Source organism: Kitasatospora sp. NPDC058046 (genome assembly GCF_042885595.1).
In the GTDB taxonomy this organism is placed as follows: domain Bacteria; phylum Actinomycetota; class Actinomycetes; order Streptomycetales; family Streptomycetaceae; genus Kitasatospora.
In genome coordinates this window covers 1-42021 of record NZ_JBHVRS010000045.1, presented here as the reverse complement: position 1 = coordinate 42021, position 42021 = coordinate 1, and the positions used below count along the sequence as shown (strand labels likewise).

Here is a 42021-nt window from a genome sequence, read left to right as displayed (position 1 = left end):
CGGCCGCACCGCGCCCCGGCGGTGGGCGCCCGGGCGGCGCGGCCGGCCGTCCTCGGCCAGCCGCTGGGCCACCCGCAGGCAGCGCAGGTCCAGGAAGGCGTCGAACAGCTCGCCGCGGCGCACCGGCCCGTCGCGCAGCCCCTGGGCCCACAGCTCCCCGGCCAGCCGGACGGCCAGCGGGTGCCCGCCGTCCCCGGCGGCGGCCGGGTGGCCCGGCGGCAGCCCGTACCGGCGGCGCACCCGCTCGGCCGCCTCGGGGGGCAGCGGGCCGAGCCGCTGCCCGGCCAGGCTCGGCCCGTCCGGGCCGCGGCCGTCCATCCGTACGGTGGGGGCGCTGCCCAGATCGCCGTCCGGGTGCGGTTCGGCGGTACGGCGGGGGCCGGGCGTGCCGCTCCCCCAGGTCTCGGCCGCGAGCCGCTCCCAGAGCTCCTCGCCGCAGGCGGTGACCAGCCGGGCGCCGCAGCCGGTCAGCCACTGGCCGGCGCCGCGCAGCCAGCGCGCGTCCACCGCCAGCGGGGCCTCCTCGGGGCCGTCCAGGACCACCAGCAGGGGCCGTCCCGCCGCCGCGCACAGCGCCGCCACCGGCTCCGGCGCGGGCGCCGGGGTGCCGAGTCCGGCCGCGGCTGCGGCCAGCGCCCGCTCCAGCGGCTCGGCGAGCGAGCGGTCCCCGGCCCGCAGGTCGGCGCCGCGCAGCCAGAGGGTGGGCAGCGGGTGGGCGCCGCCGTGCCGGCGGGCGGCCAGCGCGGCCAGTTCGGTGGTGCGTCCGCTGCCGGGGGCGCCGACCAGCGCGGTGACGGTCGAGGACGGCTCGTCCCCGGCGAGGCCGTCCGGCCGGTCCACCCGGTCGGCGGCCAGGTCGGCCACCCGGGCCGGTCCGGCACCGGCGGCCGTCACCTGGGCGGCGGTCAGCCGCAGCACCCCGGCCAGGTTCAGCGCCGGGCCGTAGCCGGGCACCGCCGCCGCGTTGCTCGCCAGCAGCCCGGCCAGCACCCCGGCGGCCGCCGTCCCGTCCGCGGGGCCCGCTCCCACCGCCACGGCCGGCAGCGCCCCGCCGTGCCGGGGGTCGCGCAGGGCGGGCGCGGCCAGCGCGACCACCGCCCCGCTGCGGGCGTCCAGCACCGGCGAGCCGGCCGGCACCGCGACCCCGCCGACCACCGGCACGTCCAGCAGCAGCACCCCGCCCAGCCGGTGCCCGCCGTACGCCGCGCCGGTGACCCCGAGCAGCCCGCAGCGCAGTGCGACCACCCGGCCGTCCTCCCCCGCCAGCGCGGGCAGCAGCACCTCGTGCCCGGCCGCGACGGCGGCCAGCGGCAGCGGCGGCACCGGCAGCCCGCCGACCGCCTCGGTGCGCAGCAGGGCGAGCCCGTGCCCGGGCAGCGGCAGCACGGCGTCCGGGCCGAGCACCCTGGTCTGCCCGCCGGGGGTGTGCAGGACGACCCGGTCCAGTCCGGCCACGCTCTCGTGTGCCGTCAGCACGCCCCCCTGCGGGTCGGCGACGAACCCTAAGCCGTGCAGCCGCCCGTTGAGGTCGCGGATCCGCAGCAGGTACCGCCCCGGATCGCCCTCCAGAAACCCCGGCATCCCATTGCCCCCTCGACCGTCGCTCGCCCGCCGCCCGGAGCCTGCCCGCGCGGGAGGCGGTCCGACCGCGCCCGCGCCGCTCACCACGGGCGTTCACTCCGCGCGCTCCCTCGTGCGGGTGAAAGGGGGTCCGGGAACGGGAAAGCCCCCGTCGGGACGATTCCCGACGGGGGCTCCGAACAGCGGGGGCGTCAGCCGACGAAGACCGCGACCGGCTTCGCCTGCCCGCCCTTCTCCTCGACCAGCGCGAGGAAGCGCCCGTCCGGCCCGAACACCGCGATCGGCCCGTCCACGCCCATCCCGGGCGCCTTCAGCCGGGCGCCGTGCGACAGCTTCTCCGCCGAGGCCTCGTCCAGGTCCCAGCGCGGGAAGGCGGCCGCCGCGGCCTCGCCGATCGGCAGCACCTCGAGACCCTTGGCGGACTCGCCGGTGACGTCGGCCTCCAGCTGCTCCAGGGTGCGCGCCGACTCCACCCCGTACGGCCCGACCCTGGTGCGCCGCAGCGCGGTCAGGTGCCCGCCGACGCCCAGCCCGGCGCCCAGGTCCCGGGCCAGGGCCCGGATGTAGGTGCCGGAGGAGCACTCGACGGTGACGTCCAGGTCGATCACCGGCGTGCCGTCCTCGGCGACCGCCGCGCGCTGCCCGTGCACGGTGAAGGAGTGGATCGTGGTCGGCCGGGCCGCGAGCTCGAAGTCCTCGCCCTCGCGCACCCGCGCGTACGAGCGCTTGCCGTCGATCTTGATCGCGCTGACCTTGGACGGCACCTGCATGATCTCGCCGGTGAGCGCCGCGATCCCGGCGTCGATCGCCTCCCGGGTGACGGCGTCGGCCGGGGCCGAGGCGGTGACCTCGCCCTCGCGGTCGTCGGTGACGGTGGTCTGGCCGAGCCGGATGGTCGCCTCGTAGGTCTTGGCGGTGAGCATCAGGTGGCCGAGCAGCCGGGTGGCCCGCTCGACGCCGATCACCAGGACGCCGGTGGCCATCGGGTCCAGGGTGCCGGCGTGCCCGACCTTCCGGGTCCCGGCCAGCCACCGCAGCTTGGCGACGACCCCGTGCGACGTGATGCCCTCAGGCTTGTCGACGATCACCAGGCCGTCCGGGCCGGTGCCTTTGCGCTTCATCGGGTTCTTTCTCTCAACAACAACAGCAGAGATGATCAACGTACCGGTCGCAGGGCGCCCCGGAACCGCTCGACCACCGCGGCCACGTCCTGCCGGACGCTGAATCCGGCCGCGAAGACGTGCCCCCCGCCGCCCAGTTCGGCACAGGCCGCGGCGACGTCCACCGCGCCCTTGGAACGCGAGGAGCCGCGCAACGTGCCGTCCGGGTCCTGCTTGAGCACCAGCGCCACCTCGGCCTCGGCCGGGCGGCGCAGGATGTCGATCAGCCCCTCGATCTCCTCGACCGTGACGCTGAACAGCGCGAGGTCCTGGTACGGCACCCAGGTCCACACCAGGCCCAGCCCGTCCGCCGCCTCCGGCTCGTAGACGGCCCGGTCGAGCGCGCCCGCGAGCACCTTGAGGTAGCCGAAGGAGGAGGTGTCCCACAGCTGCCGGGCGATCAGGTCGTGCCGGATGCCGGTGGCCAGCAGCCGGGCGGCCAGCTCGTGGGTGGCGGGCGTGGTGGCCCGGTACTTGAACGAACCGGTGTCGGTGGCGACACCGGTGTAGAGGCAGGTGGCCAGCTCCTGGTCCAGCTCCACGCCGAGCCGGCGCAGCAGCTCGTCGACCAGCACGGCGGTGGCCGGCGCGGTCGGGTCGATCAGCTGGTGGGTGCCGAAGCCCGGGTTGGAGGCGTGGTGGTCGAGCACCACCAGGACGGGCGCGGCGAAGGCCTTGGCGTGCAGCAGGCCGAGCCTGCTCTCCGCGGCCACGTCGAAGCAGAGCACCAGTTCCGGCACGTCCGGCACCTCGACGGCCGGCACGATCAGCTCCTGGCCGGGCAGGAAGGCCAGCGACTCGGGCACGACCTGCGGGTCGTCGCCGAAGGAGACCCGCACCTGCTTGCCGAGCGCGCGCAGCGCCAGCGCCGCCGCCAGCGAGGAGCCCAGCGCGTCGCCGTCCGGGCAGATGTGGCAGATCAGGTCGATCGAACGGGCCCGCCCGATCTCCGCCACCACCTGTTGCCAGAGCAGCTCGAACCCGCTCTCCTCGGCGCGCGGGCCCGGAAGCGCCACGAGGGCACCCTCCACCGTGCTGGTGGAGGACGCCCCCGTGGTCGATCCGGCTCGCGAGGCGGCCTGCGCCGGCTCACCCGCCATGACTACTCGTCCTCGTCGTCACGCTCGGCCGCCGGAACCCGGTACGGGTCCGCGTCGCCGGCGTAGCTCGCCCCCGCGGCCCGGGTGCGCACGGCGGCGTCCGAGTTGCGGGCCCGGTCGAGCAGGTCGTCGATGTTCCGGGCGTTGTCCGGCAGCGCGTCCGCGACGAAGGTCAGCGTCGGGGTGAAGCGCACCCCGATCTTGCCGACCTCGGAGCGGATCACGCCCTTGGCGCTCTCCAGCGCGGCCGCGGTGGCCTCGCGCTCGGTCTCGTCACCGAAGACGGTGTAGAAGACGGTGGCCTCGCGCAGGTCCCCGGTCACCCGGGTGTCGGTGATGGTCACGAACCCCAGTCGGGGGTCCTTGATCCGCCGCTCCAGGGTCTGGGCGACGACCACCTGGATGCGGTCGGCGAGCTTGCGCGCCCTAGCGGTGTCGGTCACGTTGCCTCCTCGTGCAATGGGCCCGGTACCCGGGAGAACTGCGCACCCGTCGGGGCCCACGCCCCAAAGTACCGGCCCGCGCCCGGCCTTGCGGGCGCTCTCGGTCCTGATCCGTGTGAGAACGGCGACTTCCGTCGGCCGGCTCCACGGTCCTCATTCGTCGTCGTCGTTGTGGTACCGCCGCCTCGCGGAGAGGAGCTGTACCTCGGGGCGGCCGGCGACCAACCGCTCACAGCTGTCCAGGACCTCGGTGACGTACCCGGCTTCGCCGGAGACCACCGCGAGGCCGATCTCGGCCCGGCGGTGCAGGTCCTGGTTCCCGGTCTCGGCAGCGCACACGCTGTACTTGCGCTGCAGTTCGGCCACGATGGGCCGCACGATCGAACGCTTCTCCTTGAGCGAGTGGACGTCGCCCAGCAGCAGGTCGAAGGTGAGTGTTCCCACGAACATGTATGACAGGTCTCGCCGACCTGGAAGGCCTCGGGGAGCAGCCCGGAAACGGGCTGGCGCCACTGTGTGACTACCCCGGACCCTACACAGCGAGACCGGGGCCGGTCGACGGAAATACCACCCGTCGACCGGCCCCGGCTGACACCGACTAGGCGCGCGGCTTCTCGCGCATCTCGTAGGTCTCGATGATGTCCTCGACCTTGATGTCGTTGAACGACCCCAGGGTGACACCGGCCTCGAAGCCCTCGCGGACCTCGGTCGCGTCGTCCTTGAAGCGGCGCAGACCCTCGATGGTGAGGCTCTCCGCCACGACCTTGCCGTCGCGGATGAGGCGGGCCTTGGCGTTGCGGCGGATGATGCCGTCGCGGACCAGGACACCGGCGATGTTGCCGAACTTGGAGGAGCGGAAGACCTCGCGGATCTCCGCGGCGCCGAGGCGCACCTCCTCGTACTCCGGCTTGAGCATGCCCTTGAGGGCGTTCTCGATCTCCTCGATCGCCTGGTAGATGACCGAGTAGTACCGGACGTCCACGCCTTCCTTGTCGGCCGCGGCGCGCGCACGGCCTTCGGCGCGCACGTTGAAGCCGATGATGATGGCGTCCGAGCCCATCGCCAGGTCCACGTCGGACTCGGTGATGGCACCCACACCGCGGTGCAGGACCCGGAGCTCGACCTCCTCGCCCACGTCCAGCTTGACGAGGGCGTCCTCGAGGGCCTCGACCGAACCGGAGACGTCACCCTTGATGATGAGGTTGAGCTGCTCGATGGAGCCGGCGGCGATGGCCTTGTCCAGGTCCTCCAGGGACACCCGGACCCGACGCTGCGCGAAGGCGGCGTTGCGGTCGCGGGCCGAGCGCTTCTCGGCGATCTGACGGGCGGTGCGGTCCTCGTCGACGACGATGAAGCTGTCGCCGGCGCGGGGCACCGAGGTCAGACCGAGCAGCAGCACCGGGCGGGACGGGCCGGCCTCGGCGAGGTTGTTGCCGTTCTCGTCCAGCATGGCGCGGACGCGGCCGTAGGCGTCGCCCACGACGATCGAGTCACCGACGCGGAGGGTACCGCGCTGGACCAGGACGGTCGCCATGGCGCCGCGGCCCTTGTCCAGGTGGGCTTCGATCGCAATACCCTGCGCGTCCTGCTCGGGGTTGGCCCGCAGGTCCAGCGAGGCGTCCGCGGTCAGGACCACGGCCTCCAGCAGCTGGTCGATGTTCAGGCCCTGGCGCGCGGAGATGTCGACGAACATGGTGTCGCCGCCGTACTCCTCGGCCACCAGACCGAACTCGGTCAGCTGACCGCGGACCTTGGTCGGGTCGGCGCCCTCGACGTCGATCTTGTTGACGGCGACCACGATCGGCACACCCGCGGCCTTGGCGTGGTTCAGCGCCTCGACCGTCTGCGGCATGACACCGTCGTTGGCCGCGACCACCAGGATCGCGATGTCGGTGGACTTGGCACCACGGGCACGCATGGCGGAGAACGCCTCGTGACCCGGGGTGTCGAGGAAGGTGATCGGGCGCTCTTCGCCGTTCACCATCGTCGCCACCTGGTAGGCACCGATGTGCTGGGTGATGCCACCGGCCTCGCCGGCCACCACGTTGGACTTGCGGATCGCGTCCAGCAGGCGGGTCTTACCGTGGTCGACGTGACCCATGACGGTGACGACCGGCGGACGCGGGGCCAGCTGGTCCTCGTCGCCCTCGTTGGCACCGAAGTCGATGTCGAACGACTCCAGCAGCTCGCGGTCCTCGTCGTCCCGGCTGACGATCTCCAGCTGGAAGCCCATCTCGCCGGCCAGCAGCTCGAGGGTCGCGTCGGAGACCGACTGGGTCGCGGTGACCATCTCACCGAGGTTGAACATGACGGAGACGAGCGCGGCCGGGTTGGCGTTGATCTTCTCCGCGAAGTCCATCAGCGAGGCGCCGCTCGACAGGCGAACGGTCTGGCCGTTGCCGCGAGGCAGCATCACACCGCCGACGGACGGGGCCTGCATGGCCTCGTACTCCTGGCGCTTCGCCCGCTTCGACTTGCGACCGCGAGCCGGGCGACCGCCCGGGCCACGACCGAAGGCACCCTGCGTGCCACCACGGGCACCCGGGCCACCGGGACGACCGCCGAAGCCGCCGGGACGGGGGCCGAAACCGCCGCCACCACCGGGGGCGCCGCCACCCGGACGCGGACCGCCGAAGCCGCCGCCACCAGCCGGACGCGAGCCCGGACCGGCCGGACGACCCTGGAAGCCCGGACGGGCGCCACCGGCGCCGCCCGGACCACCCGGACGACCGCCGGGGCCACCGGGACCACGGCCACCGGGGCCCGGACGCGGGCCGGCCGGACGCTGCGGCATCATGCCCGGGTTCGGGCGCGGCATGCCGGACGGGGACGGCGCGCCGGGGCGCGGACCGGCCGGACGCGGCATGCCGTCGGGACGCGGGGCGCCACCCGGACGGGGGGCACCGGCACCCGGAGCGCCGGCGGGACGCGGACGGTCGCCACCGGGACGCGGCGCACCGGCACCCGGGGCGCCGGCGGGACGCGGACGGTCGCCACCGGGACGCGGCGCACCGGCACCCGGGGCACCGGCGGGACGCGGACGGTCGCCGCCCGGACGCGGACGGTCGCCACCCTGGGCACCACCCGGACGCGGAGCACCGCCCTGACCACCCTGACGGCGGTCGCCGGGGCGGCCCATGCCGGTGGCGCTACCCGAGGTGAACGGGTTGTTGCCCGGACGCGGACCGGCCGGACGCGGGCCCGGACGGGCACCGCCGGAGGCCTGGCCGCCACTCGGGCGCGGGGCCTGGGCGGCGGGACGCGGGGCCTCGGCCGGAGCCGGCGAGGAGAACTCGGCCGCGGGCGCGGCCGGAGCCGCCGGAGCGGCGGGACGCGCGGCCGGGCGCGGGCCCGGAGTCGGCGCGCCCGGCTTCGGGGCACCCGCTCCGGCCGCGGGGGCCGCAGGGGCGGCGGCCGGCGCGGAAGGCGCGGCGGCAGCCGGGGTCGGACGGGGACCAGGGGTCGCGCTGGGGCGCGGACCCGGGGTCGGAGCGCCCGGCTTCGGGGCACCCGAGCCGGCCGCGGGGGAGGGCGCCGCGGGCTTCCGCGGGCCCGGCTTGGCAGCGGAACCACCACCGGTGGGGGCCACACCAAGCGCGTCAGTCAACTTGCGTACGACCGGCGCCTCGATCGTCGAGGACGCCGAACGGACGAACTCGCCGAGCTCGGTGAGCTTGGCCATGACGGCCTTGCTCTCCAAGCCAAGCTCCTTGGCGAGTTCATAAACCCGGACCTTAGCCACTTCACTCCTGTCTATGAGTCCGGGGGTCTCGTCCGCCGGACTGTCGCTACTTCATGGGCGTACCCATCGCGTACTCATCGCGTACTCATCGAGAGCTCATCGCAATCTCGACCTACTTCCACATCGCGAGGTACCTGACTGGTGGCACGGCGCGCGGCTGCCCGAGCGCTGTGCTTGTTGCGGTGGTTCTCCGCCGCGCGAGCGGCGAGTGTCGCGGGAGGCCGCCCGGCTAGGGGGCTCCGCCCACCAGCTCCCCGATGAACCCGCGGAGCCGCTCGGTGTCGAGCGCGCCCTGGAGCCGGAAGGCCCGGGGGAACGCCCGACGGCGGACCGCGAGGTCGAGGCAGGCCGGATCGGGGTGCAGGTGAGCTCCCCGGCCCGGGAGTGCGCCGCGGGGATCAGGGACGCACTCGCCCTCGACCGCCGTGACACGCAACAGCTGGTGCTTGGCCGCTCGCTTGCGGCAGCCCACGCAGGTGCGTTCCGGGCGTGCTCGGACGTGCGTCCGGCCAGACGAAGGCAAGTCTACCCCTCCGAAGCGACATGGCGCCGCCCCGCCGATCCCGGAGGACCGGCAGGGGCGCACACGACAACGATGATTACCGGGCCTGCGATTCCTCGGCGGGGACCTCGGTGTCCGGCCGGATGTCGATCCGCCACCCGGTCAGGCGCGCGGCCAGGCGGGCGTTCTGCCCCTCCTTGCCGATCGCCAGCGACAGCTGGTAGTCCGGCACGATCACCCGGGCGGAACGCTGGGCGGCGTCCACGATCTCCACGCTGGTCACCCGTGCGGGCGACAGGGCGGCGGCCACCATCTCCCGGGGGTCCTCGGACCAGTCGACGATGTCGATCTTCTCGCCGTGCAGCTCGCCCATCACGGCGCGCACCCGGGAGCCCATCGGGCCGATGCAGGCGCCCTTGGCGTTCAGGCCCTGGCGGCGCGACCAGACCGCGATCTTGGTCCGGTGGCCGGCCTCACGGGCGATCGCCGCGATCTCCACGCTGCCGTCCGCGATCTCCGGGACCTCCAGCGCGAACAGCTTCTTCACCAGGCTGGGGTGGGTGCGCGACAGCGTCACCGAGGCCCCGCGCACGCCGCGGCGCACGGCCACCACGTAGCACTTCAGGCGGGTGCCGTGCCGGTAGTCCTCGCCCGGGACCTGCTCCTGCGGCGGCAGGATGGCCTCCAGCTTGCCGATGTCGACCAGCACGTTCTTCGGGTCGTTGCCCTGCTGGACGACACCGGTGACGATGTCGCCCTCCTTGCCCGCGTACTCACCGAAGGTCTGGTCGTCCGCGGCGTCGCGCAGACGCTGCATCATCACCTGGATGCCGATGCTGGACGCGATCCGGCCGAAGCCGCTCGGGGTGTCGTCGAACTCCTTCGGCTCGACGCCCTCGTCCAGCTCCGCCGGGTCCTCCATCGCCCACACGGTGACGTGGCCGCTCTTGCGGTCCAGGTTCACCCGGGCCCGCCGGCGCGAGCCCTCGGTGCGGTGGTACGCGGTGAGGAGGGCGGACTCGATGGACTCGACCAGCAGGTCGAAGGGGATGTTCTTCTCGTTGACCAGCGTGCGCAGGGCACTCATGTCGATGTCCACGGCTACGCCTCCTCGTCTTTCGTCACGTTCGTCATGGTCGTACGGCACCGGGGGTTCACTCGGCGCCGTCCTCCCCCTCGTCGAAGTCCGCGGCCTCGTCCAGGAGCTCGTCGTCCTTGCGGTTGAACTCGACCTGGACGCGCGCCCGGGCCACCTCCGCGTACGCCAGACGGCGCTCCTTCGGACGGCCGCGTCCCTTCACCGGCTGCACCTCGACCAGTGCGCCGTCCTCGTCGGCCTCCAGCACCCGGGCGACGATCTCCCCGCCGTCCTCCAGGTGGATCTTGGCCAGCCGACCCTCGGCGCGCTGCCAGTGCCGGGGCAGGACCAGCGGACGCTCCGCACCCGGCGAGCCGACCTCCAGCAGGTACGCGTCGTCCCCCATCAGGTCCGACTCGTCCAGGGCCTCACCGACCACCCGGCTGAACTCGGCGATGGCGTCCATGTCCACGCCGCCGTCGGTGTCGACGTCGATCTGCACCTGCCGACGGCTGCCCGCCCGGGTGACCCTGACGTCCTCCAGATCCAGTCCGGCCTGCTCGGCCAGCGGCTCCAGCAACGCTCGCAGCCGGTCGGTGTGGGTGGTGCTCATCCGGGTGGACTCCTCGGCCGCGTCTGCTGTTGTCAGAAGGTCGCCCCGCGCCCCCGGTGTGCCACACCGGGTCACGGCAGCTCGGCCCAAAGCCTATCCGGTCAAGCCCCCAACCACCGATTCCGGACCTCCGCCGACCACGCCCACGCCACCCACTGCGAGCAAGCTCACACCCGGCACGGCATCCCCGAACCGCACCCGGGAACGTGGGGATTCTGTAATCATTCACGCCAACGAGGGCAGGCGGGGAGGCCGTCCTCCCGTACCCGCCCGGAGTGATCCCGATGCAGCCGCCCAGCCGACGGACCTTCCTGGCCCTCGGACTGCTCACCACCCTCACCGCCTGCACCGCCGACCCCCACGGCGCCCACCCGGCCGGCCCCACCCCACCCCGCGACCTCGACACCCCGGCCCGCCTGCGCGCGATCGCCGACACCGACCTCCTGCTCGGCGCCTACGACAGCCTGCTCACCGCCCCGGGCGCCCAGACCGCCCTGCTCCAACCGCTGCGCGACGACACCGCCCGGCACCGCGCCGCCCTCGCCCAGGGCCTGCCGAGCGCGAGCCCCTCCCCCACCGGCACCCCGTCCCGTGCCCTCCCCACCCTCCCCGAGCTGGCCCTCATGGAGCACCGGACCGCCGAGTCCCACCTCCAAGGCCTCGACGAGGTCAGCCCGCCCCTCGCCCGCCTGCTCGCCTCCGTCTCCGCCGGCAACGCCCTGCACGCCGCGGCCCTCGGCGACCAGACCCCCGTCAAAACCCCCGACGGCACCACCACCGCCAGCAGCACCACCACCGAACGCGCCGCCGACGCCAACGCCGCCGTCCCCGCCCTCCAAGCCGCCCTCAGCGCCGAACACGCCGCCGTCTACGGCTACGGCGTGGTCGGCGCCCACCTCCCCGACGACCCCCAGCGCACCGCCGCCCGCACCACCCACGCCGCCCACCAGGCCCAACGCGACGCCTGGCAACGCCTCCTCACCTCCGCCACCGCCGCCCCCACCCCCGCCGCCGCCGGCTACCAGCTCCCCTTCCCCGTCGCCTCCCCCACCGACGCCGCCAAACTCGCCGTCCACCTGGAAACCCGCCTGACCACCACCTACGCCGACCTGCTCCTCACCCTCCCCACCCCCTACCGCCCCTTCGCCGCCACCGCCCTCCGCGAAGCCACCCTCCGCGCCCACACCTGGGGCGCCCCCACCCCCGCCCTCCCGGGCATCCCCACCTGACACCCCCCTCTGACACCCCCCTCAGCGGGCGCGCCGGGCGAAAGCCCACGCGCCCGCAACCACCCCCCTCAGCCCCCACCTCCCGCACCAAGGCCACCTCCCCCACCCCCACCCACCCGCCCCTCCCCCCGCGAGAGGGACGCGCCGCGGGCGGGGGTGGCGCAGGGGGTGGCCGCGGAGAGGGGCGTGACGGGTGATTTTCAGACTGCCAACGGTCTGAACGCCCCACCTCCAGGGTGGGCAGTCTGAAAATCATCCAGCCCCCGGAGCGGCCACCCCCGGAGCCACCCCCGCCACCCACCCTCCCGAGAGCCCACCCCCCCACCCCAAACCCCCACAATGGACCCATGTCGGGAGCCGAACCCACCATCACCGTCCCCACCTGGCTGACGCACAGCGTCACCGCCACCCAAGGCGAAGCCGCCCACCCCTGGCTCGCCACCCTCCCCGCCAGGACCGCCGCCCACCTGGCCGCCTGGAACCTCACCCTGGAACGGGTCCTCGACCCCGGCGGCAGCCTCAGCCTCGTCGCGTACGTCCACCGCGACGACCTCTCCCCCGCCGTCCTCAAGGTCGGCTTCCCCACCCCCGAGACCGTCCACGAGCACACCGCCCTGGCCCACTGGGCCGGTCGCGGAGCCGTCCTCCTGCTCGACTCCGCCCCCGCCGAGGGCGTCCTGCTGCTCGAACGCCTCCACGGCGGGATCCCGCTGCGCTCCCTCGCCGAGCCCAAGGCCATGCTGGAGGCCACCAGCCTGCTGCACCGCCTCTGGACGGAGCTCCCCGAGGGCCACCCGTTCCCCGGGCTCTCCCAGCGGGTCGACGCCGCCGCCCGTCTCGCGGAACTCCCCCACCCCGTCGCCGCCGAGGCGCGGCCGCTGATCGCCGAGGCGCTGGACACCGCCCGGGACCTGGCCGGCTCCGCCGACGAGTCCTTCCTCCTGCACGGCGACTTCCACCACGGCAACGTCCTGGCCGCCGACCGCGCCCCCTGGCTGGCCGTCGACCCGCGCCCGCTGGCCGGCGAACGCGCCTACGACCTGGCCCGGCTGGCGCTGGACCGCGCCGACACCCTGTTCGGTTCCCCCGGCGCCCCCGCCGCCGTCCGCCGCCGCCTGGGCCGGCTCTCCGAAGCCCTCGAGGTCGACCAGGACCGCCTCCGCGGCTGGACCCTCTTCCGCGCCGTCGACCTCGCGCTCCGCGCCCTCACCGCGGACCGCCGCGAGGACGCCGAGCTCTACCTCGAGTTCGCCGACACCCTCTGACCCGCGGGACCGCCAACTCCCCCCGCCCCGAAGGCCGTTACCTCCCGGCCCCCCGCAGGGGCAACGGCGCCCCCATCACCGCGTACAGCCGGTCCGTCGCCGGGAACCGCACCGCCCGCGCCAGGTCCCGGTACCCCAGCGCCCGGTAGAGCCGCCGCGCCGGCGTCTCCGCGTCGATCGCCGAGAGGATGCTCCGCTCCAGCCCCGATCCCTCGCACAGTGTCCGGATGATCCGCGAACCGACCCCCTGCCCCTGGAACTCCGGCAGCACGTGCAGTTCGGTGACGGCGAAGACCCCGTCCAGCCAGTCCCCGTACCCGCGGGCGGCCAGGTAGGGCTCGATCACCGTGCTCCACCAGTGCTCCCGCTGGTTGGGCATCCCGTACCCGAACCCGACCAGCCGCCCCCCGCTCATCGCCCCGAGCGCGATCACCCCCGGCTGCTGGGCGTGCCGCCCCACGATGTGCAGCCGTACCGCGACCTCCTCGGGCGTCAGCCCGAACGCCACCGCCTGGACCTCCAGCGCCTGCGGCGCCCAGTCCACGAGGTCGATGGCCCCGATCGTCACCCCGGTCAGCTGATCCATGCTCCGGACGTTACTACCAGCGGCCCCGCGGCGCGGCCGAAGATCCCAACAGCGCCCCGCGCGGCCCGAACGGGCCGCTCAGAACAGCACGCTCATGAACGCCCCGACCTCCTGGAACCCCACCCGCCGGTACGCGGCCCGGGCCCGCAGGTTGAAGTCGTTGACGTACAGCGACACCACCGGCGCCACCTCCCGCAACGCGACCTCCAGGACCGCCGCCATCCCCGTCTCGGAGAGCCCCCGCCCCCGGTGCTCCGGAGCGACCCAGACCCCCTGGATCTGGCAGGCCCCCTCCGTCACCGCCCCGATCTCCGCCTTGAAGACGACCTGCCCGTCCTCGCCGAACCGCGCGAACGACCGTCCGGTGGACACGAGTTCGGCCACCCGGGCCTGGTAGAGGAGCCCTCCGTCCCCGGCGAGCGGCGACACCCCCACCTCCTCGGTGAACATCGCCACGCAGGCCGGCATCAGGGTCTCGACCTCGTTGCGCCGCACCCTCCGCACCAGCGGATCCGGCGCGATCTCCGCCGACGGCACCGAGGTCGCCATCAGCGGCTGGTGCGCCCGCACGTCCCGGGGCGGTCCCCAACTGCGCTCCAGCAGTGCCCAGAAGGCCGCCGTGGCCGCCGCCGGCCCGACGATCGAGGAGCAGCGCCGCCCCTGGCGGCGGGCCCGTTCCGCGAACGCCGCGACCGCTTCCGGCCCGGCGTCGACCAGGACCAGGTTCGCCCCGGCGTAGCAGAGCGCGCCCAGCACGCCGTCCCCGTCGTACCAGCCCCACATCTCCCCGCCGAGCCGCCACGGGTCCAGCCCGACGGCCTCGACCCTGGTCGCGACGAAGGCGTTGGCCACCGGGTCGCGGTGGAGGATCTCCAGGGCCTCCGGCAGGTCCGGCGGCTCCAGCACGCGGGTGGTGGCCAGGGCCCGGGCGGCCTGGAAGGAGCTCGGGAGCATCACACCGCGATCGAGCATCGGGACAGCACCTCACTGAGACGACTCTGGCCGCACCCTACTCCGTGGCCCCACCCGGCTACGGCCGCGGGGCCGTCCGCGAACGGACGGCCCCGCTTCCGGAAAACACCGCGCGGACGCTCCCGCACGGTCAGGACAACCTACGGCTGTCGGAAACACGCTGCGCGGGGGCCGTTCCCCCCGCGGCCCTTCACTCCCCAGCGACCACGGTCGGCGCCCCCGCCTCGACACCCGCCGCCTGCATCTGCTCGGCGAGCTTGAGGGCCTCCTCGATCAGGGTCTCGACGATCTTCGACTCCGGAACGGTCTTGATGACCTCGCCCTTGACGAAGATCTGGCCCTTGCCGTTGCCGGAGGCGACCCCGAGGTCGGCCTCCCGGGCCTCGCCCGGGCCGTTCACGACGCAGCCCATGACGGCCACCCGCAGCGGCACCTCCATGCCCTCCAGCCCGGCGGTGACCTCCTCCGCGAGCTTGTAGACGTCCACCTGGGCGCGCCCGCAGGAGGGGCAGGAGACGATCTCCAGGCCGCGCTCGCGCAGCCCGAGCGACTCCAGGATCTGGTTGCCGACCTTGATCTCCTCGGCCGGCGGGGCGGAGAGCGAGACCCGGATGGTGTCGCCGATGCCCTCGGCCAGCAGCGCGCCGAAGGCGACCGCCGACTTGATGGTGCCCTGGAAGGCCGGCCCGGCCTCGGTCACGCCGAGGTGCAGCGGGTAGTCGCACGCGGCGGCGAGCTGGCGGTAGGCGTTGATCATCACGACCGGGTCGTTGTGCTTGACCGAGATCTTGATGTCGCGGAAGTCGTGCTCCTCGAACAGCGAGCACTCCCACAGCGCCGACTCGACCAGCGCCTCCGGGGTGGCCCGGCCGTACTTCTCCAGCAGGCGCTTGTCCAGCGAGCCGGCGTTGACGCCGATCCGGATCGGCACGCCCGCGTCCTTGGCGGCCTTGGCGATCTCGCCGACCTTGTCGTCGAACTGCTTGATGTTGCCCGGGTTCACGCGCACCGCGGCGCAGCCGGCGTCGATCGCGGCGAAGACGTACTTCGGCTGGAAGTGGATGTCCGCGATGACCGGGATCTGCGACTTCTTGGCGATGATCGGCAGCGCGTCGGCGTCGTCCTGCGTGGGGACGGCGACCCGGACGATCTGGCAGCCGGACGCGGTGAGCTGGGCGATCTGCTGCAGCGTGGCGTTGATGTCGGAGGTGACCGTGGTGGTCATCGACTGCACCGAGACCGGGGCGTCGCCGCCGACCGGCACGTTGCCGACCATGATCTGCCGGGAGTAGCGGCGCTTGGCCAGCGGCTTGAGCGGCAGGGACGGAATACCGAGCGAGATCGCGGTCATGTGCGCAGGGTTCCCCGGGGTTGAGGTGTGGTCGACCGCCCGGCCGTGACACGGCCGAGGCCGGGCGCGCTGACGATCGCGCACCCGGCCTCCACGGTACGGCACCGCAACGGCGCCCAGCACACCCGTGGTACCCGAACGCCCTAACTGATCTTCACCGGGTTCACCAGGTCGGCGACCATCACCAGGAGCGTGAAGCCGATGAAGATGCTGGCCACCACGTACGCCACCGGCATCAGCCTGGCGACGTCGAACGGGCCCGGGTCGGGCCGCCTGAACAGCTGTGCGAAGCGGCGCCGGACCGCCTCCCAGGCCGCGCCGGCGATGTGCCCGCCGTCCAGCGGGAGCAGCGGCAGCATGTTGAAGAGGAAGAGCGACAGGTTGATGCCGGCCAGCAGGTTCACGAAGAACGCGATCCGCTGGGTGGCGGGCAGGTCGAGCGAGAAGACCTCACCGCTGACCCGGGCCGCGCCGACCATGCCGACCGGGGAGTCCGGGTCGCGCGGGGCGTCGCCGACGACGGCGTTCCACAGCCCGGGGATCTTGCCCGGCAGGGCGGCCAGCGACTTCACCCCGTTCTCGGCCATGTCGTACATCCGGTCCACCGACTGCCCGAAGCCGAGCTGGACGGTTTCGCTCTTCGGGGTGAACCCGAGGAACCCGGCCTGCACGGTCTGGCCCTTCAGCGGCACGCCCTTGCCGTCGTACTTCTGCACGTCGTTGACGGCGATGGTGGGCGTGAAGGTGAGCCGCTCGCCACCGCGCTCCACGACGATCGCCACCTGCTTGCCGGCCGACTTCCGGATGTCCGCCTGGAGCTGGTCGTAGTCGCGGATCCGGTCGCCGTCGAAGGAGAGCACCTTGTCGCCCTGGCGCAGCCCCACCTCGTTGGCCGGGGTCTTGGGCGCGTCGGCGGGGCAGGTGTCGGTGGGCTGGCCGGCCTTGACCACGCACTGGGCGACCGAGCCGATGGTCGGCACCGTCATCGAGACGCCGAAGCCCATCATGACGGTCAGGAAGAGCCCGAACGCCAGGACCAGGTTCATGAACGGCCCGGCGAACATCACGATCATGCGCTTCCACGGCTTGCGGGTGTAGAAGAGCCGGCTCTCGTCACCCTCCTGGAGCTCCTCGTAGGAGGCCTCGCGGGCGTCCTCGATCATGGTGCGCCAGGGCGAACTGCTGCGCTTGGTGATCCGGCCGTCCTCGCCCGGCGGGAACATCCCGATCATCCGGATGTACCCGCCGAACGGGATCGCCTTGATGCCGTACTCGGTCTCGCCCTTCCGGCGCGACCAGAGGGTCGGGCCGAAGCCGACCATGTACTGGGGCACCCGGATGCCGAACAGCTTGGCCGTGGAGAGGTGGCCGAGTTCGTGCCAGGCGATCGAGACGAGCAGCCCGATGACGAAGACCAGGATGCCGACCACCGTCAAAACCGTTGCCACCGCTGGTCCTCCGTCATGCCGCTCCGCTCATCGTCTCGTCCTACCGCAATCGGGGTCGTCGGTCGACCGTCAGCCGGCCGCCAGCTCGCGGGCCCGGGCGCGCGCCCAGTCCTCCGCGTGCAGGACGTCCTCGACCGTCAGGGAAGTTCCCGCCGCCGGAGCGCCGTCCCGCTGACCGTGCTCGGCCACGACCTTGGCAACAGTGTCCACGATTCCGGTGAAAGCGAGGCGGCCCTTCAGGAACGCCTCCACACACTCCTCGTTGGCCGCGTTGAACACCGCCGGGTTGGTACCGCCCAGGGTGCCCACCTCACGGGCCAGCTCGACCGCCGGGAAGGCCTCGTCGTCCAGCGGGAAGAACTCCCAGGTGGCGGCCCTGGTCCAGTCGCAGGCGGGGGCCGCGTCCGGCACCCGGTCCGGCCAGCCCAGGCCCAGCGCGATCGGCATCCGCATGTCCGGCGGGCTGGCCTGCGCCAGGGTCGAACCGTCGGTGAACTCCACCATCGAATGCACCACCGACTGCGGGTGGACCACGACCTCGATCCGGTCGAACGGCACGTCGTACAGCAGGTGCGCCTCGATCACCTCCAGGCCCTTGTTCACCAGGGTGGCCGAGTTGATCGTGACGACCGGGCCCATCGCCCAGGTCGGGTGCGCCAGCGCGTCCTGCGGGGTCACCCCGGCCAGCTGCTCACGGGTGCGGTTGCGGAACGGGCCGCCGCTCGCGGTGACCACCAGCTTGCGCACCTCGGCCCGGGTACCGCCGGCCAGCGCCTGGAACAGCGCCGCGTGCTCGGAGTCCACCGGCACGATCTGGCCCGGCTTCGCCACCGCCTTCACCAGCGGACCGCCGACGATCAGCGACTCCTTGTTGGCCAGCACCAGCACCCGGCCCGCCTTCAGCGCGGCCAGCGTCGGCCGCAGGCCGATCGACCCCGTGATGCCGTTCAGCACCGAGTGGCACTCCAGGGCGGCCAGCTCGGTCGCCGCGTCCGGGCCCGCCAGCACGGTCGGCAGCGCACCGCCCGCCGCCTTCGCGGCCAGCGCCTCGCGCAGCGCCGGAACGGCCGCCGGATCGGCCACCGCCACGGTGTGCACGCCCAGCCGCACCGCCTGCTCGGCCAGCAGCTCCACCCGACCGCCCGCCGCCGACAGGGCGACCACCCGGAAACGGTCCGGGTTGCGGAGCACCACGTCGATGGCCTGGGTACCGATCGACCCGGTGGAACCCAGGATCACCAGCTCCCGGGGGCCGGAGGGGTCCGCCACGGTGGGCGTGAAACGCAGCTGCGGGTGGGCGAGCGAAGTCATGCGCCCATTGTGTCCTGTTCGCGGCACTCCCCAGGACGACTTCCGACCCTTCGGACTACCGTCGGACCATGCGTACCGTCATCGCCGGGGGCCACGGACAGATCGCGCTCCACCTGGAACGGCTGCTCGCCGCCCGCGGCGAACGCCCCGCCGGGATCATCCGCCGCCCCGAACAGACCCAGGACCTCGTCGACGCCGGCGCCGAGCCGCTGCTGCTCGACCTGGAGGCCGCCACCGCCACCCGGCTCGCCGCACTGCTCACCGGCGCCGACGCGGTGGTCTTCGCCGCCGGCGCCGGACCGGGCAGCGGCGCCGCCCGCAAGAACACCGTCGACCGGGACGCCGCCGTGCTGCTCGCCGACGCCGCCGAACTCGCCGGGGTCCGCCGGTACCTGATGGTCTCGGCGATGGCCGCCGACGCCCAGGCCCGCTTCCCCGCCGACGAGGTCTTCGAGACCTACCTGCGGGCCAAGGGCGCCGCCGACGACGCCGTCCGGGCCCGCACCGCGCTGGACTGGACGGTGCTGCGCCCCGGACGGCTCACCGACGGCCCCGGCACCGGCCTGGTCCGGCTCGCCCCCTCCGTCGACCGCGGCGCGGTGGACCGGGCCGACGTCGCCGCCGTCCTGGCCGCCCTGCTGCGCGAACCGGGCACCGCCGGGCTGACCCTGGAGCTGGTCGCCGGGAACGCCACCGTCGAGGAGGCGGTCGCGGCGGCCGCCGGACACGACGGCTGAGCCCGCGCCGGGGCGCGAACGCGAAGAGGGCCCGGTTCGGCGAACCGGGCCCTCCCGCCTACGACGACACCGCGTCGGCCAGGGGCCTCACAGCCCCGGCGATCTCAGAGGTCTCTGAGTCTCAGAGGTCTCAGAGGTCGAGACCGGTCAGGACCATGACCTTCTCGACGGTGTAGTCGTCCATCGCGTACTTGACGCCCTCACGGCCGACACCGGAGTCCTTGACACCGCCGTACGGCATCTGGTCGGCGCGGTAGGACGGCGCGTCGCCGATGATCACACCGCCGACCTCCAGCTCCCGGTGGGCGCGGAAGGCGGTCTGCAGGTCGTGGGTGAACACGCCCGCCTGGAGACCGAACGCCGAGTCGTTGACGGCCGCGAAGGCCTCCTCCACGCCGTCCACCCTGTGCAGCGACAGCACCGGGCCGAACACCTCGGCCTTGGCCAGGATCGCGTCACCGGGCAGGTCGGCCAGCACGGTCGGGGCGTAGGTCGCACCCTCACGGGTACCGCCGGTGAGCACCTTGGCGCCCTTGGCGACCGCGTCCTCGACCCAGGACTCGACGCGCTTCGCGGCGTTCTCGTCGATCAGCGGGCCGACGTCGGTCGCGTCGTCGGCCGGGTCACCGGTGACCTGCGCCCTGACCTTGGCGACGACCTTCTCCGCCAGCGCGTCGTACACCGAGGCGTCGGCGATCACCCGCTGCACCGAGATGCAGGACTGGCCGCCCTGGTAGTTCGCGAACATCGCGATCCGGGTGGCCGCCCAGTCCAGGTCGGCCTCCGAGGACCAGTCGGCGAGCACCACGGCCGCGGCGTTGCCGCCGAGCTCCAGGGTGCAGTGCTTGCGCGGCACCGAGTCCATGATCTGGTAGCCGACCTTGTCCGAACCGGTGAACGAGATCACCGGCAGGCGCTCGTCCTGCACCAGGGCCGGCATCCGGTCGTTCGGCACGGTCAGGATCGACCAGGAGCCGACCGGCAGGTCGGTCTCGGCCAGGATCTCGCCCAGCACCATCGCCGACAGCGGGGTCGACGGAGCCGGCTTCAGGATGATCGGGGCGCCGACCGCGATCGCCGGGGCGACCTTGTGGGCGACCAGGTTCAGCGGGAAGTTGAACGGGGCGATCCCCAGCACCACACCGCGCGGGAAGCGGCGCACCACCGCGAAACGGCCCACGCCGCCCGGGTCGGTGTCCAGCCGCATGGTCTCGCCGTTGGTGCGGCGCGCCTCCTCGGCGGCCCAGCGGAAGACCGACACCGCGCGGCCGATCTCACCGCGGGCCCACTTGATCGGCTTGCCGTTCTCGGCACTGACCAGCTGGGCGAGCTCCTCGGTGCGCTCGGTCAGCCGCTTGGCCACGTGGTCCAGGGCGGCGGCACGCTGGTGCGCCGGGGTGGCGGCGAACACCGGCAGCGCGGCCACGGCGGCGTCCAGCGCCTCCTCGACCTGCGCCTCGGTCGGGATGCTCACCTTGCCGACCAGACGGCCGTCCCAGCTGTTGTGCACCTCGAAGTCGGCGTCACCGCTCGCCCGGCGGCCGGCGAGCCAGAAATCGTACGTGGTGGTCACCGTGGTACCGGCCCTCTCCTCGTCTGTCCTACGGCCCACGGACGTGGGACCCGGTTTTGAGGGTAGGCGCGGCGGCGCGCCGACCGGATTGGCCGACTAGGAGCGTTCGCCCCCGGGGCCACTCCACCGCGTCCTACCGGCGCCCCGCGGGCCGCCGGAACCCCACACCCCGCCGGCGCCTCACTCCTCGCCGGAGCGCAGCGCCAGCCACAGCTCCATCCGCACGTCCGTGTCGTCCAGCGACCGGCCCAACAGCTCCTCGACCCGGCGCATCCGGTAGCGCAGCGTGTGCCGGTGCACACCCAGGTCCGCCGCCGCCGCGTCCCACTGGCCGTGCCGCGACAGCCACGCCCGCAACGAGGCCACCAGATCCCCGCGGGCCGTCCGGTCGTGCTCCCGCAACGGCCGCAGCAGCCCCTCCGCGAAGGCCGTCACCGCGTCCTCGCCGAGCAGCGGCAGCAGCGACCCCGCGCCGACCTCCTCGTGGTCCACCGACCGGCGGCCACCACGCAGCGCCACCGCCAGCGCCCGCTCCGCCTGCGCGTTCGCCGTCCCCGCCTCCTCCAGCGCGGCCGGCGCCGAGACGCCCAGCGACAGGCCCTCGTGCTCCTCCACCGCGCCCAGACAGGCCCGGTGCACCGCGCCGTTGTCCAGCGCCAGCACCATCAGCCGCGGCCCGTGCGCACCGTCCTCCCGCGCCACCAGCAGCTTCTCGCCCACCCGGGCACCCGCCTGCTCGGCCCGGTCACCCAGCTCCCCGAGCGCCTCCGCGGCATCCGCGTTGGCCGGACCGGCCCCGGCCACCAGCACCCGTATCGTCCCCTCCGGCAGCCCCCCGAACAGCCCCACCGCCACCTGGCGGGCCGTCGCCACCTCACCGGCCAGCACCATCCGCAGCAGCGCCGCGCCCATCCGCTCCTCGGCCTGCCGCAGCTCCCGCGAACGCTCCAGGGTGAGGGTCAGCAGCGCCACCGCCGCGTTCAGCACGTACCGCTCGGTCGGCGTGATCCGGTCCTCGGTCCCGACCGCCAGGAAACCCCGGGCCCGCCGGTCCGCCCCCAGCGACTGGACCACCACGTAGTCCTCGTCCGCCGTGTCTATCCCCGGCGCGCGCCCCTGCAACGCCGCACTCGACGGCGCCGGACGCCGACGCAGCCGGTCCACCTCCGCCGCCAACCGCCCCGCCCGGCGCGCCGCCCAGTCCGGCGCCACCACCGACAGCGCACCCGACCCGTCGTACAGCGCCGCCCAGCCACCCAGCCGGGCCGCCAGCCGGCGCACCACCGCCGTCGTGCCGTCCTTGCCCAGCGCCGCCCGGGTCAGCTCCTCCTGCGCCTCGAAGCTGGTCGTCACCGCCTCGTACTGCTCCGCGGCCAGCGCCGCCGACACCACCTTGCTGATCGCGATGAACGGCGTCGGCTCCGGCACCCGCAGCAACGGCAGCCCGCGCTGCGCCGCCGCGTCCACCAGCGGCTGCGGCACCTCCGTGTGCGACAACCCCACCCCGAGCCCCAGCCCGACCACCCCCGCGTCGGCCAGCCGGTGCACGTACGCCTGCAACTGCGCCGCCGTACGGCCCAGCTTGATACCGGTGGTGAGCAGCAGCTCACCACCCTCCAGGAACGGCGTCGGGTCGTCCAGCTCACTGGTGTGCACCCAGCGGACCGGCCGCTCCAGGTGATCCGCACCGGCGAGGACCGTCAGATGGAGCGACGTGTTGCGGACGACGGAGGCGAGTGTGGGGGGCATGGCACCTTCGAAGGATCGACCTGACCGCGCCGTTGCGGCCGGGCGAGGAGAGGGACGTGGGACTGGTGAGGGTCTCTCCCCTTCATTATGGACGCCCCGGACAACCCGCACTGCCGAATCCACCTCGAAGGCGACTTCCCCCGCCGCCCGCCCTCAGCCCCTGAGGTCCACCAGCAGCGGCGGAACCTGCTCCCCCGACACCGCCGTCAACGACACCACCGCATGCCCCGCCGGCAACGCGTGCGCCAGATCCGACGGCGACCACCGCAACCGCTCCACATCCCGCGTCGTCACCGACTCCGTCTGCGCCGTCGTCCCCGACAACGCCTTCCGCCCGACCCGCCCCGCCCGCCGTATCACCCCACCGGAGGTGTCGGGGGTGTGGGTGACCGCGGTCTCCTGCACCAGGTGCGTCCCCCAGGCCTCCGAGAACAGCTTCCCGTCCCACGGCGCGATCCCCGGGAACGCCATCCGGCAGCCGACCGCGCCGAACAGCGGCGCCCGCAACGCCTCGGGCAGGTCCACCAGCGTCCGCAGCAGCAGCACCGCGCCCGCGTTCGCCCCGCGCATCCGCTGCAGCCCGCGCACGGCGGCGGCGTCCAGCGCCGCCGAGGCGTCGTCCACCACCAGGCCCGCGAACAGCGAACGGTCCTCGCGGGCCCCCGCCGCCTGCACGAACTGCCCCACCACCAGCCGGGACAGCATCCGCGCCGCCTCCGGGTGGCTCCGCTCCGGCAGCTTCACCCGCACCCGCAGCGGGTGGTCCAGCACCCGCATCGCGAACGGCGGCCGACCCGTGCCGTCGGTCGCGAAAGCGCCCTCGAAGGCGGGCCGCTCCAGCAGCGCCAACCGGTCCGCCAGCAGCGCCCCGGGGTCGTCCGCCCGGTCGCGCTGCCGCTCCCGGTACTCCAGGTCCCGCTCGTGGACGGCGAGTCGGCCAGCCATGCCGAGCGCCTTCACCAGCGCCGCCAGCACGTCCGGCTCACCCGCCAACAGCGCCCGCAGCTCCCGCACCCCCGGATAGCGGCCGTACGCCGCGTGGAACGGGCCCACCACCTGCTGCAGCGCGGTACGGGCATGCTCCGCGCGGGCCGTCAGCTCGTCCGGCAGCAGCGCCTCGGCCAACCGGGCGGCCGCCTCGTCCGGGTCCCGCGCGGCGCCGTAGAGGTCCAGCCCGTACAGCGAGGACGGGTCGCCGGGCGCGATCACCACGTCGTACCAGGAATCCGGGCCGAGATCGGCGTCCGCCGCCCCGACCACCACCGCACAGGCCGTACCGGACAGCGCCTGCAGGCACAGCGCCTCGGCCACCGGCCGGGCCAGCCGCGCCGTCTTCCCCGTCCCCGCCGGACCCACCGCCAGCAGCGAGGTGCCCAGCACCGCCGGGTCCAGCGCAAAACCGGCCGCCCGGTGGCCCAGCGGATTCTTCGGGACGTCCTGCGCCGTACCGAGCCGGACCTGGCCGAGCAGCAGATCGTGCCGCTCGGCACGGCCGGGCAGCTCGCGCGCCTCGGAGGGATGGGCGAAGGCCGCCGCGCCGCGGCTGGCCACCTGCTCGGTGAAGGCGGGCACGAACACCGGGTCCGCCTGCGCGGACTCCCAGGCGCGCCGGATCCGCACGTAGTCGACGTCCCCCACGGCCTCGCCCTCCAGCCGGACGGCCGCCTCGGCCGCACCGCCCCGGCGCAGCCCGTCCCACGGGTCCTGCCCGCGCACGGCCTCGACCGCCCCCGGGGCGTCCTCCTCGACGGGCTGCTCCTCCGTCACCGTGCGCGACAGCAGCGGCGCGACGTAACGGCGCCACACCTCGGGCCAGCGGCCCATCCGGCCGAAGATCTTGATGACGGCTGCGGCCACCAGCACGTTCACCGACAGCCCGACGACGGTCACAAGGGTCTCGCTGGGGTGTTCGACCCAAACGGTGATCACGATCAGGTGAAGCACCAGCTGTGTGCCGTAGACAAAGGCGAACCACGCCACCACCGCGTTCAGCCCCGCCCGCAGCAGCAGCGGCCAGGTCGCGACCTTGGCCGCCTCCGCCCGCTCCGGGTCGACGCGGCGGTAGCCGAGCCGGTAGACGCCCGGGTCGGCGTCGGGGCGCGGGGCGCAGGCCCAGGTCGCGAGGTCGAAGGAGGAGGTGCCCGCCGCGGGCCGTTGGTGGGGCAGGGGGGTCGGGGGTCTGGTGGTGGTGCGCTCGCCGTGGTGGTGTGCCCCGTCCTGTGCCATGTACGGTCCCGCTCCCTCGCCCGCCCGCCCGGCCCGACCGCCGTCGGTGCCGCCATACCCATGCCGCCGTACCGGCGACACGCCCGCGCTCAGGGTAGTGGAGCGCGGCCTGCGGGTAGTCGCGCCACCCGCGCTGGCCGTGCCGGACAAGTCGGACGGCGCACTGCTACCGAGTGGCGCGTGCCGGGGTGGGGAGGGCGGCCGTAGCCTGCGAAGCACCGAGCCGAGAAGTCTGGAGATACCCCATGAGCGCCGCAACGCCGCTCCCGCAGGAGCGCCGCCTGGTCACCGCGATCCCCGGTCCGAAGTCGCAGGAGCTGCACGCCCGCAAGCTGGGTGCGGTGGCGGCCGGTGTCGGCACCACCCTGCCGGTGTACGTGTCCCGTGCCAACGGCGGCGTGCTGGAGGACGTGGACGGCAACTCGCTGATCGACTTCGGTTCCGGCATCGCCGTGACCAATGTCGGCAACAGCGCCGAGGCCGTGGTGGCCCGGACGACCGAGCAGCTGGCCAGCTTCACGCACACCTGTTTCATGGTGACCCCGTACGAGGGTTACGTGGCCGTCGCCGAGCAGCTGAACGAGCTGACCCCGGGTGACCACGAGAAGCGCACCGCGCTGTTCAACTCGGGCTCCGAGGCCGTCGAGAACGCGGTGAAGATCGCCCGCGCCTACACCAAGCGCCAGGCCATCGTGGTGTTCGACCACGGCTACCACGGCCGCACCAACCTGACGCTGGCGCTGACGGCGAAGAACATGCCGTACAAGCAGGGCTTCGGTCCGTTCGCCCCCGAGGTCTACCGGGTGCCGGTCGCCTACCCGTACCGCTGGCTGACGGGTGCGGAGAACGCCGCCGCCGAGGCCGCCGCCCAGGCGATCGACACCATCAACAAGCAGATCGGCGCCGAGAACGTCGCCGCGATCATCATCGAGCCGATCCAGGGCGAGGGCGGCTTCATCGAGCCGGCCAAGGGCTTCCTGCCGGCGATCGTGGAGTTCGCGAAGGCGAACGGCATCGTGTTCGTCGCGGACGAGATCCAGACCGGCTTCTGCCGTACCGGCCAGTGGTTCGCGTGCGAGGACGAGGGCATCGTCCCGGACCTGATCACCACCGCCAAGGGCATCGCCGGCGGTCTGCCGCTGTCCGCGCTGACCGGCCGCGCCGAGATCATGGACGCCGCGCAGACCGGTGGTCTGGGTGGCACCTACGGCGGCAACCCGGTGGCGTGTGCCGCCGCGCTGGGTGCCATCGAGACCATGAAGGAGCAGGACCTCAACGGCAAGGCGCAGCGGATCGGCGAGATCATGCTGGGCCGCCTGCGGGCCATGCAGGAGAAGTACGAGATCATCGGCGAGGTCCGCGGCCGCGGCGCGATGATCGCCGTCGAGCTGGTGAAGCCGGGTGGCAAGGAGCCGAACGCGGAGGTCACCGCGGCCATCGCCAAGGCGTGCCACGCGGAGGGCCTGGTCGTGCTGACCGCCGGCACCTACGGCAACGTGCTGCGCTTCCTGCCGCCGCTGGTCATGCCGGAGCACCTGCTGAACGAGGGCCTGGACATCCTGGAGGGCGCGTTCGCCGCTCTCTGAGCGGTGTCGCCCGTCAGGTCGTGAACCCCCTTCCGGAGGGTTGTCCGGACAGCGCTGAACGGCCCGTGGGGACCTCTGGTCCGCACGGGCCGTTCGGTTGTCCGGGCGCGTCGCGCGGGCGGCCGGGGCATGATCGACGGGGCGCCTCCGAGGTTGCCCCGCGCAGGGTGAAGATGGTGTGCGGAATCGCTGAAGGCGCTCGGCGCGGAAGGGCTGTTGACGTAGTGTCATCGCAGATGGACAGCGAGCCTCAGCCATGGGCGCGGCCGTCCGCGGGGCCCCCTCCGGGGCCGGTTCCGCGGGTGCCGGACGAGGACGACCAGCCCGGCCCGGGAGGGCCGGCGCACACCGAAGGCCGATCGACCGACCGTCCGACCCACACCCCCCGGGGCGCACGGAACGGCGATCATCAGGGCCGCCCCGGAGCTCTCCCCCCTGCTCCGGGGCGGCTGTCCGTCGTCCTGGGCCGGGTGGCCCGGTCGGTGGCCGTCCCGGTGACGGCGGCGGTGCTGCTGGTGGTGGTGTCCTGGCAGGTCGCGGTGGAGGGGCCGCTGCTCGGCGTGGACCGTTCGGTCCGCCGGGCCGTCCGTACGGCTCACAGGGACGTCCCGGACGCGCTGCTGGACCGGCTCGGCCACTTCCTGTCGGACCTGGGCGGCGGCGTCCCGGCGGTCCCGGTGCTGCTGCTGGCCGGCGCGTTGGCGGCCTGGCGGGGGCTCCGGGCCGGGGCCGGGCGCTGGTGGCTGCCGCTGCCGGTGGCGGCGCTGACCTCGGCGCTGATCCCGCTGCTGGTGGTCCCGGCGAAGTCGGCCTTCGCCCGGCCCGGTCCGCTCGGGGAGCCGCTGACGGCGGGCCAGTGGGGCTGGTACCCGTCCGGGCACACCGCGACCGCGGCGATCTCGTACGGGGTGGCGGCGCTGCTGCTGGCCCGGGTGGCGGGTCCGCGCGCCGCCCGGCAGTTGGCGGCGGGTGCGGTGCTGCTGTCGCTCGGGGTGGGCGCGGGTCTGGTGTGGAGCGACTTCCACTGGCTGCTGGACGTGGTGGCGAGTGGGTGCCTGGCCGTCCTGGTGCTGTGGCCGCTGGCCCGGTGGCTGCCCGGGCCGGGTGCCGGTGGCGGTCAGGCCTCGGGGTCCTCGTTGCGGTGAACCAGGCCGGGCTCGCCGTTGTCCCGGTGCCACTCGATGACGAGTTCGTCGCGGGCGCCGAAGCGGACCAGGTGGCGGCCGACGACGTCCTCCAGGCCGGGCAGCTTGTCGCGCTCGCCCTCGACGGTGAGCAGCAGCGCGTCCGGCTGGGCCTCCAGGGTGGCGGTGCCGGCGCCGAAGACCATCGTGCCGCGGCCGGTCTCCTCGGAGTAGACGGCCTCGATCTTGCGCCCCATGTGGGCGGTGAGCTGCTTGGCGTAACGGCCCGGGCGGTCGGTGGCGACGCGGGCTTCGGAGCGGGGCATGGGCCCTCCAATGATCGGGGACGGGAACTTAGGGTTCCCTCACTTGGGAGCAACGCTAACCCAGATACTGAGCCAAGCTCAACATATTTCCGCGATCGTCTTCCGCCGCCCGCCACGGGCCCCGGACCGACGGCTACCCTTGGGCGGACGCCAGCCGAGGAGACCGCCGATGACCACCACGCCGACCGACGAACCGGCGGACCCCTCCCCCGGCCCCCGGCCCGGCACCCCGGGCACCGCCGCCGAGCTGGCCGACGCGATGACCAGGGCGATCAAGCGGATCCGCCGTCAGACCGGCTGGCGGCTGGAGCCGTACGGCATCACCCCCGGCCAGGCCCGGGCCCTGCGCACGCTCGCCCACGTGCCCGGCTGCGAGACGCCGGACCACGCGATGCGGCTGAGCGACCTCGCCGACAAACTGCACATCGCCCCGCGCTCGGCGACCACCGTGGTCGACGCGCTGGAGGAGGCCGGCCTGGTCGAGCGCAGCCCCGACCCGGCCGACCGGCGGGCGGTGCGGATCCTGCTGACCGAGGCCGGACGGGCGGCGGTGGAGCGGATCGGGCAGGTCCGGGACGAGGTGGCCCAGGAGTACTTCGGCGAGGTCAGCCCCGCCGACGAGGAGGTGCTGCTGCGGGTGCTGCGCTCCGCCGAGGCCCGCTTCCTCGCAGCCGGGCCGCCACGCCGCTAGCGGTTCCGGGACGCAGCGCGGTGATCCCGATCCCGGTGATCACCAGCAGCGCGGCCGCGGCGGCCGTCGGGCTGATCCGTTCGCCGAGCAGCAGCCAGGCCGAGGACATCCCGAACACCGGCACCAGCAGCGAGTAGGGCGCGACGGCGGTCGCGTCGTAGCTGCGCAGCAGGAAGCTCCAGGCGACGAAGCCGAGCAGGGTGGAGACCAGCCCGACGTAGCCGATCGCGCCCAGTCCGGCCGGGGTGATGTCGCGCAGGGCGCGCAGGTCCGCCTCGGGGCCCTCGACCAGCAGGGACAGGCCCAGCAGCGGCAGCGGCGGGACGGCGCTGACCCAGACCATCCAGCGCAGCGCGTCCGGCGGCGCGGCCCTGCGGGTCAGCACGTTGGCCAGCCCCCAGGCGACGGCGGCCAGGACGACCAGGGCGAAGGCCCCGAGCGGGCCGCCGGCGCCCTGGTCCCAGGCGCTCAGCGCGATGCCGGCGAAGGCGACCGCCAGGCCCGCCAGCCGCTGCCCGCCGGGGCGTTCGCGCAGCAGCACGGCGGCGAACAGCGCGGTGAAGCCGGCCTGCCCCTGGAGCACCAGCGAGGAGAGCCCGGCCGTCATCCCGGCGTGCATGCCGAGGAAGAGCAGTCCGAACTTGACCACCCCGAGGACCACGCCGACCGCCAGCACCCAGCGCCAGGCCACCTTGGGCGGGCCGACGAAGAAGACCGCCGGCACCGCGACGACGGCGAACCGCAGGGCGCAGAAGAGCAGCGGCGGGAAGTTGTCCAGGCCGACGTGGATCAGGACGAAGTTGAGGCCCCAGACGGCGGCCACCAGGATGGCCAGGGCGATGTGGCGGGGGCTCATGCCGCCCCGGCCGCCGGTGCCGCCCGTGCCGGTCGTGCTGCCCGTACTGCTCATGCTGTTCCGGCCGCTCGGAGCGGCGGAGGTTGTCGCGGTCATGGGTCGAGCATGGTGGCGCCGGACCGTTCAGCACCAGCGATGAATTCTGAAGAGGACGCTTTAGTATCACTGCATGATGGACCTGGGGCGCCTGCGGGCGCTGCACGCGGTGGCGGTGCACGGCTCGGTCGGCGGGGCGGCCGCGGCACTCGGCTTCACGCCCTCGGCGGTCTCGCAGCAGATCGCCAAGCTGGAGCGGGAGACCCGGACGGTGCTGCTGGAGCGGCAGGGCCGCGGCGTGGTGCTGACCGACGCGGCGCGCGAGCTGGCCGTCACCGCGCAGACCGTGCTGGGGCTGGTGGAGCAGGCCGAGGTGCGGCTGGAGGAGCAGCGCGGCCAAGCCGTCGGGCGGCTGCTGGTGGCCGCGTTCCCGTCCGGTGCCCGCGGACTGATGCCCGGGGCGCTGGCCGACCTGCGGCGGCGCTGCCCGGAGCTGGACGTCCGGCTGCTGGAGCGCGACCCGTACCCGGCGGCCGAGCTGGTGGCCCGGGGCGAGGTGGACCTGGCGCTGGTACAGGACTGGCCGACCGTGCCGCTGCCGGTGCAGGAGGGGGTCTCCCGGATGGACCTCGGCACGGACCCGGTGGACCTGCTGCTGCCCGCCGACGACGACCTGGCCGCGCTCGACCCGGTGCCGGTGGAACGGCTGTGCGGGCAGCGCTGGATCAGCGTGCCACCGGGCAACATCTGCCACGACTGGCTGGTCCGCACCCTGCGCGAGGCCGGCGAGGAGCCGGACGTGCGCTACCAGGTCGGGGAGTTCGAGACGCAGATCGCGCTGGTCGCGGCCGGTCTGGGGATGGGCCTGGTGCCGAGGCTCGGGCGGGGCCCGCTGCCGCCCGGGGTGGCGGCCCGCCGGGTGGCGCCGGAGCCGGGCCGCCGGGTGTTCGCGCTCTGGCGCTCCCAGGCCTCCCGGCGGCCGGCCATCACCGAGGCGCTGGCCTCGATGCGGGAGTGCTGGGGGCGGCTTCCGGGCTGAGGGCCGCGGCGGCCGGTCGCCCGACCGCCGGGCCGATCGGTCCCGTACCGGTCGCGGTCTCGGGGCTGGGACCAGGGCGAGGACCGGTGCGGGCCTCAGCCCGCGAAGCCGATCACCAGCCACATGAAGCCGACCCCGGCCACGGTGCAGAGCAGGGTGCTGCGCGAGGGGTGCGGGCTGTGCGCCTCGGGGAGGATGTCGGAGGTCGCCAGGTAGAGCAGGAAGCCGGAGAAGAAGCCCAGGTAGAGGCCGAGCAGGTGCCCCGGGATGGTGAACGCCAGGGTGATCGCCGCGCCGGACACCGGGGCCACCGCGTCCGCGGCGAGCAGGGTCAGCGCCCGCCGCCGGTTGTTCCCGTACAGGCGGGTGATCGTGTACGTGTTGAAGCCGTCGGCGAAGTCGTGCGCGACCACGGCGATGGCCACCACCGTGCCGACCGTGGTGCCCGCCTGGAAGGCGGCGCCGATCGCGAAGCCGTCCATCACGCTGTGCCCGACCAGGGCCAGTGCGGCGGTCAGCCCGACGCCCTGGTGCCCGGCGGAGCGGGCGTCCCCGTGGTGGTGGCCGTGGGAGTGCGCGGCGTACTCGCCCTCGTGGCCGCGGTGGATCGCGACGGCGCGCTCGATCACGTGGATGGTGAGGAAGCCGGCCGCGAACAGCAGCAGCGCCTGCGGCACGCCGTGCACCTCGCCCGGCGCCTGGTGGAGCGCCTCGGGCAGCAGGTCGAAGGCGACCACGCCGAGCATCAGTCCGGCGGCGAAGCCGAGCACCAGGTGGCGGCGGTCGCGGGTGCGCTGGGCGACGAAACCGCCGATCAGGGTCATCAGGAACGCCGCGGCGGCGACCAGTACCGCGGTCATCGGTCCGACTCCTTCACAGGTCCGGCCGAGTCGCCGGGGCCTTCGCCGGGTGGTGCGCCGAGCGCTCTGCCCATTCCTCTCCCCCTGGGATCCGCCCGTGGCCGGGCCGACCGCCGACCGTACCGGACGCCCGTTCGACGGTGATCACCCGGGGGTGCCGGGGCCGGGGTGCCGTTCCCCCAGCCTCGGCCCAGACCTGCCGGGGCGCCCGACGGATGGGCCGTTCGGGTGAGGCCGGCGACGGGCCGACCCGCCGGGACGGGGCGGTGGGCAAAGGCTGCTGAACAGGGCCGATGTGGTGAGCGGGCGGCGGGTCAGCCGCCGGTTGCGAGCGGGAGGCCGAGGTGGGTGTGGGCGAGTTCGCGGACGCCGTCGCCGTCGATCAGGTGGATGTGCCGGCGGCCCTCCTCGGCGGTGAGGTCCAGCACCTCCTCGGTGAACCGGCCGGTGGTCAGCCGCAGGCCGCGCTCGGCGGACTCCTCCCCGACCGCCTCGGCCAGGGTCTCGATCTGCTCGGCGCCGATCGACCCGGTGTCCCGGGAGGCCCACACCACCCAGCGGCCGGGCAGCGAGGTGCCGGGGGCGCCCTCGCCGGTGGCGACCAGCCCGGCCGGGCCGCGCAGCCGGACGCTCCACTGCGCGATCCCGCCGCGGGTCAGCAGGTCCCGCACCAGCTGGGCGAACTCGTTGGCGGACAGGTCGGCGGCGGCCGGCACGGTGGCCCCGGCCTGGGCGGCGGGCCGGACACCGGCCCGGTCGTACGGGTCCGGGGTGACGGCGGCGCCGAGCTGGCGCAGCCGTACCAGGGCCTCGTCCTGCTCGGCGTCGGCGTAGACGCCCTCGTCGTCGCGCTCCTCGTACGGGGTGCCCGGCGGCAGCAGCCGGGTGCGGGCCAGTGCGTCGCGGTCGGCGTCCACGCTGACCAGGCAGAGCGGCTCGGCCGTGGCGGGATCGCGCAGCCAGCCGTTGAGGACGACGCCGGCGAGTATCTCGTCGGTGTCCACGGCGTCGGCGGCCTGCAGGGCCCGCAGGGCGAGCCGGGCGACCAGCCGCAGGTAGTCGGTGGCCCGGTCCGCGGGCGGGCGCGGCACCGGGAGGATGTCGCCGTCCGGGGCGAGCCGGTAGCCGGCGAGCGAGGGCACCAGGTCGAGCGGCGGCAGGTCGAGGTCCAGCACGGCGGTGCGGGTGAGCGGGCGGAAGACCGCCCGGCAGGGGGCGGGCAGGTCCTGGGTGGCGGTCTCGGCGGCGGCCAGCGCCCGTTCCAGCAGCGACTCCACGGCGGCCGGCTCGGCCAGCCGGTAGGCCCGACGGCACTCCTCCAGGCTCTCGTTGTACTCGCGCACGGCGCGGGCCCGGGCCTCCTCGGCCGCCTCGTGGGCGCGCCGGGACTCGTCGGCGGCCGGGCTGCCGGCCTCGGCCCGGCGGGTGCGCCACTCGCGCAGGGCGCGCTGGTGGGTGAGCCGGGCCTGGGCCAGCTCGCGCTGGTAGCCGGAGTCGAGCAGCCGGCGGGACGGGCCGCCCTCCGGGTCGGCCACGGGCGGTTCGGCGGGCGCGAAGTCCTGCCAGCGGGGCTCGGACTCCTCCTCGGCGCCGCCGCCGGGGCCGTCGGCCGGGTAGGGGCGGGGCTGGTAGTGGCGCAGCTGGCTCTCGAAGTCCATGGCGGAGACGGGCAGCGCGGCGCGCCGCAGCAGATCGGCCAGCCGGTCGTGCTCGGCCTGGACGGCGCGGGTGCGGTGGTGGGTCAGGGTCGCGGCCCGGGCGTGCGCCGCCACGGCCTCGTCCGGGTCGGCCTCGCCGGGGCCGGGCTCGGACGGTCCTTCACCGGTCGGTCCGTTGCCAGTGGGTCCGTTGTCGGTGCGCCCGTTGCCAGTGGGTCCGCTGTCGGTCGGTCTGTCACCGGTCGGCCCGTCGCCGGACGGGCCGTCACCGGTCGCACCGCCACGGGGGCGGTCGGCGGCGGCGCCGTCCGGCTCCTGGCCGTTCTCGGCTCCGAGGTCGCGGAAGACCGAGGCGAGGAAGCCCGGCCGGGGGAACTGGACGGTGGCGGTTCCGTCGGACTGGCCGTCTGCTGAGTCCTGCATCGGTCGTCGTTCCCCCATGCTCGTCCGGCGCCTGCCCGGGGCGATCGGCGAACCTGTGGGCCCGCCCCTGCCGGACATTGTCCCCCGAACGGGCGCGGCGGTCAGCCAAGCCGCTCAGTTGGTCCGGGTGTTGGTGAGGTGCAGGCCGATGTAGCCGACGTAGATCCGGCCGCTGCCGGAGCAGTCGTCCAGGTAGTGCAGCCGGGGCGCGGTACGGCCGCCGCCGATCCGCAGGTGCGCGCCCATGAACGCGCGCCGGGAGGAGTCGACGCATTCCGGCACCGGCAGCATCCGCTCGCGCTTCCACTTGGTGTGGCTGAACACCGTCCGGGACTCCCCGCGGACCGCCTTGCGGGGCGGGAAGCGGTGACAGCCCTCGGGGGTGCGCTCGCACCACTGCTTGAAGTCCCCGCCGGCCGCGCCGCGCACGGCCGCCTCGGCGTACTCCTGGAGTGCCGTCAGCCCGTCCCAGGCGAGCCGGGCCCAGCCGGCGCCGGCGCACTGCAGCTCGTCCAGGGCGAGCGCGACCTTCTGGTCACCGGTGAAGGTCACCAGCGGGAACTCGCCGAGTCTGGCCATGAGTTCGGTGAAGGTGTCGGGCGTGCCGCAGCCGTCGGGGGGCTGGACCACGGAGTGCGGCCCGCCGACCGGTCCACCGCCCGGCGCCACGCAGTGGCGCCCGGTCAGGGCGCGGGCTCCGGAGCGGAGACGGCCCTCCCGGACGTCCCGGCCGTCGCGGCCCTCCCGGCCCTGGCCCCGTTCCCGGTGTTCGCGGCGCTCCACCCGCAGGGTGTGCCGGACCCGCTCCAGCTCGTCGGCCCTGCCCTGCTGCTCGGCGCGGTCCTGTTGCTCCTCCCGGGCGAGCGCGGCCAGCTCCACGCCCTGGTACGGGGCGGCCGGGCCGGAGGTCCGTTCGACGACCTGCTCGACGGTGCCCGCGGGCATCCGCTCGACGGTCTCCTCGGCCACCTGACCGACGGCCTGCTCCGCGCTCGGCTCCACGGTCCGTTCTGCTGCCTGCTCCGCGTCCCGGCGGAGCTGCGGCGGCGGGACGCGCAGCACCGGGACCGCCGCCAGCGGCGGTGGCAGCGGCTGCTCCGCGGCCAGGCGGCGCGGCTCGCGGGCGAGCAGCCCGGCGGCGCGGCGCAGGTCCTCTTCTATTCGGCCCCGGGCGAGTACCGGATGTCGGGCGCTGTCCTGCCGGGAGGCCGGGTCGACCTCGGGCAGGTAGGTGCGCACCGCCCCGCCGTAGACGGTGTGGTACTCCAGCGCGACGTTGAACCCGGTGCGGGCGCCGGGGTCCAGCACGTAGGCGGTGGCGAGGCCGGGCAGCTGCTGGCAGAGCGGGGCCACCACGTCCCGCACCCAGCTGTCGAGCGGCAGGTTCACCGGGACGCTGGCCACCACGGTGGGCAGCCTGCGCTCGGGGTCACACAGCTCGTCGATCAGGGCGTCGACCTCGTCGGCCGTGATCACCCGGGGGCCGGAGTGGACGGCGGTCGGACCGTCGGTGGCGTCGAGCAGCGGGAGGAGCGTGCGGGCGAGTTCGGGCACCGGCACCCGGCACGGGGTGCGCACACCGCTGCCGGTGCTGTGGGTCTCGGCCTCCAGCCGGACCCAGGTGGGGCCGTCGGAACCGGTGGCCACGGTGAGGGTGAGCTGCTGGGTGCCGTGCGGGGCCGGGGTGCGCAGGCGGCGGCGGTCGTACCGCCCGGCGCCCGGGCCGCCGCGCAGCGGACCCTGGTCGCGGTCGAGCAGGACGCGCTCGCCCAGGCGGAGGCGCTCGGCGGTGGGAGCCGGCTCGGTGCCCTGCTCGGCGGGGGCGCGGTGGGCCGGCGGGGGCTCTTCGAAGCCCTCCTGCTTCAGCCAGCAGGCCAGTTGTTCGTCGGCCAGGGCGACGGCCTCGGCATGCGTGAGGGCCGTGGTGACCGTCATCCGGTAGGGCGTCGCGGGGCCGCGGGGGCCGGGCAGGTCTGCGGCGGCGTGCGAGCGGACGCGGTTCGGGGCGGGGCGGTTCGCGATCGGATGGTTCGAGGTCGGACGGCTCGTCGGGTGGTTCGTCGAGTGGCTCGTGGGGCGGTTCGAGGTCGGGTTCGTCGCGGACTGGGAATTCGAGGTCGATCGATCCGAGGTCATGCGCATACCTCCGTGGTGCGGGGTGGGGTCCTGTGTCCTCCATCGATGGTTTCGTCCGGTTCTGCCGGAGCCTTGCCCAGGAAACGCCACGGCCCGGAGCGGAAGTTCCAACTCCGGGCTACGACACTACGTTCGGGTGAATCTGCTCAAGCGGTCTTCCGCGTGGCGCGGGGCCTGGGCTACGGGAAACGGCCGGTCACGGGCCGTCCGACGGATCGTCCGACCCCCGGGGCCCAGGAGCTACCCCCCGCCCCGGCGACCAGAGCGGCACCTCGGGTCAGACCGGCACCTCGACGTACGTGCGGCCGGCCGGGACCGCCACCGCGGTACCGCCGGTCGCCTCGGCCAGCCAGGTGTGGAAGTCCGCCACGTCCGGCTCCGGCACCCCCACCTCGATCCGCACCCCGGCGGCCTCGTAGGCCAGGTCGCTCACCGTGTACCCGGCCGCCCGCAGGTCGTTCTCCACCCGCCCGGCCCGGACGTGGTCCACCGTCACCGCGAGCAGCGCGACCGGGCGGCGCTCCAGCAGGCCGACCTCGTCCACCGCCTCCGACACCGCGTTCCCGTACGCCCGCACCAGGCCGCCCGCGCCGAGCTTGATCCCGCCGAAGTACCGGGTGACCACGGCGACCGTGTCGGTCAGCCCGCGTCGGCGCAGCACCTCCAGCATCGGCACCCCGGCCGTGCCGCCGGGTTCGCCGTCGTCGCTGGAGCGCTCGCGGCGCTGCTCGTCGCCGACCACGAAGGCGGTGCAGTTGTGCCGGGCGTCCCAGTACTGCTTGCGGATGCCCGCGATGAAGGCCTGTGCCCCCTCCTCGTCGGTGACCCGGGCGAGGTGGCAGATGAACCGGGACTTCTTGATCTCGGTCTCGTGGCTGCCGGCCCGCCGGATGGTGAGGTACGGCCTGGCGGTGGGCTCCGGCGTGGCGGACATGGCGCGGGGGTCCTCCCGAGGACGGTGAAGGCTGACGGCGCGCGCCCCGGGACACCGGGGCGGCACCGCCAGCCTAGTTGGCGCACGACGGGAGGGATCAACGGCCGGGGGCCGGGAGCCGGCCGAGCCGGAGGATCGACGGCCGGGACCCGACTGTCGGACGCGGACGGGTCAGCGGCCGGCCAGGGCGTTCAGCCGCCCGCGGTCCAGGCCGGTCAGCGCGGTGGCCTCGGTGAGGTCGACGGCGCCGCAGTCCAGTCCGCGCAGCAGGTAGCCGCTCAGCGCCCGGGCGGTGGCCGGCTCGTCCATCACGTCGCCGCCCGCCTTGGCGACGTACGCGGCCAGCCGCGCGGCGGCGGCCGCCAGGCCCTCGCGGTAGAAGGAGTAGACCGCGACGTAGCGGGTGGGCAGGTGCGCCGGGTGCATGTCCCAGCCCTGGTGGTAGGCGCGGGCCAGCGAGCGGCGGACCAGGCCGTGGTGGAGCTTCCAGGCGGCGTGCACCTGTTCGGTGGAGCCGGTCGGGACGACGTTGGTCGAACCGTCGGAGAGCCGCACCCCGGTGCCCGCGGCCGCCACCTGCATGACCGCCTTGGCGTGGTCGGCGACCGGGTGGTCCATGCTCTGGTGGGCCGCGCTGACGCCGCAGGCGGCGCTGTAGTCGAAGGTGCCGTAGTGCAGGCCGGTGGCGCGTCCCTCGGCGGCCTCGATCATCCGGGCGACGGTGGCCCGGCCGTCCGGGCCGAGGATCGCCTGGGTGGTCTCGATCTGGATCTCGAAGCCGATCCGGCCGGCGGGCAGCCCGGCCCGGCCCTCGAAGTCCTCCAGCAGCCGGACCAGCGCGGTGACCTGCTCGGCGTAGGTCACCTTGGGCAGGGTCAGGACCAGGCCTTCCGGGAGCCCGCCGTTGGCCAGCAGGGTGGCCAGGAACAGCTCCAGGGTGCGGATGCCGCGGGCCCGGACGGCGGCCTCCATGCACTTGGTCCGGATGCCGAGGTACGGCGGGGCGCCGCCCTCGGCCACCGCCGCGGCGACCAGTTCGGCGGCGCGGACGGCGGCCGCGTCCTCCTCGGCGTCGGGGCGGGGTCCGTACCCGTCCTCGAAGTCGATCCGCAGGTCCTCGACCGGCTCGCGCTGCAGCTTGGCGCGGACCCGGGCGTGCACGTCGGCGAGCAGCTCGTCGTCCGCGACGCCGAGGGCTCGGGCCAGTTCGGCGGGGGTGGCGGCGTGGCGGTCGAAGGCCTCCAGGGCCCGGCGGCCCCACTCCCGCACGGTGTCGGCGCCGAAGGCGTCGGCCGGGACGTAGACGGTGTGCACCGGCTGCCTGGTCCCGGGCTCACCCGGGTAACGGCGCGCCAGATCGGCGTCGACCGGGGCGAGCAGTGCCTCCACCGCGGCACGGGCCCCGGTGGAGAAGGAGGCCCCGTCCGCCGGCCCGTTTCCGTCGACCCCGACCCGTGTCATCCGCACTCCCCATGCCGAACCAGCGCTTCAACAGTTTGTTGAGGCGAAGGTAGCTCCGGCGGGATCGGGCGTCAATGGCCGCCCGAGCCCTGGACGGTGGCGGCGGTCAGTCCCGCCCGGCGGCGGCGTAGCGCTCGTTCAGCTCCGGGTAGAGGTCGGCGACCTCCTTGGGGTGGACCGAGCCGTCCGGTCCCTTGCCGGTGACGCCGTACTCCCTGGTCAGCCAGTCGGCGAGGCGCTGGGGGTCGGGCTGGTGGCTGTGGGCGTCCATGTACGAGACGAGCGCCGCGTAGGCGACGTCCGGGTCGAGGCGCGCGGGCGCCGGGGAGAACGCGGACTGCTCGGCGCGGGCCGACTCGGCGGCCGGGACCGGGTGCGCCAGCTCGGCGGGCTGCGCGAACTCGGCGGGCTGCTCGGGCTGCTCGAACTGCTCGGACCGCTGCTGCGGGCCGACCGGGTGCTGGGCCTGCGGACCGGGCGCGGGCTCGGCGGCCGGGCCCGGGGCGACGGCTGCGGCAGGGGCGGGGGCGGGCTCCTCGGCGACCGGGCGCGGGGGCTTGAACCAGGGCGAGGCCTGCCCGGGCACCCGACCGCCCGGGGCGGCGTCGGTCGGGTGGCCGGTGGTGCGGACCGGGCGCTCGGTCCAGACGTTCAGCTCCTCGCCGCGCGGCTGCGGGGCGGCCTCCGCCGCCGCGTCCGGCTCCTGGGCGGCCCGCAGCCGGACGGCGGCCAGCTTCGCGAGCATCGGCGCGGCGACCTCGGCGGACAGCGGGGTGACGGCAGCGGGCGCCTGCGGCTGCGGCTGCTCGGGCTGAGCCTGCGGCTGCCCCTGGACCTGGTCGGGCTGGGCCTGCTGGGCGTGCTGGACCTGCGGGGCGGCCGGCTGGACGGCCTGCGGTGCCTGCTGCGGGTGCGGGGGCTGCTGGGCGTGGGCCTCGGCGGCCGGGGCGATGGCCGCGGCGACGCGGTTCTCCTGCGGGGCCACCCCCGGCGTCTCCTGCTCCGCCGGCACCTCCTTGACGTCGCGCGCCCGGCCGTCGTCGTCGAGCCGGTCGAGCAGCGCCGGGTCCAGCGGCACGCCGAACTTGGCGAGCTTGAGCGGCAGCAGCGCCTGGATCGGTGCCGAGCGGCGCCAGCCGCGGCCGTACCGGAAGCGCAGCTGCGCCCGGTAGACCAGGCGGTTCTGCTCCAGCCGGATGACCTCGTCGTAGGAGCGGAGCTCCCAGAGCTTCATCCGCCGCCAGAGCCGGAAGGTCGGCACCGGGGAGAGGAGCCAGCGCATCACCCGGACCGACTCCATGTGGCGGTCCGCGGTGATCGCCGCGATCCGGCCGACCGCGTGCCGCGAGGCCTCGACCACGACGACGAAGAGCACCGGGATGACGGCGTGCATCCCCATGCCCAGCGGGTCGCCCCAGGAGGCGGCCGCGTTGAAGGCGATGGTGGCGACGGTCAGCAGCCACGCGGTCTGCCGCAGCATCGGGAAGGGTATCCGCAGCCAGGTCAGCACCAGGTCGAGCGCGAGGAGCACGACGATGCCGGCGTCCACACCGATCGGGAAGGCGTAGGAGAAGGCGCCAAAACCCTTCTGCTCGGCCAGGTCGCGCACCGCGTTGTACGAACCCGCGAAGCCGATGCCCGAGATGATGAAGGCACCGGCCGCGACCAGGCCGAGCAGGCCCCGATGGGCCTTGGTGAGCGTTGGGCGTGCCATTACGTCTATCAACCCCTGGATGTCGGCTGCTGCCGTACGCTGCCTCGGCTGCCGGGTCCCGTTTGGTCGGGCCGCCGGACCCCGTTGGTCGGGCCGCCGGACGGCTGGGCAACCTCCGGGCTCGGCTCACCGGAGTTTACTCGTACAGGTGTTTAGCGTGCCCACAGCCTGGGGTGTCACAGTGCGGCGGCCCGGCACCCGGCCCCCGGCACCACGCGGGGCCGGAACGGAGGCGCCGCCGGATCGTCAGCCGGTCTGCCCCGCCGTGCCGTTGAGGTAGGTCAGCACCGCCAGCACCCGGCGGTTGGCGTCCTCGTCGGGGGCGAGTTCGAGCTTGCCGAAGATGTTGGCGATGTGCTTGGCCACCGCGCCGTCGCTCACCGAGAGGCGGGCGGCGATCGCCGAGTTGGAACAGCCCTCGGCCATCAGCTCAAGCACCTCGCGCTCGCGCGGGGAGAGCCGCAGCAGCGGACCGGGCCGGCGCGAGGTGGTCTGCATCAGCTTGGCGATCACGTCCGGGTCCATCGCCGTACCGCCCGCCGCCACCCGGCGGACCGCGTCGATGAACTGCCCGGCGTTGAACACCCGGTCCTTCAGGAGGTAGCCGATCCCCCCGGTGCCGTCGGCCAGCAACTCCCGCGCGTAGAGCTGCTGGACGTGCTGCGACAGCACCAGCACCGGCAGGCCCGCGATCTCCCGACGGGCCTTGAGCGCCGCCTGCAGGCCCTCGTCGGTGAGCGTCGGGGGCAGCCGGACGTCGACCACGGCCACGTCCGGCCGGTGGGTCAGCAGCGCGTCCAACAGCTCGGGCCCGGTCTCCACCGCCGCGGCGATGGTGAAGCCGTGCGCTTCCAGCAGCCGGATCAGGCCTTCGCGAAGGAGGTAGAGGTCCTCGGCGAGGACAACTCGCACGGCAACTCCAAGGTGATGGTGGTGGGTCCGCCCGACGTGCTGTCGATGGAGAGGACACCGTCGAAGGTACCCAATCGCTTCTCGATCCCGCGCAGTCCGGTCCCCCGCGAAGGGTCCGCCACCCCCACCCCGTCGTCCGTCACCGTGACCCGCAGGAAGCCGGCCCGGTAGAGGATGTCCACCCACACCTGCTCCGCCTCCGAGTGCTTGGCCGCGTTGGCCAGCAGCTCGCAGATGCTGAAGTACACGGCGGCCTCCACCGGCGCCGGCGGCCGGTCCGGCAGGCTCACGCACACCTCGGTCGGCAGGGCGCTGTCCAGCGCCAGCGCCCGGACGGCGTCGCCCAGTCCGCGCTCGGCGAGCACCGGCGGGTGGATGCCGCGCACCAGGTCCCGCAGCTCCTGGAGGGCCCGGGCCGAGGACTGGCGGGCCTCGGCGAGGAGCTCCCGCGCGGCCTCCTGGTCGGTGTCCATCAGGTGCTCGATGGTGCCCAGCGTCATCCCGATCGCGACCAGTCGCGCCTGGGCGCCGTCGTGCAGGTCCCGCTCGATCCTCCGCAGCTCGGCGGCCTGGTTGCCGACCGCGTCCGCCCGGGTCTCGGTCAACTCGGCCACCCGCCTGGTCAGCTGGGCGTTCGTCGCCCGGCCGTCCTGGTCCAGCACCCGGCGGGCGGCCTCCACGTACCCCCGCACCGCGTACGGTGCCGCGAGTATGCCCGCGACGATCATGGCGGCCCCGAGCACGGCGCTCAGCAGGACGGCCACCATCCGGCTGCTCAACGGGCCGAACCCGTCCGCCGGCACCGGCCCGGCCAGGATATAGGCGACGCCCAGCCCGAGCAGGACGGCCACCGGGCCGGCGAGGGCCACCACGAGGAACGGGTTCGCCAGCAGCCAGAGCAGCTCGGCGCGGGTGGTCCGGTCCCGCAGGCCCCAGTGGACCACCTGGACGTACTTCGCCACCGTCCGCGACCGGTGGTAGGTGTAGCCCGTCCACCAGTGCCCCCGGCCGTCCAGCTCCAGCTCCGGCCGGGGCTCGTAGACCGCCGGCAGCCGGATGCCGAACCAGCGCTCCAGCTGGCCGCGGGTGCGGTTCGCGGTACGGCGGATGCTGGCGGCGGCCACCACGGCGCCGACGGTCGCTGCCACCAGGAGCGAGAGGAAGACGCCCAGGTCGTACGACTGCAGGAGCCGGGCCGTGACCGCCCCCGAGCAGATCGCCGCGCCCACCGGCAGCACCACTCCCGGCACCGCGGCCAACACCACCACACCGAGCCGCGCCAGCCCCTCACCGCCGGCCTTGAAGGCCGCCTGGGCCTGAGCACGTACGGACGCGCCGCTCGTACGACTCACTGTTGTCACGGGAAGCTCCTGATGCCGGTACCGATCGTCCTCCATCAGTCTTCACGAACCGTCCATCACCCACACTGGCCATGGCACCCCAAAACCGAGGTAGACCTAGGACCACCTGCGAGTGGAGGAAGTGACACCGACCGATGAGACAGTCTGAAAACGCGAAGAACCCCCATCCGGGACCCGGATGGGGGTTCTTCTGAAGAATTGTTCGGCGGCGTCCTACTCTCCCACAGGGTCCCCCCTG

General features: G+C 74.3%; 33 protein-coding genes and 1 pseudogene. 7 read left to right on the top strand and 27 right to left on the bottom strand.

Annotated features, from left to right (window positions below; genetic code table 11):
- The 9 genes and pseudogenes from ACFVU7_RS44060 to rimP all read right to left on the bottom strand — a co-directional run.
- Positions 1–1581 (bottom strand): annotated as a pseudogene (locus ACFVU7_RS44060) (serine protease); the annotation flags it as partial.
- A 191-nt stretch (positions 1582–1772) separates the two neighbouring features.
- On the bottom strand, positions 1773–2702 hold the full coding sequence (gene truB / locus ACFVU7_RS44055; RefSeq protein WP_049658666.1) for a tRNA pseudouridine(55) synthase TruB: 930 nt from the start codon (positions 2700–2702) through the stop codon (positions 1773–1775).
- A 35-nt stretch (positions 2703–2737) separates the two neighbouring features.
- Positions 2738–3841: a bifunctional oligoribonuclease/PAP phosphatase NrnA gene (locus ACFVU7_RS44050; protein WP_079272940.1), complete on the bottom strand. Its 1104-nt coding sequence runs from the start codon at positions 3839–3841 to the stop codon at positions 2738–2740.
- A 2-nt stretch (positions 3842–3843) separates the two neighbouring features.
- Positions 3844–4284: a 30S ribosome-binding factor RbfA gene (gene rbfA / locus ACFVU7_RS44045; RefSeq protein ID WP_388052257.1), complete on the bottom strand. Its 441-nt coding sequence runs from the start codon at positions 4282–4284 to the stop codon at positions 3844–3846.
- A 153-nt stretch (positions 4285–4437) separates the two neighbouring features.
- Complete coding sequence (locus ACFVU7_RS44040; RefSeq protein ID WP_030289887.1) at positions 4438–4734, bottom strand: DUF503 domain-containing protein; 297 nt, start codon at positions 4732–4734, stop codon at positions 4438–4440.
- Between the two features lie 148 nt (positions 4735–4882).
- Positions 4883–8026, bottom strand: coding sequence for a translation initiation factor IF-2 (infB, locus tag ACFVU7_RS44035; RefSeq protein WP_074006404.1), 3144 nt, complete (start codon positions 8024–8026; stop codon positions 4883–4885).
- A gap of 229 nt (positions 8027–8255) precedes the next feature.
- Positions 8256–8549, bottom strand: a complete 294-nt coding sequence (locus ACFVU7_RS44030; protein WP_074006403.1) for a YlxR family protein — start codon at positions 8547–8549, stop codon at positions 8256–8258.
- A 76-nt stretch (positions 8550–8625) separates the two neighbouring features.
- Positions 8626–9627 carry a transcription termination factor NusA gene (gene nusA, locus ACFVU7_RS44025; protein WP_049659751.1) on the bottom strand — a complete coding sequence of 334 codons (1002 nt, stop codon included), beginning with the start codon at positions 9625–9627 and terminating at the stop codon, positions 8626–8628.
- Positions 9628–9682: 55 nt separating this feature from the next.
- Positions 9683–10219, bottom strand: a complete 537-nt coding sequence (rimP, locus tag ACFVU7_RS44020; RefSeq protein WP_074006402.1) for a ribosome maturation factor RimP — start codon at positions 10217–10219, stop codon at positions 9683–9685.
- 284 nt (positions 10220–10503) lie between these two features.
- Between rimP and ACFVU7_RS44015 the strand changes: the two genes are divergently transcribed.
- Positions 10504–11448 (top strand): ferritin-like domain-containing protein, encoded by a 945-nt coding sequence (locus tag ACFVU7_RS44015; protein WP_388052253.1) that lies wholly within the window; start codon positions 10504–10506, stop codon positions 11446–11448.
- Between the two features lie 347 nt (positions 11449–11795).
- Complete coding sequence (locus tag ACFVU7_RS44010; protein ID WP_387830920.1) at positions 11796–12713, top strand: aminoglycoside phosphotransferase family protein; 918 nt, start codon at positions 11796–11798, stop codon at positions 12711–12713.
- 37 nt (positions 12714–12750) lie between these two features.
- Here ACFVU7_RS44010 and ACFVU7_RS44005 read toward each other — a convergent pair whose 3' ends face one another.
- The 5 genes from ACFVU7_RS44005 to dxr form a co-directional block, all read right to left on the bottom strand.
- Positions 12751–13299 (bottom strand): GNAT family N-acetyltransferase, encoded by a 549-nt coding sequence (locus ACFVU7_RS44005; protein WP_388052250.1) that lies wholly within the window; start codon positions 13297–13299, stop codon positions 12751–12753.
- 78 nt (positions 13300–13377) lie between these two features.
- Positions 13378–14253 carry a GNAT family N-acetyltransferase gene (locus ACFVU7_RS44000; protein WP_049651309.1) on the bottom strand — a complete coding sequence of 292 codons (876 nt, stop codon included), beginning with the start codon at positions 14251–14253 and terminating at the stop codon, positions 13378–13380.
- A gap of 208 nt (positions 14254–14461) precedes the next feature.
- Positions 14462–15622 (bottom strand): flavodoxin-dependent (E)-4-hydroxy-3-methylbut-2-enyl-diphosphate synthase, encoded by a 1161-nt coding sequence (gene ispG / locus ACFVU7_RS43995; protein ID WP_049651296.1) that lies wholly within the window; start codon positions 15620–15622, stop codon positions 14462–14464.
- Between the two features lie 143 nt (positions 15623–15765).
- A complete protein-coding gene (locus tag ACFVU7_RS43990; RefSeq protein ID WP_049651297.1) occupies positions 15766–17070 on the bottom strand; it encodes an RIP metalloprotease in 1305 nt (434 codons plus the stop codon).
- Positions 17071–17139: 69 nt separating this feature from the next.
- Positions 17140–18381 (bottom strand): 1-deoxy-D-xylulose-5-phosphate reductoisomerase, encoded by a 1242-nt coding sequence (dxr, locus tag ACFVU7_RS43985; protein WP_049651298.1) that lies wholly within the window; start codon positions 18379–18381, stop codon positions 17140–17142.
- A 68-nt stretch (positions 18382–18449) separates the two neighbouring features.
- Here dxr and ACFVU7_RS43980 point away from each other — a divergent pair, with 68 nt between their 5' ends.
- Positions 18450–19118, top strand: coding sequence for an NAD(P)H-binding protein (locus ACFVU7_RS43980; RefSeq protein WP_388052247.1), 669 nt, complete (start codon positions 18450–18452; stop codon positions 19116–19118).
- Between the two features lie 130 nt (positions 19119–19248).
- On the opposite strand, the gene ACFVU7_RS43975 is transcribed toward ACFVU7_RS43980, so the two are convergent.
- From ACFVU7_RS43975 to ACFVU7_RS43965, 3 genes are all read right to left on the bottom strand, one after another.
- Complete coding sequence (locus tag ACFVU7_RS43975) at positions 19249–20691, bottom strand: aldehyde dehydrogenase family protein (protein WP_388052245.1); 1443 nt, start codon at positions 20689–20691, stop codon at positions 19249–19251.
- A 180-nt stretch (positions 20692–20871) separates the two neighbouring features.
- Entirely contained in the window at positions 20872–22440 is a 1569-nt protein-coding gene (locus ACFVU7_RS43970) for a PucR family transcriptional regulator (RefSeq protein ID WP_049651301.1), read from the bottom strand.
- Between the two features lie 153 nt (positions 22441–22593).
- A complete protein-coding gene (locus ACFVU7_RS43965; protein ID WP_388052242.1) occupies positions 22594–24666 on the bottom strand; it encodes an ATP-binding protein in 2073 nt (690 codons plus the stop codon).
- 245 nt (positions 24667–24911) lie between these two features.
- On the opposite strand from ACFVU7_RS43965, the gene gabT reads away from it, so the two are divergent.
- Positions 24912–26252, top strand: a complete 1341-nt coding sequence (gene gabT / locus ACFVU7_RS43960; protein WP_049651302.1) for a 4-aminobutyrate--2-oxoglutarate transaminase — start codon at positions 24912–24914, stop codon at positions 26250–26252.
- Between the two features lie 482 nt (positions 26253–26734).
- The gene (locus ACFVU7_RS43955) at positions 26735–27397 is read left to right on the top strand and encodes a phosphatase PAP2 family protein (protein WP_388052239.1); all 663 of its coding nucleotides are present in this window, start codon (positions 26735–26737) and stop codon (positions 27395–27397) included.
- On the opposite strand, the gene ACFVU7_RS43950 is transcribed toward ACFVU7_RS43955, so the two are convergent.
- Positions 27370–27702, bottom strand: a complete 333-nt coding sequence (locus tag ACFVU7_RS43950) for a DUF2218 domain-containing protein (protein WP_049651304.1) — start codon at positions 27700–27702, stop codon at positions 27370–27372. The two genes, ACFVU7_RS43955 and ACFVU7_RS43950, sit on opposite strands and share 28 nt — an antisense overlap.
- A gap of 169 nt (positions 27703–27871) precedes the next feature.
- On the opposite strand from ACFVU7_RS43950, the gene ACFVU7_RS43945 reads away from it, so the two are divergent.
- Entirely contained in the window at positions 27872–28393 is a 522-nt protein-coding gene (locus tag ACFVU7_RS43945; protein ID WP_049651305.1) for a MarR family winged helix-turn-helix transcriptional regulator, read from the top strand.
- On the opposite strand, the gene ACFVU7_RS43940 is transcribed toward ACFVU7_RS43945, so the two are convergent.
- Positions 28308–29249, bottom strand: coding sequence for an EamA family transporter (locus tag ACFVU7_RS43940; RefSeq protein WP_388052260.1), 942 nt, complete (start codon positions 29247–29249; stop codon positions 28308–28310). The two genes, ACFVU7_RS43945 and ACFVU7_RS43940, sit on opposite strands and share 86 nt — an antisense overlap.
- A 169-nt stretch (positions 29250–29418) precedes the next feature.
- Here ACFVU7_RS43940 and ACFVU7_RS43935 point away from each other — a divergent pair, with 169 nt between their 5' ends.
- Complete coding sequence (locus ACFVU7_RS43935) at positions 29419–30324, top strand: LysR family transcriptional regulator (RefSeq protein WP_049651306.1); 906 nt, start codon at positions 29419–29421, stop codon at positions 30322–30324.
- 95 nt (positions 30325–30419) lie between these two features.
- On the opposite strand, the gene ACFVU7_RS43930 is transcribed toward ACFVU7_RS43935, so the two are convergent.
- The 8 genes from ACFVU7_RS43930 to ACFVU7_RS43895 all read right to left on the bottom strand — a co-directional run bounded on the left by ACFVU7_RS43930 (position 30420) and on the right by ACFVU7_RS43895 (position 41783).
- The gene (locus ACFVU7_RS43930) at positions 30420–31184 is read right to left on the bottom strand and encodes a ZIP family metal transporter (protein WP_049651307.1); all 765 of its coding nucleotides are present in this window, start codon (positions 31182–31184) and stop codon (positions 30420–30422) included.
- Positions 31185–31498: 314 nt separating this feature from the next.
- Entirely contained in the window at positions 31499–33265 is a 1767-nt protein-coding gene (locus ACFVU7_RS43925; RefSeq protein WP_388052237.1) for a restriction endonuclease, read from the bottom strand.
- Between the two features lie 114 nt (positions 33266–33379).
- Positions 33380–35200 (bottom strand): hypothetical protein, encoded by a 1821-nt coding sequence (locus ACFVU7_RS43920; protein ID WP_388052234.1) that lies wholly within the window; start codon positions 35198–35200, stop codon positions 33380–33382.
- A 478-nt stretch (positions 35201–35678) separates the two neighbouring features.
- Entirely contained in the window at positions 35679–36335 is a 657-nt protein-coding gene (locus tag ACFVU7_RS43915) for a YigZ family protein (RefSeq protein WP_049659555.1), read from the bottom strand.
- 171 nt (positions 36336–36506) lie between these two features.
- Positions 36507–37796, bottom strand: a complete 1290-nt coding sequence (locus tag ACFVU7_RS43910; RefSeq protein ID WP_388052231.1) for a DUF6986 family protein — start codon at positions 37794–37796, stop codon at positions 36507–36509.
- Between the two features lie 106 nt (positions 37797–37902).
- A complete protein-coding gene (locus ACFVU7_RS43905) occupies positions 37903–39510 on the bottom strand; it encodes a DUF2637 domain-containing protein (RefSeq protein WP_388052228.1) in 1608 nt (535 codons plus the stop codon).
- A gap of 246 nt (positions 39511–39756) precedes the next feature.
- The gene (locus ACFVU7_RS43900; RefSeq protein WP_049659962.1) at positions 39757–40422 is read right to left on the bottom strand and encodes a response regulator transcription factor; all 666 of its coding nucleotides are present in this window, start codon (positions 40420–40422) and stop codon (positions 39757–39759) included.
- Positions 40374–41783, bottom strand: coding sequence for a sensor histidine kinase (locus ACFVU7_RS43895; protein ID WP_241853231.1), 1410 nt, complete (start codon positions 41781–41783; stop codon positions 40374–40376). Before ACFVU7_RS43895 ends, ACFVU7_RS43900 begins: the two co-directional genes overlap by 49 nt.
- Positions 41784–42021: the final 238 nt, after the last annotated feature.

What these genes read in the sequence shown, in the direction of transcription:
- ACFVU7_RS43910 (WP_388052231.1), bottom strand. Translation starts at nt 37,796, where the DNA reads ATGACACGGGTCGGGGTCGACGGAAACGGGCCGGCGGACGGGGCCTCC.
- ACFVU7_RS44050 (WP_079272940.1), bottom strand. Translation starts at nt 3,841, where the DNA reads ATGGCGGGTGAGCCGGCGCAGGCCGCCTCGCGAGCCGGATCGACCACG.
- ACFVU7_RS44010 (WP_387830920.1), top strand. Translation starts at nt 11,796, where the DNA reads ATGTCGGGAGCCGAACCCACCATCACCGTCCCCACCTGGCTGACGCAC.
- rimP (WP_074006402.1), bottom strand. Translation starts at nt 10,219, where the DNA reads ATGAGCACCACCCACACCGACCGGCTGCGAGCGTTGCTGGAGCCGCTG.
- ACFVU7_RS44000 (WP_049651309.1), bottom strand. Translation starts at nt 14,253, where the DNA reads ATGCTCCCGAGCTCCTTCCAGGCCGCCCGGGCCCTGGCCACCACCCGC.
- ACFVU7_RS43915 (WP_049659555.1), bottom strand. Translation starts at nt 36,335, where the DNA reads ATGTCCGCCACGCCGGAGCCCACCGCCAGGCCGTACCTCACCATCCGG.
- ACFVU7_RS43950 (WP_049651304.1), bottom strand. Translation starts at nt 27,702, where the DNA reads ATGCCCCGCTCCGAAGCCCGCGTCGCCACCGACCGCCCGGGCCGTTAC.
- ACFVU7_RS44040 (WP_030289887.1), bottom strand. Translation starts at nt 4,734, where the DNA reads ATGTTCGTGGGAACACTCACCTTCGACCTGCTGCTGGGCGACGTCCAC.
- ACFVU7_RS43930 (WP_049651307.1), bottom strand. Translation starts at nt 31,184, where the DNA reads ATGACCGCGGTACTGGTCGCCGCCGCGGCGTTCCTGATGACCCTGATC.
- truB (WP_049658666.1), bottom strand. Translation starts at nt 2,702, where the DNA reads ATGAAGCGCAAAGGCACCGGCCCGGACGGCCTGGTGATCGTCGACAAG.
- ACFVU7_RS43945 (WP_049651305.1), top strand. Translation starts at nt 27,872, where the DNA reads ATGACCACCACGCCGACCGACGAACCGGCGGACCCCTCCCCCGGCCCC.
- ACFVU7_RS44005 (WP_388052250.1), bottom strand. Translation starts at nt 13,299, where the DNA reads ATGGATCAGCTGACCGGGGTGACGATCGGGGCCATCGACCTCGTGGAC.
- ACFVU7_RS43935 (WP_049651306.1), top strand. Translation starts at nt 29,419, where the DNA reads ATGATGGACCTGGGGCGCCTGCGGGCGCTGCACGCGGTGGCGGTGCAC.
- ACFVU7_RS43980 (WP_388052247.1), top strand. Translation starts at nt 18,450, where the DNA reads ATGCGTACCGTCATCGCCGGGGGCCACGGACAGATCGCGCTCCACCTG.
- ACFVU7_RS43965 (WP_388052242.1), bottom strand. Translation starts at nt 24,666, where the DNA reads ATGGCACAGGACGGGGCACACCACCACGGCGAGCGCACCACCACCAGA.
- ACFVU7_RS43925 (WP_388052237.1), bottom strand. Translation starts at nt 33,265, where the DNA reads ATGCAGGACTCAGCAGACGGCCAGTCCGACGGAACCGCCACCGTCCAG.
- ispG (WP_049651296.1), bottom strand. Translation starts at nt 15,622, where the DNA reads ATGACCGCGATCTCGCTCGGTATTCCGTCCCTGCCGCTCAAGCCGCTG.
- ACFVU7_RS44015 (WP_388052253.1), top strand. Translation starts at nt 10,504, where the DNA reads ATGCAGCCGCCCAGCCGACGGACCTTCCTGGCCCTCGGACTGCTCACC.
- gabT (WP_049651302.1), top strand. Translation starts at nt 24,912, where the DNA reads ATGAGCGCCGCAACGCCGCTCCCGCAGGAGCGCCGCCTGGTCACCGCG.
- ACFVU7_RS43905 (WP_388052228.1), bottom strand. Translation starts at nt 39,510, where the DNA reads ATGGCACGCCCAACGCTCACCAAGGCCCATCGGGGCCTGCTCGGCCTG.
- ACFVU7_RS43940 (WP_388052260.1), bottom strand. Translation starts at nt 29,249, where the DNA reads ATGAGCCCCCGCCACATCGCCCTGGCCATCCTGGTGGCCGCCGTCTGG.
- ACFVU7_RS43920 (WP_388052234.1), bottom strand. Translation starts at nt 35,200, where the DNA reads ATGACGGTCACCACGGCCCTCACGCATGCCGAGGCCGTCGCCCTGGCC.
- dxr (WP_049651298.1), bottom strand. Translation starts at nt 18,381, where the DNA reads ATGACTTCGCTCGCCCACCCGCAGCTGCGTTTCACGCCCACCGTGGCG.
- ACFVU7_RS43970 (WP_049651301.1), bottom strand. Translation starts at nt 22,440, where the DNA reads ATGCCCCCCACACTCGCCTCCGTCGTCCGCAACACGTCGCTCCATCTG.